51 protein-coding genes and 2 tRNA genes (1 of these 53 running past the window's edge) are annotated in these 55,604 nt (G+C 67.2%); 22 read left to right on the top strand and 31 right to left on the bottom strand.

The annotated features are described in order from the left end of the window. Together BLA15945_RS16385 and BLA15945_RS16380 are read right to left on the bottom strand one after the other, a co-directional pair. On the bottom strand, positions 1-1,345 hold the 5' portion of the coding sequence (locus BLA15945_RS16385) for an MFS transporter (protein ID WP_059233502.1). It extends 23 nt beyond the left edge of the window; only the first 1,345 of its 1,368 coding nucleotides appear in the window; the start codon lies at positions 1,343-1,345; its stop codon lies beyond the left edge, outside the window. Between the two features lie 185 nt (positions 1,346-1,530). After that, entirely contained in the window at positions 1,531-1,911 is a 381-nt protein-coding gene (locus tag BLA15945_RS16380; RefSeq protein ID WP_059233503.1) for a DUF5594 family protein, read from the bottom strand. A gap of 117 nt (positions 1,912-2,028) precedes the next feature. On the opposite strand from BLA15945_RS16380, the gene BLA15945_RS16375 reads away from it, so the two are divergent. Then, positions 2,029-2,430, top strand: coding sequence for a hypothetical protein (locus BLA15945_RS16375; RefSeq protein ID WP_059233504.1), 402 nt, complete (start codon positions 2,029-2,031; stop codon positions 2,428-2,430). 196 nt (positions 2,431-2,626) lie between these two features. Here BLA15945_RS16375 and BLA15945_RS16370 read toward each other — a convergent pair whose 3' ends face one another. Beyond that, a complete protein-coding gene (locus BLA15945_RS16370) occupies positions 2,627-2,941 on the bottom strand; it encodes a hypothetical protein (protein WP_034190701.1) in 315 nt (104 codons plus the stop codon). Between the two features lie 143 nt (positions 2,942-3,084). On the opposite strand from BLA15945_RS16370, the gene eco reads away from it, so the two are divergent. After that, the gene (gene eco, locus BLA15945_RS16365; RefSeq protein ID WP_059233505.1) at positions 3,085-3,585 is read left to right on the top strand and encodes a serine protease inhibitor ecotin; all 501 of its coding nucleotides are present in this window, start codon (positions 3,085-3,087) and stop codon (positions 3,583-3,585) included. Positions 3,586-3,621: 36 nt separating this feature from the next. Here eco and BLA15945_RS16360 read toward each other — a convergent pair whose 3' ends face one another. Continuing rightward, on the bottom strand, positions 3,622-4,245 hold the full coding sequence (locus BLA15945_RS16360) for a TetR/AcrR family transcriptional regulator (RefSeq protein ID WP_174992930.1): 624 nt from the start codon (positions 4,243-4,245) through the stop codon (positions 3,622-3,624). 115 nt (positions 4,246-4,360) lie between these two features. Here BLA15945_RS16360 and BLA15945_RS16355 point away from each other — a divergent pair, with 115 nt between their 5' ends. Next, positions 4,361-5,101: an SDR family NAD(P)-dependent oxidoreductase gene (locus BLA15945_RS16355; RefSeq protein ID WP_059233507.1), complete on the top strand. Its 741-nt coding sequence runs from the start codon at positions 4,361-4,363 to the stop codon at positions 5,099-5,101. A gap of 57 nt (positions 5,102-5,158) precedes the next feature. Here the strand turns inward: BLA15945_RS16355 and BLA15945_RS16350 are convergent, their stop codons facing one another. From BLA15945_RS16350 to BLA15945_RS16320, 7 genes are all read right to left on the bottom strand, one after another. Next, positions 5,159-5,491, bottom strand: coding sequence for a hypothetical protein (locus BLA15945_RS16350; protein ID WP_059233508.1), 333 nt, complete (start codon positions 5,489-5,491; stop codon positions 5,159-5,161). 218 nt (positions 5,492-5,709) lie between these two features. Further along, positions 5,710-5,786 (bottom strand) — tRNA-Met (locus tag BLA15945_RS16345). 320 nt (positions 5,787-6,106) lie between these two features. After that, positions 6,107-7,222 carry a DUF3396 domain-containing protein gene (locus BLA15945_RS16340; RefSeq protein WP_059233509.1) on the bottom strand — a complete coding sequence of 372 codons (1,116 nt, stop codon included), beginning with the start codon at positions 7,220-7,222 and terminating at the stop codon, positions 6,107-6,109. A 4-nt stretch (positions 7,223-7,226) separates the two neighbouring features. Further along, the gene (locus BLA15945_RS37695; protein WP_233464241.1) at positions 7,227-7,619 is read right to left on the bottom strand and encodes a VRR-NUC domain-containing protein; all 393 of its coding nucleotides are present in this window, start codon (positions 7,617-7,619) and stop codon (positions 7,227-7,229) included. Positions 7,620-7,974: 355 nt separating this feature from the next. Beyond that, on the bottom strand, positions 7,975-8,502 hold the full coding sequence (locus tag BLA15945_RS16330; protein ID WP_059233510.1) for a PAAR domain-containing protein: 528 nt from the start codon (positions 8,500-8,502) through the stop codon (positions 7,975-7,977). A gap of 312 nt (positions 8,503-8,814) precedes the next feature. Further along, positions 8,815-8,889 (bottom strand) — tRNA-Arg (locus BLA15945_RS16325). Between the two features lie 147 nt (positions 8,890-9,036). After that, entirely contained in the window at positions 9,037-9,219 is a 183-nt protein-coding gene (locus BLA15945_RS16320) for a rubredoxin (protein WP_174992929.1), read from the bottom strand. Between the two features lie 199 nt (positions 9,220-9,418). On the opposite strand from BLA15945_RS16320, the gene BLA15945_RS16315 reads away from it, so the two are divergent. The 5 genes from BLA15945_RS16315 to BLA15945_RS16295 all read left to right on the top strand — a co-directional run bounded on the left by BLA15945_RS16315 (position 9,419) and on the right by BLA15945_RS16295 (position 17,284). Beyond that, on the top strand, positions 9,419-9,823 hold the full coding sequence (locus BLA15945_RS16315) for a DUF4399 domain-containing protein (RefSeq protein WP_059233511.1): 405 nt from the start codon (positions 9,419-9,421) through the stop codon (positions 9,821-9,823). A 202-nt stretch (positions 9,824-10,025) separates the two neighbouring features. Further along, positions 10,026-11,975, top strand: a complete 1,950-nt coding sequence (locus BLA15945_RS16310; protein WP_059233512.1) for an ATP-binding cassette domain-containing protein — start codon at positions 10,026-10,028, stop codon at positions 11,973-11,975. Positions 11,976-12,195: 220 nt separating this feature from the next. Beyond that, entirely contained in the window at positions 12,196-14,178 is a 1,983-nt protein-coding gene (parE, locus tag BLA15945_RS16305; protein WP_174992928.1) for a DNA topoisomerase IV subunit B, read from the top strand. 69 nt (positions 14,179-14,247) lie between these two features. Continuing rightward, on the top strand, positions 14,248-16,569 hold the full coding sequence (parC, locus tag BLA15945_RS16300; RefSeq protein ID WP_059233514.1) for a DNA topoisomerase IV subunit A: 2,322 nt from the start codon (positions 14,248-14,250) through the stop codon (positions 16,567-16,569). 256 nt (positions 16,570-16,825) lie between these two features. After that, entirely contained in the window at positions 16,826-17,284 is a 459-nt protein-coding gene (locus BLA15945_RS16295) for a CopD family protein (protein ID WP_059233515.1), read from the top strand. A gap of 38 nt (positions 17,285-17,322) precedes the next feature. Here the strand turns inward: BLA15945_RS16295 and BLA15945_RS16290 are convergent, their stop codons facing one another. Beyond that, positions 17,323-18,207, bottom strand: coding sequence for a LysR family transcriptional regulator (locus BLA15945_RS16290; RefSeq protein ID WP_174992927.1), 885 nt, complete (start codon positions 18,205-18,207; stop codon positions 17,323-17,325). A gap of 112 nt (positions 18,208-18,319) precedes the next feature. Here BLA15945_RS16290 and BLA15945_RS16285 point away from each other — a divergent pair, with 112 nt between their 5' ends. Further along, positions 18,320-18,766, top strand: coding sequence for a multidrug/biocide efflux PACE transporter (locus BLA15945_RS16285; RefSeq protein ID WP_059233517.1), 447 nt, complete (start codon positions 18,320-18,322; stop codon positions 18,764-18,766). Positions 18,767-18,815: 49 nt separating this feature from the next. Here the strand turns inward: BLA15945_RS16285 and BLA15945_RS16280 are convergent, their stop codons facing one another. The 7 genes from BLA15945_RS16280 to BLA15945_RS16250 all read right to left on the bottom strand — a co-directional run bounded on the left by BLA15945_RS16280 (position 18,816) and on the right by BLA15945_RS16250 (position 27,175). Then, on the bottom strand, positions 18,816-20,024 hold the full coding sequence (locus BLA15945_RS16280; RefSeq protein ID WP_059233518.1) for a chromate transporter: 1,209 nt from the start codon (positions 20,022-20,024) through the stop codon (positions 18,816-18,818). 204 nt (positions 20,025-20,228) lie between these two features. Beyond that, positions 20,229-22,568, bottom strand: coding sequence for a bifunctional diguanylate cyclase/phosphodiesterase (locus BLA15945_RS16275; RefSeq protein ID WP_059233519.1), 2,340 nt, complete (start codon positions 22,566-22,568; stop codon positions 20,229-20,231). Positions 22,569-22,785: 217 nt separating this feature from the next. After that, positions 22,786-23,670, bottom strand: coding sequence for a PhzF family phenazine biosynthesis protein (locus tag BLA15945_RS16270; RefSeq protein ID WP_059233520.1), 885 nt, complete (start codon positions 23,668-23,670; stop codon positions 22,786-22,788). Between the two features lie 13 nt (positions 23,671-23,683). Beyond that, a complete protein-coding gene (locus BLA15945_RS16265; protein WP_006478174.1) occupies positions 23,684-24,142 on the bottom strand; it encodes a RidA family protein in 459 nt (152 codons plus the stop codon). Positions 24,143-24,184: 42 nt separating this feature from the next. Continuing rightward, entirely contained in the window at positions 24,185-25,366 is a 1,182-nt protein-coding gene (locus BLA15945_RS16260) for an aminotransferase-like domain-containing protein (protein ID WP_059233521.1), read from the bottom strand. A gap of 152 nt (positions 25,367-25,518) precedes the next feature. Beyond that, complete coding sequence (locus BLA15945_RS16255) at positions 25,519-26,427, bottom strand: DMT family transporter (protein ID WP_059233522.1); 909 nt, start codon at positions 26,425-26,427, stop codon at positions 25,519-25,521. A 55-nt stretch (positions 26,428-26,482) separates the two neighbouring features. Further along, entirely contained in the window at positions 26,483-27,175 is a 693-nt protein-coding gene (locus BLA15945_RS16250) for a VOC family protein (RefSeq protein WP_174992926.1), read from the bottom strand. A 230-nt stretch (positions 27,176-27,405) separates the two neighbouring features. Here BLA15945_RS16250 and BLA15945_RS16245 point away from each other — a divergent pair, with 230 nt between their 5' ends. The 4 genes from BLA15945_RS16245 to BLA15945_RS16230 all read left to right on the top strand — a co-directional run bounded on the left by BLA15945_RS16245 (position 27,406) and on the right by BLA15945_RS16230 (position 32,007). Then, positions 27,406-28,866 (top strand): aminotransferase-like domain-containing protein, encoded by a 1,461-nt coding sequence (locus BLA15945_RS16245; protein WP_059236659.1) that lies wholly within the window; start codon positions 27,406-27,408, stop codon positions 28,864-28,866. 161 nt (positions 28,867-29,027) lie between these two features. Beyond that, the gene (gene htpG, locus BLA15945_RS16240; RefSeq protein WP_174992925.1) at positions 29,028-30,926 is read left to right on the top strand and encodes a molecular chaperone HtpG; all 1,899 of its coding nucleotides are present in this window, start codon (positions 29,028-29,030) and stop codon (positions 30,924-30,926) included. 8 nt (positions 30,927-30,934) lie between these two features. Next, entirely contained in the window at positions 30,935-31,531 is a 597-nt protein-coding gene (locus BLA15945_RS16235) for a chorismate--pyruvate lyase family protein (RefSeq protein ID WP_174992924.1), read from the top strand. Further along, the gene (locus BLA15945_RS16230) at positions 31,531-32,007 is read left to right on the top strand and encodes a DNA-deoxyinosine glycosylase (protein WP_174992923.1); all 477 of its coding nucleotides are present in this window, start codon (positions 31,531-31,533) and stop codon (positions 32,005-32,007) included. Before BLA15945_RS16235 ends, BLA15945_RS16230 begins: the two co-directional genes overlap by 1 nt. 45 nt (positions 32,008-32,052) lie before the next feature. Here BLA15945_RS16230 and BLA15945_RS16225 read toward each other — a convergent pair whose 3' ends face one another. After that, positions 32,053-32,307, bottom strand: a complete 255-nt coding sequence (locus tag BLA15945_RS16225) for a hypothetical protein (protein ID WP_174992922.1) — start codon at positions 32,305-32,307, stop codon at positions 32,053-32,055. A 142-nt stretch (positions 32,308-32,449) separates the two neighbouring features. Here BLA15945_RS16225 and BLA15945_RS16220 point away from each other — a divergent pair, with 142 nt between their 5' ends. The 4 genes from BLA15945_RS16220 (at position 32,450) to BLA15945_RS16205 (ending at position 36,318) form a co-directional block, all read left to right on the top strand. Further along, the gene (locus BLA15945_RS16220; RefSeq protein WP_059233527.1) at positions 32,450-33,367 is read left to right on the top strand and encodes a class I SAM-dependent methyltransferase; all 918 of its coding nucleotides are present in this window, start codon (positions 32,450-32,452) and stop codon (positions 33,365-33,367) included. A gap of 199 nt (positions 33,368-33,566) precedes the next feature. After that, on the top strand, positions 33,567-33,809 hold the full coding sequence (locus BLA15945_RS16215; protein WP_059233528.1) for a DUF3311 domain-containing protein: 243 nt from the start codon (positions 33,567-33,569) through the stop codon (positions 33,807-33,809). After that, positions 33,806-35,356, top strand: a complete 1,551-nt coding sequence (mctP, locus tag BLA15945_RS16210) for a monocarboxylate uptake permease MctP (protein WP_059233529.1) — start codon at positions 33,806-33,808, stop codon at positions 35,354-35,356. Before BLA15945_RS16215 ends, mctP begins: the two co-directional genes overlap by 4 nt. A gap of 431 nt (positions 35,357-35,787) precedes the next feature. After that, entirely contained in the window at positions 35,788-36,318 is a 531-nt protein-coding gene (locus BLA15945_RS16205; protein WP_174992921.1) for a hypothetical protein, read from the top strand. A 54-nt stretch (positions 36,319-36,372) separates the two neighbouring features. Here BLA15945_RS16205 and BLA15945_RS16200 read toward each other — a convergent pair whose 3' ends face one another. From BLA15945_RS16200 to BLA15945_RS16180, 5 genes are all read right to left on the bottom strand, one after another. Continuing rightward, positions 36,373-36,828: a VOC family protein gene (locus BLA15945_RS16200; protein WP_059233531.1), complete on the bottom strand. Its 456-nt coding sequence runs from the start codon at positions 36,826-36,828 to the stop codon at positions 36,373-36,375. Positions 36,829-37,069: 241 nt separating this feature from the next. Then, positions 37,070-38,023, bottom strand: coding sequence for a transaldolase (gene tal / locus BLA15945_RS16195; RefSeq protein ID WP_059236663.1), 954 nt, complete (start codon positions 38,021-38,023; stop codon positions 37,070-37,072). A gap of 168 nt (positions 38,024-38,191) precedes the next feature. Next, complete coding sequence (locus BLA15945_RS16190; RefSeq protein WP_059233532.1) at positions 38,192-39,403, bottom strand: benzoate/H(+) symporter BenE family transporter; 1,212 nt, start codon at positions 39,401-39,403, stop codon at positions 38,192-38,194. 53 nt (positions 39,404-39,456) lie between these two features. Continuing rightward, positions 39,457-40,632: a vWA domain-containing protein gene (locus tag BLA15945_RS16185; RefSeq protein ID WP_059233533.1), complete on the bottom strand. Its 1,176-nt coding sequence runs from the start codon at positions 40,630-40,632 to the stop codon at positions 39,457-39,459. A 27-nt stretch (positions 40,633-40,659) separates the two neighbouring features. After that, positions 40,660-41,502: an AAA family ATPase gene (locus BLA15945_RS16180; protein WP_059236665.1), complete on the bottom strand. Its 843-nt coding sequence runs from the start codon at positions 41,500-41,502 to the stop codon at positions 40,660-40,662. Between the two features lie 245 nt (positions 41,503-41,747). Here BLA15945_RS16180 and BLA15945_RS16175 point away from each other — a divergent pair, with 245 nt between their 5' ends. Further along, positions 41,748-42,107 carry a c-type cytochrome gene (locus BLA15945_RS16175; protein ID WP_059233534.1) on the top strand — a complete coding sequence of 120 codons (360 nt, stop codon included), beginning with the start codon at positions 41,748-41,750 and terminating at the stop codon, positions 42,105-42,107. A 40-nt stretch (positions 42,108-42,147) separates the two neighbouring features. Beyond that, a complete protein-coding gene (locus tag BLA15945_RS16170) occupies positions 42,148-42,507 on the top strand; it encodes a c-type cytochrome (protein ID WP_059233535.1) in 360 nt (119 codons plus the stop codon). Positions 42,508-42,615: 108 nt separating this feature from the next. Here BLA15945_RS16170 and BLA15945_RS16165 read toward each other — a convergent pair whose 3' ends face one another. Next, positions 42,616-43,083 (bottom strand): DUF1841 family protein, encoded by a 468-nt coding sequence (locus BLA15945_RS16165; RefSeq protein WP_407045107.1) that lies wholly within the window; start codon positions 43,081-43,083, stop codon positions 42,616-42,618. 185 nt (positions 43,084-43,268) lie between these two features. On the opposite strand from BLA15945_RS16165, the gene BLA15945_RS16160 reads away from it, so the two are divergent. Beyond that, positions 43,269-44,198: a DMT family transporter gene (locus BLA15945_RS16160; RefSeq protein ID WP_059233537.1), complete on the top strand. Its 930-nt coding sequence runs from the start codon at positions 43,269-43,271 to the stop codon at positions 44,196-44,198. 102 nt (positions 44,199-44,300) lie between these two features. Here BLA15945_RS16160 and nth read toward each other — a convergent pair whose 3' ends face one another. Next, on the bottom strand, positions 44,301-44,945 hold the full coding sequence (gene nth / locus BLA15945_RS16155) for an endonuclease III (RefSeq protein WP_042976184.1): 645 nt from the start codon (positions 44,943-44,945) through the stop codon (positions 44,301-44,303). Next, complete coding sequence (rsxB, locus tag BLA15945_RS16150) at positions 44,942-45,958, bottom strand: electron transport complex subunit RsxB (RefSeq protein WP_174992919.1); 1,017 nt, start codon at positions 45,956-45,958, stop codon at positions 44,942-44,944. Before rsxB ends, nth begins: the two co-directional genes overlap by 4 nt. A gap of 156 nt (positions 45,959-46,114) precedes the next feature. Between rsxB and BLA15945_RS16145 the strand changes: the two genes are divergently transcribed. Next, on the top strand, positions 46,115-46,747 hold the full coding sequence (locus BLA15945_RS16145; RefSeq protein ID WP_059233539.1) for a TetR family transcriptional regulator: 633 nt from the start codon (positions 46,115-46,117) through the stop codon (positions 46,745-46,747). 81 nt (positions 46,748-46,828) lie between these two features. Here the strand turns inward: BLA15945_RS16145 and BLA15945_RS16140 are convergent, their stop codons facing one another. Continuing rightward, the gene (locus tag BLA15945_RS16140) at positions 46,829-48,319 is read right to left on the bottom strand and encodes a polyhydroxyalkanoate depolymerase (protein ID WP_174992918.1); all 1,491 of its coding nucleotides are present in this window, start codon (positions 48,317-48,319) and stop codon (positions 46,829-46,831) included. Positions 48,320-48,542: 223 nt separating this feature from the next. Continuing rightward, entirely contained in the window at positions 48,543-50,372 is a 1,830-nt protein-coding gene (locus tag BLA15945_RS16135) for a glycoside hydrolase family 15 protein (protein WP_174992917.1), read from the bottom strand. A 165-nt stretch (positions 50,373-50,537) separates the two neighbouring features. Here BLA15945_RS16135 and BLA15945_RS16130 point away from each other — a divergent pair, with 165 nt between their 5' ends. After that, positions 50,538-51,782 (top strand): lactonase family protein, encoded by a 1,245-nt coding sequence (locus BLA15945_RS16130; RefSeq protein ID WP_155627119.1) that lies wholly within the window; start codon positions 50,538-50,540, stop codon positions 51,780-51,782. Positions 51,783-51,885: 103 nt separating this feature from the next. Here BLA15945_RS16130 and BLA15945_RS16125 read toward each other — a convergent pair. Beyond that, positions 51,886-55,604 (bottom strand): DNA translocase FtsK (locus BLA15945_RS16125; RefSeq protein ID WP_320205722.1); only part of this gene is annotated, 3,719 nt, incomplete at its 5' end.

The following is a 55,604-nucleotide window of genomic DNA, read 5'->3' as shown; positions in this document are numbered from 1 at the left end:
GCGACGTGATGCGCAGCATGCTGACGACGGCCGCCACTGCCGCGAACGCCGTGGCGACATAGAGCGCGATCGTCGGACCGCGATCGGGCGAGAGCCCGAAAATCAGCGCGACCAGCGCGGCGCCGAGCGTCTGGCCCGACAGGCGCGCGGTGCTCAGCATGCCGCCCGCTCCGCCGCTTCGCTCGCGCGGCGCCGACGACAGCATTGCGCGGTTGTTCGGCGACTGGAACAGCCCGAAGCCCGCGCCGCACAGCGCCATCCGCCACACGATGTCGACGGTGCCCGGATGCGCACCGATCGTCGCGAGCGACAGCAATCCGGCCGCGAACAGCGCGAGCCCGATGCCGCCGAGGATACCGGCCGAATAGCGATCCGACAGCACACCCGCGAGCGGTGCCGCGAACACGATCACGAGCGGCCACGGTGTCATGTAGAGACCCGTGTCGACCTGCGAGAAGCCGAGCGAGTTCTGCAGCCAGAACGGCAGGGCGACGAACGCGAGCATCTGCGACGTGAACGACGCCATCGACGTGTAGATCGACAGCGCGAACATCGGGATGCGCATCAGGTCGACCGGCAGGAGCGGCGCCGGTTGCGACAGCTGGCGCTTCACGAAGAAGTAGCCGACGACGAACGCAACGGCCAGCTCGGCCGCGACGTACGCGTGACCTTCGCCGTGCCCGAGCCCGTCGACGGCCGTGATCAGCAGGCCGAACACGCATGCGTTCATCAGCGCGCTCAGGAAGTCGTACGGCGCGTCGTGCAGCGGGTTGGCCGGCAGCGCGCGCAGGCTACCGAGTACCGCGGCGATGCCGATGGGGACATTGACCGCGAACAGCCACGGCCACGACGCGAACGACAGGATCGCGGACGCGACCGTCGGCCCGATCGCCGACGACAACGCAACGACCATCGCATTGATCGACAGCCCGCGCCCGAGCATCGACGACGGGTAGATCATTCGCACGAGCGCCGCGTTGACGCTCATGATGCCGGCCGCGCCGAACCCCTGGATCACGCGCATCACGGCCAGCATCGGCAGCGAGCCGGCGAGCGCGCAGCCGAGCGAGGCCGCGGTGAAGAGCGCGAGCCCGGCGATGTAGATGCGGCGATAGCCGATGCGCTCGCCGAGCGACGCGAGCGGCAGCAGCGTGATCGTGACCGCGAGCTGGTACGCGTTGACGATCCAGATCGATGAGGCGTCGGAGGCATGCAGGTCGCGCGCGATGGTCGGCAGCGCGACGTTCGCGATGGCGCCGTCGAGGACGGCGAGCGTGATGCCCAGGGCGACGCAGACGATCGCCCAGTAGCGTTGCGGAAGCGGCAGGCCGGTATCGGCGTTCATGACGGGAGCGAGAGCGTGGTTGTCCGCGCGCCCGGTTGCCGGTTGCGTGCGCAACCATGCGGAAGGGTGGAGGCGGCGATGAACGGCCCGGCCGGCGCAGCGGCACCGGGACGGGGCCGGTCGAGTGTATCACCGGGCTGCGTGACGCGACGCCGGCACGTGCGGCTGCAGGCCGGCGTGCGCAATCAGCCTTCGAAGTCGAGACCGCCGAGCCGCACGAGCGGGTCGGCCTGCGTGCGCGACGCGAGATCGATCTCGCGTGCGCCCTGCCATGCGCCGAGCTTTCTCGGCAGCGCGGCCAGGTAGTGCTCGAAGCGCTGCGGGCCGTCCGGTTCCATCAGCCGCTCGATCTCGTCGGTGTCCCAGGTCAGCTCGAGGTTCAGCGGATGCTCGAAGCCGCTCACATGCTCGTGCGGCGCGCTGCGGATCTGCACGCGCGTCGGATGCCCGTGACCGCCGTACGGGACGACGTCGGTCAGCACGTGCTCGGCGAAGTAGGCGGCGATCGCCTGTGCGATGCGCGGGGCGAATTCGGTATCGAAACGGCGGGCGGTTTCGGGCTGCATGAAGGCGTCTCCTGTATGCCGAAAATCGTAGCACGGGGATGACGCGTTTCGGTGTGCGCGATAACGGTAATCGCGCGTTACCACTTGCTGCATCTATTACGGCCGCGCACCGCCACAATGCATCGCATCCAGTACCACTTCGCGTGGGAGTCCATCATGAAAAAGATTGCCGCAGTGTGTGTCCTCGCCGGTTCGCTCGCCGTGGCGGGCCCGGCGTCCGCGCATGGCCGCGACGGCGGCGCCGTCATCGGCGCATTGATCGGCGGCGCGGTGCTGGGCGCGATCGTGACGTCCGCGATGAATCCGCCCGTCGCGTATCAGGCGCCCGTGTACCAGGCACCGGCCTATCAGCCGCCGACGTATTACCAGGCGCCTGCGTACCAGCAGCCTGCGTATCCGACGTATCAGCAGGCGCAGTACCAGGACGACGGCCCGAACTATTGCTACGACCGCTACCAGCGTGCATACGTGTGCGGCGCGCCGGTGCAGGGCGGCTACGCGCAGCCGGCCGGCTGGTAAGCCGGCGCACACGACGCCTGGACGGGCAGGGCGCCGGCAGGCCGGCACCCGCCGATGGTCATTCGCCGGACCGGACGACAAAAGGCCCTCGCTTCATGCGAGGGCCTTTGCTTTTGCGCGGCCACCGGTTCGGCTGCGTGACGCGCGACCGGCCATCGGCGGGCCGCACGCGGATACAAACGGTTGCAATTGCGCGTCAGTGGCGATGGCCGCCACCGCCGTCACCGCGCCCACCGCCATCGTTCCAGTCGCCGCGGCGTCCGCCGCGCCCCCAGCCATTGCCGCGGTTGCCGCGATCGCCGTCCCAGCGGTGGTAGTCGCGCCGGCCGCGATCCCAGTCGCGTCCGCCGCCACCGCCCCAGATGTTGACCGTGCCGTACACGGGGGACGGCGCGTACGCGTAGCCGGGATCGGAATAGTAGGGCTGCCCGTAGCCGTATCCGGCGTCCGGGGCGACGACGCAGCCGGCCAGCAGGGTGGCGACGCCGGCGGCAGCAATGAGCTTCAGCATGATGTTCTCCGTTGGTTGCCGTATAAGTACCGCGCACGGGAACCGGCGACTGTTTGCAATTGTGTCTGCAAATTACAGCTCCGTAAGGTCCTGATGCGAAAGTGTTAGCATCCGGGGCTCATTTGTTTTTCAGGAGCACATCGATGAAATTCGCGATCCGGGCCGCACTGGCCGCTTTCTGCGTAACGACTGCCGCCGCGTGCGTGGCGGGCCCCGCATCGGCGCCCGCCGTGCCGGCCGAGTCGATCAAGATGTTTCCGCAGGCAGCGGCCGGCCAGCAGCGCGTCGTGATCGGGCTGCCCGCGCTCGAGAACGAGGGCGATGCCCGCGTCGAGCTGATGATCGGCAAGACGCTGCAGACCGACTGCAACCAGCAGTGGTTCGGCGGCGAGCTGAGCGCAGAGGACGTGAAGGGCTGGGGTTATACGTACTACCAGCTCACCGACGTGAAGGGCCCGGCCTCGACGCTGATGGCGTGCCCGGGCCAGGCGCCGCAGCAACGCTTCGTGCAGGTGCGCGGTGACGGCCAGCTGCTGCGCTACAACAGCCGCCTGCCGCTCGTCGTCTATGTACCGGACGGCTTCGAGGTGCGCTATCGCGTGTGGCATGCGTCGAAGGACGTGCAGCACGCGGCGAAGCAGTAACCCGCCGGTGCGGTCGCGCGCGGCGGGGTCCTGCCGCTACGCGCCGCCCGTGCTGCTCGCACCGACGAGCGCCGGCCATGCGGCCAGCGCGGCCTGTGCGACGGCCTCCAGATCGCGGCGGCTCGCGCCGTCGCGCGCCTGGATCGACATGCCCTGCTGAACCGTCACGTAGTAGCGGGCAATCGCGTCGAGGTTCGCGTGTACCGAGATCTCGCCGGTTGCGACGCCTTGCCGGAGGCGCTCCCGCAGCGCCTCCACCGTACCCTCGCGCATCGCGATCAGCGTTTGCCGGACCGTATCGGAGCGTTCGGCCGGATGCAGCGCCGACAGCACGACCAGGCAGCCGGCCGGTTTCGAGCGCCGCGTGAATACGCGTGCGGTATTCATCAGGTAGTTTTGCATCGCGTCGTGCGCGTTGCCCGCGCGTTCGACACCCTCCCAGATTTCCCGTCCTTCCGTGGCGCCGTAGCGATCGAGCGCCTGCCGGAACAATGTCTCCTTGCTTCCGAATGCCGCATACAGGCTTGGCGACGCGATGCCCATCGCGGCCGTTAGGTCCGTCATCGACGCACCCTCGTAGCCGAGGCGCCAGAACACCTCCATCGCGCGATCCAGCGCCGCTTCCTTGTCGAAGCTCCTCGGTCGGCCTCGTTCAGCCATTGCATCCGTCCCATCGTCGATATCTGTATCGATCGATAAAATAAATCAATTGACTGTGCGGCGCAACTTGCCACATTCTGTGTTGGTCGTTACATAAATGAGGAAAGGAACCGACATGAACCGACTTCAGGGCAAACGTGCACTCATCACGGGCGGCAGCCGCGGCATCGGCGCAGCGATCGCGAAACGGCTGGCGGCCGATGGTGCGGACGTTGCGATCACCTACGAAAAATCGGCCGAGCGGGCGCAGGCCGTTGTCGCGAGCATCGAGGCGCTGGGGCGTCGTGCCGTCGCGATCCAGGCCGACAGCGCAGATCCGGTTGCCGTGCGCAATGCGGTCGACCGCGCGGCGGAGACGTTCGGCGGGCTCGACATTCTCGTCAACAACGCGGGGATTTTCCGGGGGAGTGCGCTGGATGACCTCACGCTCGACGATATCGACGCGACGCTGAACGTGAACGTGCGCGCGGTGATCGTCGCGTCGCAGGCGGCGGCGCGGCATCTCGGGGAGGGCGGGCGCATCGTGTCGACCGGCAGTTGCCTCGCGACGCGCGTGCCCGATGCGGGGATCAGCCTCTATGCGGCGAGCAAGGCCGCGTTGATCGGCTGGACGCAAGGGCTCGCGCGCGACCTCGGCTCGCGCGGCATCACGGTCAACATCGTGCATCCGGGGTCGACGGATACCGACATGAATCCGGCGGACGGCGAACATGCGAGCGCGCAGCGTTCGCGGATGGCGATTCCGCAGTACGGCAAGGCCGATGACGTGGCTGCGCTCGTGGCGTTCGTCGTCGGGCCGGAAGGGCGGTCGATCAACGGGACCGGGTTGACGATCGACGGCGGTGCGAACGCGTAAAGGCCGATGGCCGGCGTGAGCTGGCCGGGTGGCGATGCGTTCGTTGTTCGTGATTCGTTACTGGCAGCCGAGGCGCTGATGCTCGGCTTCCAGGTCGGCCCGTTTGTCGTAGGCGCGCAGTTCGTTGCGCGGTTTGCCGTCCGGGCCCATTCCGCGCACGATCTTCTGGCCACGGTCGGGTGAGTGCGTTACCGCGTCGATGCCCGCGGCCAGTTCACGGCAGCGGGCGTTGGAGGATGAGGGCGCCTGATGCGGTGCTGCCGCGGCTGTGACGTTGGCGATGCCTGGGCTGACGTAGCGCTGTTTGGCGGGGGCCGTGCCGGTATCGGCGGCGTTTGCCGTGCCGGCCATCACTGAAAGCGCGGCGAGCGCCGCGATCGTTCGAATCATTGGAGAAGTCCGTTTGCTGAACTGAAGAAGGTTCGGAATTCTACGCAATGTGCGGTGTAGGTCTGCGGCGAATGGGGGCGGTGCGGTCGCGTGTCGCAGGTCAGGGTGAAGACTTGATTGCATCGCCGGCCGTGTGCGTGGCTGCACGCGCGCACAACGTTCGCGAAACGCCGAACAGCAAAAAGCCCGCTTGCTTTCGCAGAGCGGGCTTCGGCATTTGGTTGCGGGGGTAGGATTTGAACCTACGACCTTCGGGTTATGAGCCCGACGAGCTGCCAGACTGCTCCACCCCGCGGCGCGAAGTGTACTAGGGCTGATGCGAGGAGTCAAACGATTCCGGAAGATGGCCGGCCGATCCGCTCGATGTCGAAGACGAAGCGCACAACGAGTATCGCCTGGACCTTGGGCTGCCGGCACACGATGCTGGTTCTGGAAGCGCTTCACGTTCCTCGCGCGAGCAGGCACACATGGCTATGCCGCCCGTCATTTGTGTGCCTGCGCGGTCCGATGGGGACGATCGGTGATGGCCGACGCGTTTCTCGCCGGCCATGCGACGATCTTTGGGCGACGGCCGTCGCGAAGACGACAGGCGGATTGACCGGCCCGGTTGGGGCACTACGGAGATGCGGGCAACGTCGGCGTCTTGCGCAGCTCGAACCAGTAGTGGCTTATTTCATCGTCCGGGACGTTGAATCGCCCGAGCCACGCCTCGGTCGCTACAGCGGTGTTGAGCATCGGAGCAGTGCTGTCGAGCGTCCCGTCCTGCAGGGTATCGAGGGTGTCGACAACGATCCGCCGCAGCGCGTGATTCAACAGCACATATGCTGCGGGAGGAGAGACGGGGACCCCGGGCCCATTGGACACGCCGGATTCCGGTGCAACGCCAGCCTGAATGATCGAGCCTCCGTCACCCAGTGGATGACGGCCGAACCAGTCTGGCGGGAGCGCAAGCGACGACGCGCCGCCGGCCGCCTCGACCAACTCGGCGTCGAGCGCGTTCAGCCAGTCGACCGTCTTGATTTTCGTATAGAGCTTGCGGACATTCGAGCGCATCGGATCGCCGACGTCGATGCCCGGACCGAAGCGGCGTGCGTAGAAGTATTCGCTGGCTTCATTCGGCCGGCGGCCCATCGGCGGTACGTTGACGGCAAGCCCACCGTGGCCGCTGATCGTCGGTAATGCTTCGGCAAACGCTCGAAACAGCGTTTCGAATACGCCGGGGCGGTGTGTGACAAATGCACGCGGTACCGTGAAGGCCAGGCCATCGAGCCCGCGTCTTCGCGCTGCCTTCTTTTCGCTGAGCGCGAACACGGTGAAGTCATAGAACCCGGTGGCGAGTTTGTGCTCGGCGTTGGTCATCGCAACCGCAAGGGTTTCGTCAGCCGGAACGCTTGCAGCAAGGTGTTCGAATCCCGGAGCCTTGTCGTACGGGATCGGCTCTTCGCCCTCGGCGTAGAACCAGCATAGCGGTCCGGACTGTGACTGAGTTTGGCCGTTCGCCACTTCGAGTGCGTGCTGATACTCCTCGATCGCCGCGCTGTACTGCTTGAAGCAGCGCACTAGCGTTTGCCGAACCTCCGGGGTGAAGCCGTTGCGGAAGTAGAGCACACCCCGCACTACGAGAGCGGCGCCGGTGATCGCTTTTTGGTAAGCGGGTTCGTAAAGCCCGAAGGGCATGGTGTCCACGCGGCGCGGATCCTTTGCCCAAGCTGCAATTTCGTCGTTCGTCATGGCGTTAAAACGGACCGGCAGGTATAGGAGATGACGGACCGGGTCCCGGCCCGATCACGGGTGGGAGTGCCGGGCCTCCGGGGGCGCTGCTACTGCCGTCGAACAAGTCATCGAGCTCGGATTGTCGCGCGGATCGTGTTGAGCGCGAAGTTTTCTTCTGACCGTCGTCGTCCCCACATCCGCAGTCTGCTGCGCCGAGGTGGACAAACTTCGAGGGGCTGCCTGCAATTTCGATATAGTCGTCCTCCTGATCGGGACCGTAGCTGTCGCCGGGGAACTTCATTTCCACAACGGTCTTGATGTTCGATTGCACTGGAGGTATCGACGGGTCGTTCACGATAACAACGTCAGGGCGGCGGATGTCTCCCTTCTCGTACTTTTCCCCTTGCTTGGCCACACGTCTTTTATCCACCGGCGAATGCCCGTGTTGGGCTCCAGCGGTTCGTCATGGTCCATGATCGGCTCGGGCGGATCCGTCGTCATGTCGTAAGGCTGCTCCGGACGGTATGCCGTTGGAACGCCTGTCTGCATCTTCGACACTTCATTCGGTAGCCCAAGGCGCATCTCTACACATCGCTGTCGCTGAATGGTTCCGGCTTTCGTCGCGACGCCGATCCGTCTGCATTCGAAAAATGTGTGGCACAGAACCTTTCGATCCTTCGCGGAGAGCTTGGACGCGCTAAAACCTACCTGTGTTGTCTGGCCATTCGTGCTTGAGCCCCCGGTTGATGACCCCGGGGAATAGCCGCCGCTCACGCCTCGCTTCCGGGCTGATGGAACGACAGCGATGCCGCTTGGTGGCTGTTGAGCCAGCCTGTGTGGCCGCTCGCGTCAGTCACGCCTTGAATCGTTCGGCCGTCTGCTGATGTCACCATGTACGGGTGATTGCCGATCGGCACGCGCGTCTTGTCGTCGAGGAGCTGGAAGCGACCACGATATGCACCGTCGTCTTGCGTGGCGGTTGTCGCGAACACGCTCTTGCCGCCGCCGACCGATCCGCCTGCGCTGGACGTCGGCTCAACCGTGGCCGTTTCCTGCGATGCGATGAGCGTCGCGCCGCAGGCGGTCATGTCGCCTTCCGTTGCGACCGCTCGGCCGCCGAACGTCATGCTGCGAACCCGGACAGCAACGATTGGATAGACGCCGCCGCATTTCGGACACGACACCATGTCACCCTCCAGTGCCAGTGGCTTGCCGTAGGCGGTGTTGGTCGACGTGCAGACGAGCACGCGACCGCCGTGGGACGTTGTATCGCCCTCTCGAATGAATGATGAGCCCATGCTTGGTCCTCTCAGGTAAACCCGAGCGGAATGTAGCACGGGCTGAATCGGCCCTTGTCCTGCCAAGTTTGACGGGGGCTGGACTCGTGACGCGTAGGGAGACGGCGGTGCGTGGTCAGCTCATACAACTTCGTGTTTTTTGCGGCGTGCAGCGTAGTGCGCATCACACCCGCGCTTTCTCTCTAGCCGAGGCACCCCCAGGGGGCATTTTCATACCGAAATTCACGCGGCCGGCAATGTGGTGCCAACTCTCAAAAATCAGTGGGGGCAAGCGGGATTTCTTGTGAATCTTGGGGAGGTTTGGGGCTTGGCTGGTCCCCCCGACAGGAATCGAACCTGTATCTAGCGCTTAGGAGGCGCTTGTTCTATCCATTGAACTACGGGGAGAGCCATGTCCGGGCAATCGCGCGAAAAAACGCGAACCGGACGGCGGTGTGGACAGCGCGCAGAGTATAGCAAAGGCGCGGCGCGTCGGCGGGGCGGAATGCGCACCGACGCGCGTATCGCGTGATCAGCCGCGATCGGAACGGGAAATCAGAAATCGACGACGACGAAATCTTCCTTGCCCACGTCGCACAGCGGGCAGCGCCAGTCGGCGGGAATGTCGGCGAAACGCGTGCCGGCGGCGATGCCTTCGTCGGGCAGCCCTTCCTCTTCGTTGTAGACCCACCCGCAAATCAGGCAGACCCAGCTCTGGTATTCGGTTACTTCGCTCATGTGACGCTCGGGAAAATGGAAATTCGATGATGCCGTCTGCGGCCTGGCCGGCGGACGAAAGGCGCAATGGTACCGGAATTTCGCCGAACGCCTCCGCAACGTCGTTTTAAACGTACGCATCGCGAACAAGTCGATCGAAACACACATGCCGTGTGTGCGGTGTATCCTTCCCGGGCTGTCCAATCATAAGGAGAATGCGATGCTGAACAGAAAGTGGATCGCGGGTGCGATGTGCGTGGCGGCGATGGCCGTATCGACGGTCGCGCGGGCCGAGGCGCGCGTGTTTTTCGTTGAACCGGCGGACGGCGCGACGGTGTCGAACCCGGTGCACGTGAAGTTCGGTCTGGAAGGCATGGAGCTTCGGCCGGCCGGCGACATGACGCCGAACACCGGTCATCACCACTTGCTGATCGACGGCCGGCCGATCCCGAAGGGCGACGTGATTCCCGCGAGCGAACGTTCGCTGCACTTCGGCAAGGCACAGACCGAAACCGACATCAAGTTGCCGCCGGGCCAGCACACGCTGACGCTGCAGTTCGGCGACGGCGCACATCGGTCGTACGGCCCCGAACTGAGCCAGACCATCAGCGTCAACGTCAAGTAAGCGGTCACACCCGCGCGGACATCCCGGCCATCCCTGCAACAGGGATGCGCCCGCCCGCTGCCGGGTGCCTGCGACCCGCGCGCGGCGGCCGCCCACCGGCCGTCGCGGTCGATCTTGCGGCATTATCCGTCCGGCCATGCCGGTGGCGGCGTCCGCGCCCGGTACAATGGGTGCTTCCGATTCCTCTCTCCGCCGTCTCCCCATGTCGCTCTATTCCATTACCGGCGCGCAGCTCGCGTTCGGTCACGTCGCGTTGCTCGATCACGCGGATTTCTCGCTGGAAGCCGGCGAGCGCGTCGGCCTGATCGGCCGCAACGGTGCGGGCAAGTCGTCGCTGCTGAAGATCGTCGCCGATCTTGCCAAGCCTGACGACGGGCTGATCACGCGCCAGCAGGAGCTCGTGACCGTCTACGTGCCGCAGGAGCCCGAGTTCGAACCGGGCGCGACGGTGTTCGACGCGGTTGCGTCGGGGCTCGCGCATACGCGCGAACTGCTCGAAGAATACGATGCGATTGCGCACCGCCTTGCGGATATACCGGAAGGTGCCGAGCACGATGCGCTGCTCGCGCGGATGAACGCGCTGCAGTCGTCGCTCGATGCGCACGACGCGTGGAGCTGGCGCACGCGCGTGTCGATGACGCTCGCGCAGATCGGCCTGCTCGACGGCGACGCAAGCGTCGATGCATTGTCGGGCGGGATGCAGAAGCGCGTCGCGCTGGCGCGTGCGCTGGTGCTGCAGCCCGACGTGCTGCTGCTCGACGAACCGACCAACCACCTCGACTTCGACGGCATCCGCTGGCTGGAAGAGCTGCTCGTCTCGCAGCGCGCGGGCCTGCTGTTCATCACCCACGATCGCGCGTTCCTCGACCGCGTCGCGACGCGGATCGTCGAGCTCGATCGCGGCCGGCTGCTGTCGTATCCGGGCAATTTCTCCGCGTACCAGACGCGCAAGGCGCAGCAGCTCGAAGTCGAGCGCGTGGAAAACGACAAGTTCGACAAGTTGCTCGCGCAGGAAGAAGTGTGGATCCGCAAGGGGGTCGAGGCGCGCCGCACGCGCAGCGTCGGCCGCATCGCGCGGCTCGTGCAGATGCGCAACGAGCGCGCGGAGCGCCGCAATTCGCAGGGCAACGTGAGGCTCGACGTCGCGCAGGGCGAGAAGTCCGGCAAGATCGTCGCGGAGCTGACCGACGTGACGAAGCGCTATGGCGGCCGCACGGTCGTCGACCGTTTCACGACGACGGTCATGCGCGGCGACAAGATCGGCTTCGTCGGCCCGAACGGTGCGGGCAAGACCACGCTGCTCAAGCTGATCCTCGGCGAGCTGAAGCCGGACGAAGGCACGGTGCGCACCGGCACGAACCTGCAGGTCGCGTATTTCGACCAGATGCGTGCGCAGCTCGACCAGGACAAGAGCCTCGCGGATACGATCAGCCCCGGCAGCGAATGGGTCGAGATCGGCGGCGTGCGCAAGCACGTGATGAGCTATCTCGGCGATTTCCTGTTCGCGCCGGAACGCGCGCGGTCGCCGGTGAAGTCGCTGTCGGGCGGCGAGCGCAATCGTCTGCTGCTCGCGCGCCTGTTCGCGCGTCCGGCTAACGTGCTGGTGCTCGACGAACCGACCAACGATCTCGACATCCCGACGCTCGAACTGCTCGAAGAACTGCTGGCCGACTACGACGGCACGGTGCTGCTGGTCAGCCACGATCGCGCATTCCTCGACAACGTCGTGACGTCGGTGATCGCGGCCGAGGGCGACGGCAAGTGGCGCGAATACGTCGGCGGCTTCAGCGACTGGCAGATCCAGAGCGAGCGTTCGGAGCAGCTCGCGCAGCAGGAAGCCGCGAAGCGCGCGGTCAAGGAAGCGGCGCCGGTGAAGGAAGACCCGGCGAAGAGCGCCGCGGGCCGCAACGCGCAGCGCACGGTGAAGCTGTCGTTCAACGAGCAGCGCGAGCTCGATTCGCTGCCGGAGAAGATCGCCTCGCTCGAGGACGAGCAGAAGACGATCAATGCGCAGCTCGAGGACGGCTCGATTTTCGCGAAGGATCCGCAGGAAGGCACGCGCCTGACCGAGCGCTTCGCGGCGATCGACGATGAATTGCTCGCCGCGCTCGAGCGGTGGGAAACGCTCGAGGCGAAGCGCAAGCCGGCGTGACGCGTGCGGCGCGCGCCAATCCCGCCATTGGCGCGCCACGCGGAACCAGTAGAATACCGCGCGTTCAGGGTCGCGCAGCGCACGCCGCGCGCCCGCTTTCGGAGCAGTCCAAGCACACCGTTGTTTCGATTCGCTTTTTTACGGAACTCAACGTTTTGTCCACGACGTTATCCACACGAGGTGTGGACAACGTCCCGATGAATGACGAAATTCAGCGCCTATGTCAACGAAGAAACCCAGCGCGGCCTATAGCGAAGCATCGATCAAGGTGCTCAAGGGTCTCGAGCCGGTCAAGCAGCGGCCCGGCATGTACACCCGTACCGAGAATCCGCTGCACATCATCCAGGAAGTCATCGACAACGCGTCCGACGAGGCGCTCGGCGGCTACGGCAAGCAGATCACGGTGACGCTGCATGCCGACCAGTCGATCTCGGTCGAGGACGACGGTCGCGGGATCCCGTTCGGCATGCACCCCGAAGAAGGCGTGCCGGTCGTCGAAATCGTGTTCACGCGCCTGCACGCAGGCGGCAAGTTCGACAAGGCCGCCGGCGGCGCCTATACATTCTCGGGCGGCCTGCACGGCGTCGGCGTGTCGGTGACGAACGCGCTCGCGACGCGCCTCGACGTAACGGTGTGGCGCGACGGCAAGATCGCCGAGCTTGGCTTCGCCGAAGGCGACGTCGTCAAGCCGCTCGCGACGCAGGGCGCGGGCCGCGGTGAAAAGAAATCCGGCACGCGCGTGCAGGTGTGGCCGAATCCGAAGTACTTCGATTCGCCGAACCTGCCGCTCGGCGAGCTGCAGCGTCTGCTGCGCTCGAAGGCCGTGCTGCTGCCGGGCGTCGAGGTCGTGCTCGTCAACGAGAAGAGCGGCGAGCGCCAGACGTGGAAATATGAAGACGGCCTGCGCGGCTACCTGCTCGACGAAATGAACGGCAGCGAACTGCTGATCCCGCTGTTCGAAGGCGAGCGGTTCGCCGATTCGCGTTCGGGCGACGATACGTTCGCCGAAGGCGAGGGCGCGTCGTGGGTCGTCGCGTGGAGCGAGGAAGGTTCGCTCGTGCGCGAGTCGTACGTGAACCTGATCCCGACGCCGGCCGGCGGCACGCATGAATCCGGCCTGCGCGACGGCCTGTACCAGGCCGTGAAGAGCTTCGTCGAGCTGCACAACCTGCAGCCGAAGGGCGTGAAGCTGCTCGCGGAAGACGTGTTCGCACGCGTGTCGTTCGTGCTGTCCGCGAAGGTGCTCGATCCGCAGTTCCAGGGGCAGATCAAGGAGCGCCTGAACAGCCGCGACGCGGTGAAACTCGTGTCGTCGTTCTCGCGCCCGGCGCTCGAGCTGTGGCTGAACCAGCACGTCGAGCACGGCAAGAAGCTCGCCGAACTCGTGATCAAGCAGGCGCAGGCGCGCACGCGCGCGGGCCAGAAGGTCGAGAAGCGCAAGAGCTCGGGCGTCGCGGTGCTGCCCGGCAAGCTGACCGACTGCGAGACCGAGGATATTGCGCGCAACGAACTGTTCCTCGTCGAGGGCGACTCGGCGGGCGGCTCCGCGAAGATGGGCCGCGACAAGGAATACCAGGCGATCCTGCCGCTGCGCGGCAAGGTGCTGAACACGTGGGAAACCGAGCGTGACCGCCTGTTCGCGAACAACGAGGTGCACGACATCTCGGTCGCGATCGGCGTCGATCCGCACAGCCCCGACGACACCGTCGACCTGTCGAACCTGCGCTACGGCAAGATCTGCATCCTGTCGGATGCGGACGTCGACGGCTCGCACATCCAGGTGCTGCTGCTCACGCTGTTCTTCAAGCATTTCCCGCAACTGATCGAGCGCGGCCACGTGTGCGTCGCGCGGCCGCCGCTGTTCCGCGTCGACGCGCCCGCGCGCGGCAAGAAGGCCGCGCAGAAGCTCTATGCGCTCGACGACGGCGAACTCGAAGCGATTCTCGACAAGCTTCGCAAGGACGGCGTGCGCGAGACCCAGTGGAGCATCAGCCGCTTCAAGGGCCTCGGCGAAATGAGCGCCGAGCAGCTGTGGGACACGACGATGAACCCCGATACGCGCCGCCTGATGCCCGTGAAGCTCGGCGAGCTCGACTACGAGGCGACCGTCGCGCGCATGACGATGCTGATGGGCAAGGGCGAGGCAGCCGCGCGGCGCGGCTGGCTCGAGGAAAAGGGCAACGACGTCGAAGCGGATATCTAAGCAGGGAATCCGCACGGCCGGGCACGACGCCCGGCCCGGCCTCTCGCTACTTACGAATACGGAATTCAGATGGACGACAATACTTCCGATCTCTTTGCCAGCCCCGACGCGCCCGAGAGTGACGCGCTGACGCTCGGCAACTACGCGGAGCAGGCGTATCTCAGCTACGCGGTCAGCGTCGTGAAGAGCCGCGCGCTGCCCGACGTGTGCGACGGCCAGAAGCCGGTGCAGCGCCGGATCCTGTTCGCGATGAACGAAATGGGCCTCGGCCCGGACGCGAAGCCGGTGAAGTCGGCGCGCGTGGTCGGCGACGTGCTCGGTAAATACCACCCGCACGGCGACCAGTCGGCGTATGACGCGCTCGTGCGTCTCGCGCAGGATTTCTCGCTGCGCTACCCGCTGATCGACGGGCAGGGCAACTTCGGTTCGCGCGACGGCGACGGCGCGGCGGCGATGCGATACACCGAAGCGCGGCTCACGCCGATCGCGAAGCTGCTGCTCGACGAGATCGACCAGGGCACGGTCGACTTCATGCCGAACTACGACGGTTCGTTCGAGGAGCCGAAAACGCTGCCGAGCCGCATGCCGTTCGTGCTGCTGAACGGCGCGTCGGGCATCGCGGTCGGTCTTGCCACCGAAATCCCGTCGCACAACCTGCGCGAAGTCGCGGCGGCGGCGGTCACCTTGATCCGCAATCCGAAGCTCACGCACGCGGAGCTGATGAACCTGATCCCCGGCCCGGACTTCCCGGGCGGCGGCCAGATCATCTCGAGCGACACCGAGATCGCGGCGGCGTATGAAACCGGCCGCGGCAGCCTGAAGGTGCGCGCGCGCTGGAAGATCGAGGATCTCGCGCGCGGCCAGTGGCAACTCGTCGTGACCGAACTGCCGCCGAGCACGTCGGGCCAGAAGGTACTCGAGGAAATCGAGGAACTGACCAACCCGAAGCTCAAGCTCGGCAAGAAGACGCTGACGCCCGAGCAGCTCAACACGAAGAAGGCGATGCTCGACCTGCTCGATGCGGTGCGCGACGAGTCGGGCAAGGAAGCGGCGGTGCGGCTCGTGTTCGAGCCGAAGTCGCGCACGATCGACCAGACGGAATTCGTGAATACGCTGCTCGCGTACACGAGCCTCGAATCGAACGCGACGCTGAACCTCGTGATGATCGGCGCCGACGGCCGCCCGGGCCAGAAGGGCCTGCTGACGATCCTCGACGAGTGGGTGAAGTTCCGCCAGCTGACGATGACGCGCCGTTGCCGCCATCGTCTCGCGAAGGTCGACGACCGCATCCACATCCTCGAAGGGCGGATGATCGTCTTCCTGAACATCGACGAGGTGATCCGCATCATCCGCGAGTCGGACGAGCCGAAGGCCGCGCTGATGAGCGCGTTCGGCCTCAGCGACCGTCAGGCCGAAGACATTCTCGAAATCCGCCTGCGCCAGCTCGCGCGGCTCGAGAAGATCAAGATCGAGAAGGAGCTCGAAACGCTGCGCGACGAGAAGGCGAAGCTCGAGGAACTGCTCGCGAACGAAAGCGCGATGAAGCGGCTGATGATCAAGGAGATCGAGGCCGACGCGAAGCAGTACGGCGACGATCGCCGCACGCTGATCCAGCAGGAAAAGCGCGCGACATTCGAGGCGAAGGTGGTCGACGAGCCGGTGACGGTCGTCGTGTCGCAGAAGGGCTGGGTGCGTGCGCTGAAGGGCCACGGGCTCGACCCGGCCGCGTTCTCGTTCAAGGCCGGCGACAGCCTGTACGCGGCGTTCCAGTGCCGCACGCCGGATCGGCTGATTGCGTGGGGCAGCAGCGGCCGCGTGTATTCGGTCGACGTGTCGGTGCTGCCGGGCGGGCGCGGTGACGGCGTGCCCGTCACGTCGCTGATCGAGCTCGAGTCGGGCTCGCACCTGATGCACTACTACGCGGCACCGGCCGACCAGCAACTGCTGCTCGCGTCGAGCAACGGCTTCGGCTTCCTCGCGAAGGTCGGCGACATGGTGAGCCGCGTGAAGGCCGGCAAGGCATTCATGACGATCGACGCGGGCGCGGCGCCGCTCGCGCCGATGCCGGTGCTGCCGAACGCGACGCAGGTCGCGTGCCTGTCGAGCGGCGGCCGCCTGCTCGTGTTCGGGATGGACGAGATGAAGACGCTGTCCGGCGGCGGGCGCGGCGTGATCCTGATGGCGCTCGACGACAAGGAAACGCTCGTGCAGGCGCTCGCGATCGATCCGGCCGGCGTCGTGCTGATCGGCACGGGCCGCGGCGGCAAGGCGCAGGACGAGACGCTGTCGTATGCGGGGCTCGCGCCGCACCTCGGCAAGCGCGCACGCAAGGGCCGCGCACCGGAGACGAAGCTCAAGGTCGTCAACGAGCTGCGTCCGCTGCTCGGCTGACGCCGCGCGCGGATCGCCCGGATCGTCCGGTTCGGCCGCGATCGAAGGCCGCACGTCCGCTTCGGCGGGTGTGCGGCTTTTTCTTTGAGGGCGGGGGTTGGGGTAAGCAAGCGTGGCGCTGTCACGCGAAACTTGCAAAATATTGTGAAATCGCGCCGAGGGTCTGAACCGAGAGGCGACCGGCCGGTCGAACGTCGCTTGATGCCGCGTGTGACGCGGCCGTTCGCCGCACCCCACTCATCACAGGATTGTCGCCATGTCCCACGCTGTTGCCGTCGCGCTGTTTCTTCATCTGCTGGCCGTTGCCGTGTGGGTGGGCGGGATGGTCTTCGCGAACTTCTGCCTGCGCCCGGCGCTGTCCGACCTGTCGCCGCAGCTCCGGCTGCCGCTGATCGAAGGCGTGTTCGGTCGCTTCTTCAACTGGGTGGCGGGCGCCGTCATCGTGATCCTGCTGTCCGGCGGCTTCCTGCTCATGGAATTCGGCGGCGCGCACGCGACGTGGTCGCTGCATGCGATGGCCGGGCTCGGTGTCGTGATGATGCTGATCTTCGGGCATATCCGCTTCGCGCTGTTTCCGCGCATCCGTCGGGCGGTGCAGGCGCAGAACTGGCCGGACGGCGCGCGCGCAGTGAACGCGGTGCGCCTGCTCGTCGTCGTGAACCTGGTGCTCGGCGTCGTCACGGTCGGGGCGGCCGTGCTGTCGCGCGGTTTCTGATCGTTCGGCATCGGCCGCCGGCCCGGCGGCCTGCGCCGCTACGCGGCGAGCATTGCATCGAGCAGCCACGCGCCGGCCGGGCCGAGCGGCCGGTTGCGCGACCACACCGCATCCACCCGCACGCGGCGGGGCCAGCCGCGTGAGCGCAGCTCGCACAGGCGGTCGCGTGCGAAGTGCTCGACCATCCAGCGCGGCAGTTCCGCCCAGCCGAACCCCAGCACGGCCATTTCCAGCAACATCAGGTAGCTCGGCGCCAGCCAGTGCTGCGTGCCGACGACGATCCGGTCGTCGGTGCCGCGACCTTCCGTTTTCACATAGGTATTGAGGCGCAGTTCGCGCACGTCGCGCAGCGCCGCGTGCGGCACCTCGGTGTCGCCGTATTCGGCGAGCGCGTGGGTGTGGCCGACGAACAGCCCGATCTCCGACTCCTCCGCCACCGTCGCCGCGCCGATATCGGCCGGGTAGGCCGTTCGCGCGGCCATCAGCCCGAGCTGCGCGCGGCCTTGCTGGATCAGGTCGAGCACGTCCTCGTGCTCGGCGATCTGGCATTCGAGCTCGAGCGCCGGAAAGCGCCTTTCGAGCGCCATCAGCGTCTCCTCGTAACGCTTTGACTGGTACGTATCGGACACGACGAGCGTCAGTCGCGCTTCCTCGCCGTGCGCGAGCCGCGCGGCGGTGCGGTCGATCGCCGCACTGGCCTCGAGGGCGCGCTGCACCTGCGGCAGCAGCGCGCGCCCGGCGTCGGTCAGCGTCGGCGTGCGCGTGGCGCGATCGAACAACTGCACACCGAGATCGATTTCGAGGTTCGCAATCGCCTCCGACACGGTCGACTGGCGCTTGCCGAGCTTGCGTGCGGCAGCCGTGAACGAGCCGAGCAGCGCGGCTTCGGCGAAAGCGAGCAGGGCTTCGGGGGCGTGGTGCATGCGGCGCTCCAGACTCTGTTATATCGGTAAAACCGATGATAACAAACTGGATTCATACGGTATCGCCGATCAAAATGGCCGACATGAATCAAGCAACGGATGGGAGAGCATCATGAAACAGATGAACAAAACGGTGACGGAACGGCTGCTGCATGCGCTGACGTTCGAGCTGGTCGCAATCGCGCTGTGCGCACCGATCGGCGCGTGGCTGCTCGACATGCCGGTGTCGCACGTCGGCGTGCTGACGGTGATGGTGTCGCTGATCGCGATGGCGTGGAACATGGCGTTCAACACGCTGTTCGACCGCTTCGAGCGGCGGGCGGGTCTGAAGCGCACGCTCGGCATGCGGATCGCGCACGCAGTGATGTTCGAGCTTGGCCTCGTCGCGATGGTGGTGCCGGTTGCCGCGTGGTGGCTGAACGTGAGCCTCGTCGAGGCGCTGCTGCTCGACCTCGGCATCGTGCTGTTCTTCCTGCCTTACACGTTCGGCTTCAACCTCGCCTACGACGCGCTGCGTGCCCGCTGGATGGCGCGCCGGGTCGCGGTGCAGGCCGGTTGAGGGCGGTCGGGGCGGATTGAGCCGGGCAGGGCGACGAGGCCGTCGCCCGTCAGCGCGCGGCGGCCCACAGCCACACGCTGCACCCGACGGCGACCGCACCGTAGACGGCATAGACGGGCACCTTGAAGCGCGTGAAGCACAGCGTCGCGAAGGCGCCCGTCAGCCAGTAAACGGGGTCGGCCGGCTCGCGATGCAGGATCTTCACGACGGCGACGACGAGAAAGCCCGTCGTCGCCGCGCGCAGCAGGCGCATCCCGTGCTCGAAGCGCGCATGGCGCTTGAGCCGGAACAGGTGGTTCTGCGCAAACACGACGAGACATCCCGACGGAATGAACAGCGCGGCCGTGGCGAGCAGGGCGCCGACCCAGCCGTCGGTCAGGTAACCGAGAAACGGCACGACGTTCAGCAGCGGCCCCGGTGCCACGGGCGACAGCGCGAACGCCAGCGTGAAGTCGTGATCGGAGATGCCCGTCGCCGGCGAGACGAACAGCGTCTTGAGCACCGGCAGCGCGGAAAAGCCGCCGCCGAACAGCGTCATCCCGGCGCCCGCGAGGCGCGGCCACAGCAACTGCGCCTGGTAATCGCCGGGCAGCGGCACCGCGAACAGCACGACGAGCACGCCGAGCAACACGAGCAGGTTGCGGTCGCGCTTCGACAGCGTGAAATCGACTGCATCGCGTTGCGACGGCCCCGTCAGCCAGCCCGCTGCAAACGCAGCGAACAGAATCCCGACGAAAGCGGCCGGACTATGTGCGAAAGCGAGCAGAATCGTCGACAGCGCGGCGATCGTCTGTTCAAGCCGCGTCCGTGCGAGCGAGCGCAACTGTTTGACCCACGTGACGCCGATCAGCGCGGCGAGCACCATCCCGAAGTGATTGATCAGCATCGGCGCGGCAAGCGAGCGCACGAGCGGTGTCTGATAGAAGACCGCGAACAGCGTCATCAGGATCGAGAACGGCAGCACGCTCGCGATGCCGGCAACCCACGCGCCGGCGCGGCCATGCAGCGTCTGGCCGACCTGCACGGCAACATTGCAGCCGACCGGGCCCGGCACGAGCCAGGCGAGCGCGACGAGATCGCCGAAGACGTGCGGCTCGATGCGTTGCAGCCGCTCCACGTAGTGGCGTTCGAGCTGCGCCATCATCGAAAGCCCGCCCCATGAGACCGCAGAAATGCCGGCAATGACCTTGAACAAGGCCCACAGGGATGCCTGTGCCTCTTCGACACGGGCGGTCGCTTCGACTTCGACGGTGGTCATGATTGTGTTGTTGGCGCAGGGCCGGATCTCTCGCGTAGGGCCATGCCGGCGGCCCGCCGACACGTAGGCCCTCCCGATTGTCCGCCGCGCACCATGACACTGCCATGCGCGAAAACGCTAGTTAATGAACTAAACGATCGGATCGGAAAACGAAACAATTGCGGCGGTGCGCAACGTGCGCCGCAGTTGCAGCGGCAGCGCCGCTCAGGCGCCCGTGCTGCCGGTCGCGCGATGCGCGATGACGTTCGGATGGTCGCCGCGCACGCCGAAGCGCGCGATCAGCGCGGGGATCGCATCGGCCGGCACCGGGCGCGAGAACAGGAAGCCCTGCGCCTCGATCTCGCCGAGCGCGGACAGCCACGTGATCTGCTCCTCGGTTTCCGTGCCTTCGACGACGACGGTCAGGCCGAGCGAGCGTGCGAGATGCACGATCGACGACACCATCACGCACACGCTGCGATCGTTCGGGATGGCCTGCACGAACGAGCGGTCGACCTTCAGCGTGTCGACGGAGAAGCGGTGCAGGTACGACAGCGACGAGTAGCCGGTGCCGAAATCGTCGAGCGCGATGCGGATGCCGAGTTTCTTCAACGCGACGATTTTCTCGGACACGAGCTCCGGATATTCCATCATCGCGGTCTCGGTGATCTCGAGTTCGAGCCGGTTCGCGTCGATGCCGGTTTCCTGCAGCGTGCGCGAGATCGTTTCGATCAGGTCGCCGCGCCAGAACTGCACGGGCGAGATGTTGACCGCGAGCGTCAGCGTGTCGTGGCCCTCGTCGCGCCAGCGCGCGATCTGCTCGCACGCGGTGCGGATCACGAAGTCGCCGATCGGCACGATCAGGCCGGTCGATTCGGCAATCGAAATGAATTCGTTCGCGGAGATGATCCCGTGCTCGGGATGATCCCAGCGTGCGAGCGCCTCGAAGCCGGTGATGTAACGGTGGGTGAGGTCGATCTTCGGCTGGTACGCGAGGAACAGCTGCCCCTCGGCGAGCGCGACGCGCAATTGCTGTTCCCAGCGCATCAGGTGATCGGCACGGTGCGACAGGTGCGGCGCATAGAACTGGTAGCAGTTCTTGCCGGCGTCCTTCGCGCTGTACATCGCGAGGTCGGCCTTCTTCAGCAGGTCGATCTCGCTTTCGTTCGCGACGGTGTGCAGTGCGATGCCGATGCTCGCATGCAGCACGAACGAACTGCCGCGCACGTCGAACGGCTCGGCGAACATCCGAATGATCGCTTCCGCGAGCCGCACCGCGCGCCGCTCGACGTCGTCGCCCTTCATCACGACGACGAACTCGTCGCCGCCGATGCGCGCGAGCGAGCCTTCGTCGCCGACTGCATCGGCCAGACGCGACGCGGTCATTTGCAGCACGATGTCGCCGGCATTGTGGCCGAGGGTGTCGTTGACGGTCTTGAAGTTGTCGAGGTCGATGAACAGCAGCCCGAGCCGCGACAGGCTCGTCGGCATCGACACGTCGTTGCGCAGCCCGCGCAGCGTCGCATAGCGGTTCGCGAGGCCGGTGAGCAGGTCGTATTCGGCGAGCTGCGTCATCTCGCGCTCGCGGCCGAGCAGCTTGCCGATCAGGCCCGTCGCGACGCCGAAGAACGCGAGCATCGCGAGCGTGATGAAGCTCGTCATCAGCAGGTAGACGTTGCGGGTGTGGTAGTAGTCCGCGAACTCTTCCGTCTGCGACAGCCCGACCATCACCGCGAGCGGGTAGCCGTCGAGGTGGCGGTACGACACGATGCGCGTCACGCCGTCGATCGGGTCGATGATCGTGCCCGTCACGCGCTCGGCGATCGGGTAGACGCCCGATGCCGAAAACGCGCCCGGCGCGTTGTTCAGCGAGCCCGTGCGCCGCGCGAGCACCGTGCCCGTATCGGATACCACCGCGATCACGCCTTCCTTGCCGATCGCCGCGTTGTTGTAGAAGTCGTTCGTGAAGTAGCTCGGGTCTTCCGACACCACGACGATGCCCGCGAAACTGCCGTCCGGGTTGTTCAGGCGCCGCGTCATCTGCAGCGTCCAGTGGCTCGACACGCGGCCGAGCACGGGTTTGCTGATGAAGAGGCGGTCGTCGTTGTGCGCGAGGTGGACCTTGAAGTGCTCGCGGTCGGACAGGTTGATCGGCTGCGGATGAAGCTCGGCCGTGTTCGCGAACAGGATGCCCTTCGCGTTGACCAGCGACACCTGGATCAGCGTGTCGCTCGGCACGACGCCTTTTTCGACGGCGCTCGCGAGATTGAAGCGCCCGGGCGACTTCTCGAACTCGAACTTGACGAAGCGGGTGATCTGGTCGACCTGGTGGATCGCCTTGACCGTATGCTGCTCGAGCGCCGAAGAGAGGATGGCCGCGGAAGCCGCCGCTTCCTTGTAGGCGCTGTCCTTTTCCACCGACAGCCGCGCGATGATCACGGCCCACAGCAGCGCGAGCGCCAGCATCCCGAGCAACGGGATCGCAAATAGCGCACGCCGGCGCGATTTGCGCGGCGCGCGTAGCGGCCGGGTCGGCGGCGTGTGGTTGGACCGGGCAGAGCTCATCGAAGCGGGTGGCGTCCTGCTCGCGTGCGCCATCCGTCTGGATGGCGGGCTTGGGTTGGGGTTATCCCGGCGTCTGTTCGTTCGCAGGATGCGCAACCATGGACAGACGTCCGAAACAACGGATTAGGCCCGATATTACTGGTTGGAGCGTTTTTGCGATAGTTGGGCGAAGCGTAGGGGCGCCGGACGAGCCGGCGCCATCGCACATCGCGGAATGTCAATCAGGTGACCGGAACGTGCCGTCGACGACCGTCACGACATGGCCGCCGATCCAGGTCGTGCCGTCTTCGTCGTAGCTGACGAAGATGCGGCCGTCGCGACCGATCGCCGTGCCCTGGCGGGCCGTATACGACGGGCCGGGGCGGCGCTCCTGCCGCGTCAGCAGCCCGGCCAGCGCGGCGTTTGCGCTGCCGGTGACGGGATCCTCGCCCGGGGTGCCGAACTTGCCGCCCGTCATCAGGCAGCGGATCTCGAACGTCGCGGGCCCGCCTTCGGCGTGCGGTGCGTAGGCGGCGAGGCCGTCCACGCCGTAGCGCCGGGTCAGCGCCTCCAGCGCGACCGGATCGGGCGACAGGCCGATGCACGCTTCGGCCGACTTCAACCGCACGACCAGCCACGGTGCGCCGTTGTCGACCGCGCACGGCTCGGCCTCGAGGTCGAGCGCGTCGCTGCGCAGCGCGGCGGCCAGCGCCGCGTAGTCCGAGCGGTCGAGCGGCGTGACGCGTGCCGGCGGCGCGGCGAATGCCCAGCCGTCGGCCTGCTCGCGCAGCGCGACCCGGCCGACCCCGCACTGCTGGATCAGCCGGCCCGGCGTGCGCGGCCGCGCGCCGCTTTCGAGGAACGCATGCGCGGTGCCGAGCGTCGGGTGGCCGGCGAACGGCAGTTCGCCGCCCGTCGTGAAGATCCGGACGCGGTAGTCGGCTTCCGGATCGGTCGGCGTGCAAAGGAACGTTGTTTCCGACAGGTTCGTCCAGCGGGCGATCTCGAGCATGGCGTCGTCGCCGAGCGAATCGGCGTCGAACACCACGGCAAGCGGATTACCCTTGAACGGCACCGACGAGAACACGTCGACCTGCTTGAAGCGGACGAGACGGCCAGGCATCGCGCTGCGCGTGTCAGGCAACTTCGGCGATCAGTTCGATCTCGACGCACGCGCCGAGCGGGATCTGTGCGACGCCGAAGGCCGAGCGAGCGTGCTTGCCTGCATCGCCGAACACTTCCGCGATCAGCTCCGACGCGCCGTTCGTCACGACGTGCTGTTCGGTGAAGTCGAGCGTCGAATTGACGAGGCTCATCAGCTTCACGATGCGCGTGACCTTGTTCAGGTCGCCGGTGTGCGCGTGCAGCGTCGCGAGCAGGTCGATCGCGATCGAGCGGGCGGCCGCCTTGCCGTCTTCCGTCTGCAGATCCGCGCCGAGCTTGCCGGCCCAGACCTTGCCGTCCTTCTTCGCGATGTGGCCCGACAGGTACACCGTGTTGCCGCTTTGCGCGCTCATCACGTAGGCGGCAGCCGGGGCGCCGGCGGTCGGGAGCTCGATGCCGAGCGACTTCAGTTTGTCGTAGACGTTAGCCATGCGTTCGATTCCTCGTAGAGAGTCGTGACAGGAAAAAGGGGATCAGAGACGTTCGCGCAGCAGCTTGCCGAGGCGCGCGACGCCTTCCTCGATCTTCTCGGGCGGCACCGTCACGAACGACAGGCGCAGCGTGTTCTGCTGCGCGTTGTCCGCGAAGAACGGCGCGCCCGGCACGAAGGCGACGTGATCGTCGACGGCGGCGGCGAGCAGCTTCATGCTGTCGATTTGCCCGGGCAGGTTCACCCAGATGAACATCCCGCCTTCCGGGCGGTTCCACGTGACGCCTTCCGGCATGTGGCGCTCGAGCGCGCCGAGCATCGCGTCGCACTGCGCGCTGTACAGCTCGCGGATCGTCGGGATGTGCTCGTCGAGGAAGCCGTCCTTGATCACTTCGTGCGCGATGCGCTGCGTGAGCGTCGGCGTGTGCAGGTCGGTGGCCTGCTTGGCCTGCACGAGCTTGAAGTGGAGTTCCTCCGGCGCAATGATGTAGCCGATCCGCAGGCCCGGCGCGAGCACCTTCGAGAACGTGCCGAGGTGCACGATGTGGTCGGGCGCCATCGACAGCATCGTCGGCAGCGGTTCGCCGCGGTAGTTCAGCGCGCCGTACGGATCGTCTTCCAGCACCGGGAACGGGCTCGACTGCGCGAACGCGGCGAGCGCGCGGCGGCGCTCGACGGGCAGGCGGCGGCCGGTCGGGTTCTGGAAGTTCGGCTGCGCGTACAGCAGCCGCGCGCCTTGCGTGAGTTCGGGGGTCAGGCCTTCCGGCAGCAGGCCCTGTTCGTCGGTCGGCACCTGCACGTAGCGCGGCTCGTACAGCGAGAACGATTGCAGCGCGCCGAGGTAGGTCGGCGTTTCGACGAGGATCGGGCTGTCCGGATCGACGAGCGCCTTGCCGAGCAGGTCGAGCGCCTGCTGCGAGCCGGTCGTGATCAGCACCTGCGACACGCGCACGCTGTAGCGCTCGGCGATCCACTCGCGCAGCGGCAGGTAGCCTTCGGTCGCGCTGTACTGGAGCGCGGCGGCCGGCGCGTCGCGCAACACGCGATCGGCGGCGGCGCGCATGCGCTCGGCCGGGAACGTCGCGGGGGCGGGCAGGCCGCCGGCGAACGAGATGACCTCGGGGCGTTCCGTGACCTTCAGGATCTCGCGGATCGCAGAGCTCGTCAGCTTGCGGGCGCGTTCGGAAAGCTGCCAGTGCGGCGGGTGCAGGTCGCTCGGATTCATAGTCTCCTCGTTCGGATATCGTGGTCAGTCAAGAAAGGTCGTTCGGGCGCATCGCTTCGACGCTGCCGGGTGGGCAGGCGTGAACGCGATCGAGCCTTCGCGGCCGGGTGGGCAAAACCGATCAGGCAAAACAATCATTATGGCGCACCTCATCAACCGGCGCGAGCGGGGCGCGCGGCCGTGGCGACCGCCGAGCGGCGCCCGAGCACGACGGTGGCGATCACGGCAGCCGCGAACAGCCACGTCGACGACGTGACCGTTTCGCCGAACAGCAGCGCGGAAAAGGCGATCGTGAAGAAAATCTGCAGCAGTTGAACCTGGCCGACGCGCGCGATGCCGCCCATTGCGAGCCCCGCGTACCACGCGAAAAAGCCGATGAATTGCGAAAACAGGGTCACGTAGCCGAACGCGAGCCACGTGCGCAGCGCGAGCGGGCCCGGATGCGCGGCATGCTGCATCCACGCGAGCCAGCCGACCGGCAGCACGAGGAACGGCGCCGACACGACGAGCGCCCAGCAGATCACCTGCCAGCCGCCGATCTGGCGTGCGAGGCGCGCGCCTTCCGCATAGCCGAGCGCGCCGATGCCGACCGCGACGAGCATCAGCGCGTCGCCGGCCTGCACGGTGCCGCCGCCGTCGCGCAGCGCGAACGCGATCACGAGCGCGCTGCCTGCGACCGCGCTGGCCCAGAACGCCTTCGACGGCCGCTCGTGCGACAGCCACGCCGCGTACAGCGCGACGAACAAGGGTTGCAGCCCGTTGACGACCGCGCCGTGCGACGCCGGTACCGATTTCATCGCCCACGCGGAGAACACCGGATACGCGATGATCACGCCGGCCGACGTGATCGCGAGGCTTTTCAGCTGCGCGCGGGTCGGCAGCGCCTCGCGGCGCCACCACAGCAGCAGGCCGGCCGGCACGGCGGCGGCGAGCGCGCGGCCGAGCCCGTTGAGCAGCGGGTTGAGTTCGGACACGACGATTCGCGTCATCGGCAGCGTCAGGCTGAAGATCATCACGCCGATCAGGCCGAGCAGCATGCCCCGGGTTTCGCGCGAATTCATGTTGCAGGTGTCTCCGTATTGCAGGGTCGTTGTAATCGGGCAAGCGGCAGGGCGGTCAGCGCAGCGTGCGCGCACCCTGCGGCGTATCGAATTCGGCGACGAGCGCCGGCGGGCCGTCGGTGGATTCGAGGTCGAGCAGGTGGGCGGCGCCGAGCCAGTCGAGCTGCTCGCGGATCGTGTCCGCGTGCGGGTGGGTGCCCTTGAGCGCCTTCAGCGCGATACCGTCGCCCGGCAGCGATTCGGCCGGGTGGCGCACGCTGGCCCACTGGATCAGCGACGGCGCAACGCCGTCGCCCGAGCCCTGCCACGCGGGGAAGCTGCCGTCGTCCGGCACCGTGAGGCCCCAGTTCAGGTCGCCGCGCTGCATGGCGACCACGGGGGCGATGCGGTCCGGGTACTGGCTCTGCCACAGCGCGAGCTGGCGCGGCCGGTCGACGCGAACGACCCAGTGCGCGAGAAACGGCCCCTGCGCAAGCCGTGCGTGCATCGCCGGATCGTCGAGACCGAACATCCGCGCGCGCGGCGGCTTTGCGCCGTCATCCGGCGCCGGTGCGTCGGGGTCGATCGCGATCACTTCGAGGTAAAGCCCGCCCCACGCGCCGAACAGCGCATTGTGGGTCCGCATCAGCGGGTGGCGGCCGCCGCCGGCCGGTTCGATGCCGAGCGCGTCGGCGACATGGCGCACGCCTTCGTCGAGCGTGCGCGCGGCGATCACGAGATGGTCGAGTGTCAGGGAGCGGGCTGGCATGAGCGTCGGTCGGGAAGCGAAAGTGTCATGGTAGGCGGACGAGGTGCCGGGCGGGGGCCGGACCGGCCGGCGCACCGGCCGCGAAGCGGGCCGGCGGGCGCAGCGCCAGGTGCGGCGGGGCCGGAACGGCGGCCGCACGATCGCCATTCCGGTCAACTGTAATCGTCGCTACCGGCACAGTAACGGTACAATCGGCGCGATAGCCTTCGGTACAGTTGGAGCTGCCGCTCATGTCCACCGCCCCACTCGCCCAGATTCCCGTGCCGCACGACACGGCCACGCTCACGCTCGTCGACCAGCTGGTCCAGTGGGCGCGGCGGCGCATCGACGAACGCGTGTTCCGTCCCGGCATGCGGATGCCGTCGATCCGCAAGCTCGCGCTCGACAAGAGCGTGTCGCGCTTCACCGTCGTCGAGGCATACGAGCGCCTCGTCGCGCAGGGTTACCTCGACTCGCGGCGCGGCTCGGGCTTCTACGTGCGCGAGCGCACGGCCGCCGGCCCGCAGCCGGCCGACAGCGTCGCACGCGTGGCCGAGGCCGCGCCCGTGCACAACACGATCGACGTCGTCTGGCTGCTGCGCAACATGCTGCACACCGTCAGCCCGGAGAAGGGCCCCGGCCTCGGCTACCTGCCGGGCCGCTGGCTCGACGGCGAGCTGATCACCGGCGCGCTGCGCGCGCTCGGGCGCCAGTCGGGCGCGCAGATGCTCGGCTTCGGCACCGCGCAGGGCTTCCTGCCGCTGCGCCAGCAACTGCAGACGCGCCTCGCCGAAGTCGAGATCGGCGCGAAGCCCGAACAGATCGTGCTCGTATCGGGGATTACGCAGGCGATCGACCTGATTTCGCGGATCTACATGCGGCCCGGCGACGCGGTGATCGTCGGCGATCCCGCCTGGTTCCAGATGTTCGGCCGCTTCGCGGCGCAGGGCGCGCAGCTCGTCGGGATGCCGTACACGCCGGACGGCCCCGATCTCGACGCGCTCGAAACGCTGGTGCAGATGTGGCGGCCGAAGATGCTCGTGATCAACTCGGTGCTGCAGAACCCGACCGGCACGTCGCTGTCGGCCGCGCAGGCGTTCCGGATCCTGAAGCTCGCGGAAGCGTACGACTTCCTCGTCGTCGAGGACGACGTGTACGGCGACCTGTGCCCGCCGAGCTATCCGGCGACGCGCCTCGCGAGCCTCGACCAGCTGAAGCGCGTGATTTATCTCGGCAGCTATTCGAAGACGCTCGCGGCGAACCTGCGGGTCGGCTATGTCGCGTGCGCGCCGGAGATCGCGAAGGCCGTCACCGACCAGAAGATGCTGGTCGGGATGACGACGCCCGAACTCAACGAGCGCGTGCTGTACAAGATCCTGACCGAAGGGCATTACCGGCGTCACGTCGAGCGGCTGCGCGCGCGGCTTGACGGCGTGCGCGACAAGACCGCGCGGATGCTCGAGCGCACCGGGCTCGGGCTGTTCACGATGCCGGCGGCCGGGATGTTCCTGTGGGCCGACACGGGCGTCGATTCGGACGCGCTCGCGGCGGTCGCGCACGAGGCCGGCTTCCTGCTGACGCCCGGCAGCCTGTTCTCGCCGCAGCAATCGCCGTCGACGTGGATGCGCTTCAATGTTGCGAACTGCGGCGATCCGGCGCTGCCGGGGCTGCTGGCAGGCTATATCGACTCGGCGGTGCGGCGCGCGTCGTGACGCGGCGCCGCACGCCGCGTCTTGAAATCCCGCGCGCCGTCCCCAGATACGCGCGCAAACCGCTGGCGTCAGGCGGTCGTCCCCGACGGGACCGCCGCCGGCATCGCGCGCCGGGCGCCTGCGCCACACCATTCCCGTTCACGTAAGAGGAAACCGTATCCATGGCACATGAAACGATGAGCTTTCAGGCAGAGGTCAAGCAACTCCTCCACCTGATGATCCATTCGCTCTACAGCAACAAGGAAATCTTCCTGCGCGAACTGGTGTCGAACGCGTCCGACGCGGCCGACAAGCTGCGTTTCGAAGGGCTCGCGGACAACGCGCTGTACGAGAACGATCCGAACCTGCGCATCCGCATCGGCTACGACAAGGCCGCGCGCACGATCACGATCGACGACAACGGCATCGGCATGAGCCGCGACGAAGCGATCGCGAACCTCGGCACGATCGCGCGTTCGGGCACCAAGGAATTCTTCACGAAGCTGTCGGGCGACCAGCAGAAGGATGCAGCGCTGATCGGCCAGTTCGGCGTCGGCTTCTACTCGGGCTTCATCGTCGCGGACAAGATCACCGTCGAAACGCGTCGCGCGGGCCTGCCGGCGAACGAAGCCGTGCGCTGGGAAAGCGCGGGCGAGGGCGATTTCACGATCGACGCGATCGAGCGCGCGCAGCGCGGCACGACGATCACGCTGCACCTGCGTGAAGGCGAGGACGAGCTGCTGTCGTCGCACCGCCTGCAGTCGATCGTCCAGAAGTATTCCGACCACATCGCGCTGCCGATCCTGATGCAGAAGGAAGAATGGGATCAGGAAAAGGGCGAGATGGTCCTGAAGGACGAGGACGAGACCGTCAACCAGGCGAGCGCGCTGTGGACGCGTTCGAAGAGCGACGTCACCGACGAGCAGTACACGCAGTTCTACCAGCACATCGCGCACGATCACCAGGATCCGCTCACGTGGACGCATAACCGCGTCGAGGGCCGCAGCGAGTACACGCAGCTGCTGTTCGTGCCGTCGCATGCGCCGTTCGATATGTGGAACCGCGACTATCGCGGCGGCCTGAAGCTGTACGTGAAGCGCGTGTTCATCATGGACGACGCCGAGCAGCTGCTGCCGCAATACCTGCGTTTCGTGAAGGGCGTCGTCGATTCGGCCGACCTGCCGCTGAACGTGTCGCGCGAGATCCTGCAGGAAAGCCGCGACGTGAAGGCGATCCGCGAAGGCGTGACCAAGCGCGCGCTGTCGATGCTCGAAGAGCTCGCGAACGCGGAAGAGGATGCCGGCAAGGAGAAGTACAAGACGTTCTGGAGCGCGTTCGGCCAGGTGCTGAAGGAAGGCCTCGGTGAAGATCACGCGAACCGCGAGCGCATCGCGAAGCTGTTGCGCTTCGCGTCGACGCACGGCGATACCGACGCGCAGGACGTGTCGCTTGCCGACTACGTGTCGCGCATGAAGCCCGAGCAGAGCAAGATCTACTACGTGACGGCCGACGCATGGCAGGCCGCGAAGAACAGCCCGCATCTCGAGGTGTTCCGCAAGAAGGGCGTCGAGGTGCTGCTGCTGACCGACCGCGTCGACGAATGGATGCTGTCGTTCCTGCAGGAATTCGACGGCAAGCCGCTCGCGAGCGTCGCGCGCGGCGATCTCGATCTCGGCGAGCTGAACGACGAGGAGAAGAAGGCGCAGGAGCAGGCGGGCGAAGCGATCAAGCCGGTCGTCGAGAAGATGAAGGAAGCGCTCGGCGACAAGGTGAAGGAAGTGCGCGTCACGTTCCGCCTGACCGATTCGCCGTCGTGTCTCGTCGCGGACGACAACGACATGAGCGGCTACCTGCAGCGGATGCTGAAGGCGGCCGGCCAGAACGCGCCGGCGATGCAGCCGATCCTCGAGATCAATCCCGATCACGCGCTCGTGAAGCAGCTGAATGCCGACAGCGCCGATTTCGGCGACTGGTGCCATCTGCTGTTCGATCAGGCGCTGCTGGCCGAAGGCGGCATGCTCGACGATCCGGCGAGCTTCGTGAAGCGGACCAACGCGCTGCTGCTGTCGCGCGCCGCGTGAACGCACGCATGCGATTCGACGGCGGTCAGGCCGGCTGGCGCGAGACGCCGCGGCCTGGCTGCTCGCTCGACCAGCGCGACTGGCTGACGCGCGGCGGATCGCTGACCGCGCATCTCGCGCGGCTCGGCCACGTGAACGTGCGCGTGACGCGCGAGGCCGTCGACTGTCCGTGGTTCGACGAGCCGGACGCGCTCGCCAGTTCGCCGCGCGCGCCGATGTGGGTGCGCGAGGTGATCCTGTCGGTCGACGGCACGCCGTACGTTGCCGCGCACAGCATCGCGCCGCTCGCCGCCAGCAAGGGTGTGTGGCAGGCGATGCGGCGGCTGCGCACGCGGCCGCTCGCGGAGCTGCTGTACAGCGATCCGCAGGTCGAGCGCTCGTCGCTCGTCAGCCGGCGCGTGATTGCGGGACATCCGTTGTATGCGCTCGCGAGCCATGCGCTGCGGGGTGAGCGTGCGCCGCATGCGTTCGCCGCGCGGCGTTCGGTGTTCCAGCGTCATGGCAAGCCCTTGATGGTCACCGAGTGCATGCTGCCGGCGCTGTGGCGCCATCTGGCCGCGCACGGCGACGGGCCCCGATCCGTCGGCCCGCGCGGAGACGCGTGATGCTGCAGGGTTTTCCGCCGGTCGTCGGGCCGGATACGCACACGATGATCCTCGGCAGCTTTCCGGGCGAGGCGTCGCTCGATGCCGCGCAGTATTACGCGCATCCGCGCAACCAGTTCTGGCGGTTGTTGGGCGCGGTGCTCGGCGAGGCGACGCTTCACGAACTGCCGTACGACGCGCGGCTCGAGCGCGTGCTTGCGCACGGCATCGGCATCTGGGACGTGCTCGCCGCGTGCCATCGCCAGGGCAGTCTCGATTCTGCGATCCGGCATGCGAAGCCGAATGATTTCGACTCGCTGCGTGCGCATGCGCCGTTGCTGAAGCGCGTGTGCTTCAACGGCAAGACGGCGGGGCGGTTCGCCGACGTGATCGGCGAGGCCGGGTACGAGACGCTCGTGCTGCCTTCGTCGAGCCCGGCGAATGCGATGCTGTCGTTCGAGCAGAAGCTCGTGCAGTGGCGGCAGATTCGCGGCTGATGTCGGCACGAATGCCAGGGCAGCGGGGGCCATCGCCCCCGGCGCTCACTTGCCCTTGCCCCATCTCCACCCGGGCTTCTCGCCCTTGATCCAGCACACCAGGGTCAACAGCGCGACCAGCGCCACGATGCAAGCGCCGTAGGCGACCGGTGATCGCCGAGGCGGCGCCAGCCAGGCGCTCGCGATGATCCCGATCACGAACAGCAGCAGCACGACCCAGCCCTGCCACGCGACCGGCAGCCCCCATCCCCAGCCATAGCGTTTCGCCGGAAACCAGATTTTCTTGTCGTTCGAGGTCATGCGTCCTCCTCCGATCAACGATTGCAGCGTAGCGCCAACGGGAGTCGAAGTCATGCGCGACCGGGCGGCGGCACGGCTTCCGCCCTGCACCAATGCTATCCTCTCGTCCGCTAAAACCAGCATCACCCAGCGAGATTCAATCATGACCCGACTGATCAAGCGCGCGTCCGCCGAGGCGCGTGCGTTCAAGCAAGGCAAGCCGTCTCCGTACAACGGCTCCGAAAAACTCCAGCCGCCGCGCGTCAAGCGCCGCCCGGACATCGACGAACACGACGACGTGCCGGTGCTCGAAGCGCCGCGCAAGCCGCGCTTCGCGCCCGTTACGTTCTCCGAAGAGGGCGGCGTGCGCTTCCTGCACTTCGGCACCGAATGGGTGCAGGGCGCGATGCGGATCTCGAAGCCGCTGCACATCGAGCTCGAATACGCGCAGCAGATGATGGCGTGGCTGCTGTTCCTCGAAACGCCCGAGCGGATCGTCCAGCTCGGGCTCGGCACCGGTGCGCTGACCAAGTTCTCGCATCGGTTCCTGCCGAACGCGAAGGTCGAGGCCGTCGAGCTGAACCCGGCCGTGATCGTCGCGGCGCGCACGATGTTCGCGCTGCCGCCGGACGACGCGCGCCTCGCCGTGCATGAAGCCGACGCATGGGACTTCGTCAACGACCCGGCCAACCGCGGCACGACGGGCGCGATCCAGATCGACCTGTACGACGCGACCGCGCGCGGCCCCGTGCTCGACAGCGTCGCGTTCTACCGCGCGGTGCGCGGCTGCCTCGCCGATGCGGGCATCGCGACGATCAACCTGTTCGGCGATCATCCGAGCTTCGTGCGCAACATGAAGCACCTGAACGCGGCATTCGATCACCGCGTGATCGCGCTGCCCGAAGTGCACGACGGCAACCGGATCGCGATCGCGTTCTCGGGCCCGGCGCTCGACGTGCCGTTCGCGCAGCTCGACGCCCGCGCGAAGCTGATCGAGGACACGCTGAAGCTGCCCGCACGCAAGTGGGTGAAAGCTTTGAAAGAAACGACCGGCGCACGCGACACCGCGTTCGCGATCTGACGCTTCATGCACCGGCAGCCGGCCGGTGCAACCACGCGACAAGGGGCGGATCACCTCGGGTTCGCCCCTGCTTGACCGCGTGCTCGCGGCTCCTATACTGGCGCGAAGCCAGGGGAGCCGCAGCCTACCCGTTTCGCCGCTCCTCTCGGCGCCGTACCCGCTCAACAAGATCGATAACCGGGAAAGAAGAGGAGACGTCATGGCTCACGATGCCGACGCCAACCGAGCCGCCAAGCGCTGGCTCTGGCTGCTGGTACTGCCGCTGATCGCGATGGTCTGGGTACCGTCGTACAGCAAGATCGAACCGCAGTTGTTCGATTTTCCGTTTTTCTACTGGTACCAGCTGCTGTGGGTCTTCATCAGCGCTGTGATCACCGCGTTCGTGTACTTCAAGACCAAGAACGCGTGGAAGGCGAGCGGCCCGCAGGGAGGTGGGCAATGAATCTCGGCGCAACCTTCGTCTTCGTCCTGCTGTTCATCGGCGTCACGATCATCGGTTTCCTGGCCGCGAACTGGCGGCGCGGCGATCTCGCCCATCTCGACGAATGGGGCCTCGGCGGACGCCGCTTCGGCACGATCGTCACGTGGTTCCTGCTCGGCGGCGACCTTTACACCGCCTACACGTTCGTCGCGGTGCCCGCGCTCGTGTTCGGCGCCGGTGCGATGGGCTTCTTCGCGCTGCCTTATACGATCCTGATCTATCCGTTCGCGTTCGTCGTGTTCCCGAAGTTGTGGAGCATCGCCAAGCGGCACGGCTATGTGACGGCCGCCGACTTCGTCAACGCACGCTACGGCAGCCGGATGCTGGCGCTCGCGATTGCGGTGACGGGTATTGTCGCGACGATGCCGTACATCGCACTGCAGCTCGTCGGCATCGAAGTGGTGATCGGCGCGCTCGGCTTCGACACGACCGGCTTCGTCGGCGACCTGCCGCTGATCATCGCATTCGCGATCCTCGCCGCGTACACATACACGTCGGGGCTGCGCGCACCGGCCATGATCGCGATCGTGAAGGACATCCTGATCTACATCACGATCGCCGCGGCCGTCATCGTGATCCCCGCGAAGCTCGGCGGCTTCGGGCATATCTTCGCGAGCGTGCCGCCCGCGAAGCTGTTGCTGAAGGCGCCCGATGCGATGAGCCTGAACGGCTACAGCGCCTACGCGACGCTTGCGATCGGCTCGGCGCTCGCGCTGTTCCTGTATCCGCACTCGGTCACGGCGATCCTGTCGTCGTCGTCGGGCAACTCGATCCGCCGCAACATGGCGATGCTGCCCGCGTACTCGTTCGTGCTCGGCCTGCTCGCGCTGCTCGGCTACATGGCGCTCGCGTCGGGCGTGAAGGACATGCCGCAGTACGCGCCGTACTTCAAGGCGTTCGGCCCGAACTTCGCGGTGCCCGCGCTGTTCCTCGAGTACTTCCCGTCGTGGTTCGTCGGCGTGGCGTTCGCAGCGATCGGCATCGGCGCGCTGGTGCCCGCGGCCATCATGTCGATCGCGGCCGCAAACCTGTACACGCGCAACATCCACCGCGAGTTCGTGAACCGCAACATGTCGCACGAGCAGGAGACGCACGTCGCGAAGCTCGTATCGCTGATCGTGAAGGTCGGCGCGGTCGCGTTCATCCTCGGGCTGCCGCTGACCTACGCGATCCAGCTGCAGTTGCTCGGCGGGATCTGGATCATCCAGACGCTGCCCGCGATCGTGCTCGGCCTGTACACGCGCGTGCTCGACCATCGCGGCTTGCTGGCCGGCTGGGCGGCCGGCATCGTGTGCGGTACGTGGATGGCGATCTCGCTGAAGCTGGCCGGGTCGATCTTCACGATCCACCTGTTCGGCCTCGCGATTCCTGGCTACGCCGCCGTGTGGTCGCTGATCGTGAACCTGGTGGTGTCGGTGGTGGTGAGCGTGCTGGTGCGCGTGATGGGCATGGCGCATGCGGAAGATCGCACGCGGCCGGAGGATTATCTCGACGTCGTCGAGGGCTGATTCCCCTGCCTTCTGTTGCAGTTTCGACACGACGCCCGCGACGCAAGTCGCGGGCGTTTTGCATGGTGCGCCGCGAACGCCCCGTGCGGCGGTGCATGCGTGTGCGCCGATCTCCAAGCGATTCTAAATCCGCTACGCCGTGCTGAAAATCGGTGCAAGACCGATTGGATCACGCGCGAACCGCTTGTCAATAATGCGTCCTGCCCGGCTGTACCGGGTGTTTCGATCTCCACACGATCCGATGATATGAGGGATGCAATGACAAAGATTGGGTTGATGGTATTCGGTTTGTGCTGCATGGCGCTGGCCGGTTGCGTGAACGCGTATTACCGGTGAGGCGCAGCATGAGAATCCTGTTGATGTGGGCGCTGGTCGCGCCGGTCCTGCTCGCCGGCTGCGCGAACATGTACTACCGCTGACGGCGGGCCGCGATGAAAACGATCTTGTCGGTCGCCGCGCTGTGCGTGGCGCTCACCGGCTGCATTTCGGTGTATGGCCCCGGGCAGCGATACGCGGCGCGCGATGCGCCGCCGGACCAACACGATACGGCCGACGGTGCATCCGATGCGCCCGGCGCGTCCGGTACCGAAGCAGCGTCGCGCATCGTGATCGGTAATCGCAAGTATGACGAAGTATGGGCGGCGGTCGCGCAGTTCTACGCGGACCACAAGCTCGCGGTGCGCATCAGCGATCGCGACGCGGGCGTCGTTGCCGCCGCGTATGCCGATTATCCGAACGCGGGCAACTTTCTGGACTGTTCCGAACTGAAGCAGACGTCGAACGTGACGCACACGCTGAAAGTCGTCACGCGCATCGACGAGGCGACGCAAGGTGTGAGCGTGTCGATCGACGTCGCGGGCATGGCCGGCGTGGTCGCGGCAGGCAAGCAGAAGGGGGCGCGCGTCGCGTGCCGCTCGAACGGTACGCTGGAACAGACGCTGACGGAGGTGCTGCGCAAGTAGCGGGCCCGCCCGGATCGCCGCAGCAGCGCGGCGTCCGGGCGGCAAGCGCGTGCGTTACTGCCCTGCGCGCTTCGCGAGATCCTCGCGTTGCGACAGGTCTTCGACGTTGACCATCCAGTGCACGCCGAAACGATCCTTCGCCATCCCGAAGCCGAGCGCCCAGAACGTCTTGCCGAACGGCATCGTCACTTCGCCGCCATCGGCGAGCGCATTGAACAGCTTCTGGCCTTCCTCGACCGTCGCCGGGTTCAGCGACAGCGAATAGCCGGCATGCATGCCGCCGCCGGGCTGGCTGCAGTCGCCGTCCGAACACATGATCATCGAGTCGCCGATCGTGAAGCTCGCGTGCATCACCTTCTCGGCCATCTCCGGCGTCATCGGGTAATCGGGGTTCGGCGGCGCATCCTTGAAGTGCATCTTGAACATCGTCTTCGCACCGAGTGCCTTTTCGTAGAACTGAAGGGCTTCGTCGGCGCGACCGTAGAACGTCAAGTACGGTTGGACTTGCATCGTTGTCTCCTGTGATGGGCCGGACCCACGCGTCGGCGCGGGTTCGGGGTCGTGCAAGATTGACTGGGAAAGGGCACGTCGAGAGGCGGCCGGCGCACCCGTGACGTGGATTGTAGTGCGCGAGATTGACGATGGAGTGAAAAATAAAAACGGCCGCGAACATGAGGTTCGCGGCCGTGTGCGGCGTGCGTGCTGACGGCTGTTGTCAGTGCTGCTGACAGCCGCTGACGCGCGGCACGCTTCAGCGCAGCCCGTCGATCAGCTTCTCGAGCTTCACCGCATCGGCGGCAAATACGCGAATGCCTTCGGCGAGCTTTTCGGTGGCCATCGCGTCGTCGTTCAGCTGGAAGCGGAACGCGGCCTCGTCGATTGCGACGCGCTCGGACGGCGTGTCCTGCAGCGCTTCCGGCGACAGCTTGCGCGCGACCGTCTCATTGCTGTCCTGCAGCTTTTGCAGCAAGTCGGGACTGATCGTCAGCAGGTCGCAGCCAGCCAGCTCGGTGATCTGGCTGGTCGTGCGGAAGCTGGCGCCCATCACTTCCGTGTTGTAGCCGAACGTCTTGTAGTACGTGTAGATGCGGCGCACCGACTGGACGCCCGGATCGTTCGCGCCGCCGTCCTTCTCTTCGTTCCATTCCGCGCCGGCCTGCTTCTTGTACCAGTCGTAGATGCGGCCGACGAACGGCGAGATCAGTTGCGCGCCGGCTTCCGCGCACGCGGCGGCCTGCACGAGCGAGAAAAGCAGGGTCATGTTGCACTTGATCCCTTCCTTCTGCAGCACCTCGGCCGCGCGGATGCCTTCCCACGTCGACGCGAGCTTGATCAGGATGCGGTCGCGGCCGATGCCGGCGGCTTCGTACAGCTTGATGAGCTCACGGCCCTTGTCGATCGAGCGTTGCGTGTCGAACGACAGGCGTGCGTCGACTTCGGTCGACACGCGGCCCGGAATCAGCTTCAGGATCTCGGTGCCGAACGCGATCAGCAGGCGGTCGATGATGAAATCGGTGCTTTCGTTGCGATGATCGCGGACGGTCTTCTCGAGGATCGGCTTGTACGCATCCTTCTGGACGGCCTTCAGGATCAGCGACGGGTTCGTGGTCGCGTCCTGCGGCTTGTATTGCGCAAGCTGCTGGAAGTCGCCCGTGTCGGCGACGACGGTCGTGTACTGCTTCAGCTGGTCGAGTGCGGTAGTCATGGCGATTCGGAAGAAGGGCGCGGAGCGCCGGGTTCTCACGGGCCGCGCGAGCGCGGCGGCGAAGCGAAGCGGCGCCGGGCGCCGCTTCCAATCCATCATTCTAGGCCCGATTCGTGTCGAGCACGTTTTGGCGTGCCCGAGGCGTGCTGCAACGCGCGGCGAGCCGCGTCACGCGGGGCGTCGCGCGTTCAGGATCACCTGCGTGACGATCCCCGCGACGAGCCCCCAGAACGCCGAGCCGATCGACAGCAGCGTGAGGCCCGACGCGGTGACCATGAACGTGACGAGTGCCGCTTCGCGCTGCTTCACGTCCTGCATGGCGTTCGCGAGCCCGCTCATGATCGAGCCGAACAGCGCGAGCGCGGCGACCGATACCACGAGCGCCTTCGGCAGCGCCCCGAACAGCGCGGCGATCGTCGCGCCGAAGATGCCGGCGACCAGGTAGAACGTGCCGCACCACACGGCGGCCGTGTAGCGCTTCGCGTGATCCTCGTGCGCTTCGGGTCCGGTGCAGATCGCGGCCGTGATCGCCGCGAGGTTCACGCCGTGCGAGCCGAACGGTGCGAGCAGCAGCGAGGCGAGGCCGGTCGTCGCGATCAGCGGCGACGATGGCGTCCGATAGCCGTCCGCGCGCAGTACCGCGATGCCCGGCACGTTCTGCGACGCCATCGCGACGACGAACAGCGGAATGCCGATGCTGACGATCGACGCGATCGAGAACGCGGGCATCGTGAACACGGGGTGCGCGAGCGCGATGTGGAAGTGGCTGAAATCGAGCAGGCCGAGGCCGCCGGCCACCGCCGTGCCGACGATCAGCGTCGTCACGATCGCATAGCGCGGCGCGAGCCGCTTGACGATCAGGTAGGTGAAGAACATCGCGAGCACGAGCGCGGTCTGGAACTGCGCGGCGCGGAAAATCTCGATGCCGATCTCGAACAGGATGCCCGCGAGCAAGGCGGCGGCGATACCGGCCGGAATCCGGCGCATCAGCGTGTCGAACAGGCCGCTCACGCCGACGGCCGTCAGCAGCAGCGCGCACACGACGAACGCGCCGATCGCCTCGGCATAGGGCACGCCGGGCAGCGACGCGATCAGCAGCGCGGCGCCGGGCGTCGACCACGCGACGACGACGGGCGCGCGAAACCGCAGCGACAGGCCGATCGTCGTCAATGCCATGCCGATCGACAGCGCCCAGATCCACGACGAGATCTGCGCATCGGTGAGGTGGGCGGCGCGGCCGGCCTGGAACATCAGCACGAGCGAGCTGGTGTAGCCGGTCATCATCGCGACGAAGCCGGCGACGAGCGCCGACACGGACGTATCGGCGAAAAAGCGGCGGCCGCCGGCGCGGCTGGCGCTCGCGGTGGGCGAGGGGTTCATGCTATCTCCGGGGGAGGCCGCTCGGACGCGGCCTTTGTATCTGCGAGGGGGTGTTATTTGCTGAGCGCGCGCATCGCGGTTTCGAGGCCGGCGAGCGTGAGCGGATACATGCGATGGCCGAGCAGGTCGCGGATCACCGCGACCGACTGCCGGTATTCCCATAGCCGCTCGGGCTCGGGGTTCAGCCACGCATGATGGGGGAACTGGTCGGCGAGGCGGCGCAGCCACACGGCGCCGGCTTCAGGGTTGTTGTATTCGACCGAGCCGCCGGGCTGCAGCACTTCGTACGGGCTCATCGTCGCGTCGCCGACGAAGATCAGCTTGTAGTCGGGCGTGAACTTGTGCAGCACGTCCCACGTCGCGGTGCGTTCCGAGTGGCGGCGCCGGTTGTTCTTCCACAGGTGGTCGTACACGCAGTTGTGGAAGTAGAAGAATTCGAGGTGCTTGAATTCGGCCTTCGCGGCCGAGAACAGCTCTTCGGTGCGCTTGATGTGGTCGTCCATCGAGCCGCCGACGTCGAGCAGCATCAGCACTTTCACGTTGTTGTGGCGCTCGGGCACCATCCGCAGGTCGAGCCAGCCCGCGTTCGCGGCCGTGCTGCGGATCGTGCCGGGCAGGTCGAGCTCTTCCGCCGCGCCTTCGCGCGCGAAGCGGCGCAGCCGCCGCAGCGCGACCTTGATGTTGCGCGTGCCGATCTCGACCGAATCGTCGTAGTCGCGGTACGCGCGCGCCTCCCACACCTTCACCGCGGTGCGGTTGCCGTTCGACGGGCCGCCGATGCGCACGCCTTCCGGGTTGTAGCCGCCGTGCCCGAACGGCGACGTGCCGCCCGTGCCGATCCACTTGTTGCCGCCTTCGTGGCGTTCCTTCTGCTCGTCGAGCAGCGCCTTCAGGCGCTCCATCAGCTTGTCGAGCCCGCCCATCGCCTCGATCTGCGCCTTTTCCTCCGGCGACAGCTCGCGCTCGAGACGCTTCTCGAGCCAGTCGAGCGGAATGTCGAACGCTTCGGACGGCAGCGTGGAGACGCCGTGGAAATACGCGCCGAACGCCTGGTCGAACTTGTCGAAGTACTGCTCGTCCTTGACGAGCGTCATCCGCGCGAGGAAGTAGAACGCGTCGATCGACGGCGAGATCAGCCCGGCCTTCAGCGATTCGAGCAGCGTCAGGTATTCCTTCACCGAGACGGGCAGCTTGGCTGCGCGCAGCGCGTAGAAGAAATTGAGCAGCATGGCCGGGCCTTCGCGGGTGAGGGAGGATTACCGGTTGTGCCGGTTCATGTAGACGAGCCGTTCGAGCAGGCTCAGGTCCTGCTCGTTCTTCAGCAGCGCGCCCGCGAGCGGCGGCACGATCTGCTTCGCGTCCGCGCCGCGCAGCGCGTCGGCCGGGATGTTTTCGGCGAGCAGCAGCTTCAGCCAGTCGAGCAGCTCGGACGTCGACGGTTTCTTCTTCAGGCCCGACACGCCGCGCAATTCGAAGAAACTCTCGAGCGCCGCGCGCAGCAGCTCCTCGCGGATGTCGGGGAAGTGCACGGCGACGATCTTCTGCATCGTCGACGGGTCGGGAAACTGGATGTAGTGGAAGAAGCAGCGGCGCAGGAACGCGTCGGGCAGCTCCTTCTCGTTGTTCGACGTGATGATCACGAGCGGGCGGTGCTTCGCGCGGACCGTCTCGCGCGTCTCGTACACGTGGAATTCCATCCGGTCGAGCTCGCGCAGCAGGTCGTTCGGGAATTCGATGTCGGCCTTGTCGATTTCGTCGATCAGCAGCACGCTCGGCTGCTCGGCGTCGAACGCCTGCCACAGCACGCCCTTGACGATGTAGTTCGAGATGTCCTTCACGCGCTCGTCGCCGAGCTGCGAGTCGCGCAGCCGCGATACCGCGTCGTATTCGTACAGGCCCTGCTGCGCCTTGGTGGTCGACTTGATGTGCCACTGCAGCAGCGGCATGTCGAGCGCGGCGGCCACTTCCTCGGCGAGCATGGTCTTGCCGGTGCCGGGCTCGCCCTTGATCAGCAGCGGGCGTTGCAGCGTCAGTGCGGCGTTGACCGCGAGCTTCAGATCGTCGGTGGCGACGTACTGCGAGGACCCTTCGAAACGCATGGCGGCGCTCTTCTTCATCGGGAAAAAAACCCAGTATAAGTCAGAAGGGCTGTCCGGTTGGGCTGCGCCCGCGTATCGTTGCGGGGCTGTGGCGGGGCGAACGGGGGCGCCGTATGGACGCGTTCCCCGCCGACGCGGTACAATCTGGCCGTTTTTTTTGGCCTGCGTGGCGATCCGATAAGCACAACGGCGCGGGCCGTTGCCGCTTTGGCGCCAGTTTCCCCTCAAGCTAGGTTACAAGAGCTATGAACAAATTCGTCGGCAAACACGTCGTTGTCGCAGCGCTCGTGGCGCTCGCGGGCAGCGCGCAGGCGGCCGGTGTGGTCGGCAACCCGAAGGACGGGGCGAGCAAGGCCGCCATGTGCATCGGTTGCCACGGCATCCAGGACTACCGCGCGGCGTACCCGGAGGTCTACCGGGTGCCTGTCATTGGCGGCCAGAACCAGCAATACCTCGAGAACGCGCTGAAGGCCTACCGCAAGAAGGATCGTCACTTCCCGTCGATGAATGCGATCGCCGGTTCGCTGACGGACCAGGACATCGCGGATCTGGCGGCCTACTACGCCGCCCAGAAGGCCGACTCGAAGGACAATCCCTACAAGTAAAGCGCGCGCCGCCGATCTCTCCGGCGGGACAGGAGCATTCATGAACAACGCATTCAAGACGGCGGCGGTGGCACTGGCGGCCGGCCTCGCGATCGGTACCGCGCACGCAGCGGACACCACGAAGGGCAAGGAACTGGTCGAGTCGCACAACTGCGCGGCCTGCCACGGCGCGCAGCTGAACAAGCCGATCAACGCCGAATACCCGCGCCTTGCCGGCCAGCACGCCGACTATCTCGTGTGGGCGATGCGCCAGTACCAGATGGGGCTGACGAACCCGCTGCTCGGTCGCAACAACGCGATCATGCAGGCGCAGGTGCAGAACCTGTCGGTCAGCGACATGAAGGACATCGCGTCCTACATCGAGTCGCTGAAGGAAACCGACCTCGTGTTCAAGAAGTAAGCGCGACGGGCCTCACGGGCGCTCGCAACAAAAATACCCCGCCACGGCGGGGTATTTTTTTGCCCGCGCCAGGGCGGAACCCGGGGCGGACGTGCCGGCGCCGTGCGCTCAGTCGCGCGACGCGCGGCGCAGGATGCGCTGCAGGTACGCGTCGGTATCGGGCGGCGTGTTCGTGCGCTGCGCCTCCCAGATCGTCTCGCCGAGGCATTCCATGATCGCGTGCTGTGCATCGTGGGTCGAGTCGAGCTTCGCGGCGAGCTTGTCGTGCGCGGCACGGATGCCGGGCGGCTGGTCGATCGACAGCTGCTCGCTGATCGCGAGATGCATCGACAGGTGCAGGAACGGATTCGTCCGGCCTTCCTCGGGCGTGTAGCTGCGCGCGGCCGCGCCGTCGGCATCGGCGAGTTCGTCGTGGTATTCGGGGTGCGCGATGATCCAGTCGGCGGCCATTGCTTCCAGCGGCGTCAGGATCTCGCCCGCGCGCTGCTTGCGCCAGGTCTCGGTGAAAAAGCGACGCACTTCGTCGCGGCTTGGATTGAACATGGTGGGGAAACGTCGTGATTCCGGCGGCCTCATGCCGCGTCGGGCATTGTACGCCGGGTCGGCGGACGCCGCTGGCGGCGGGGCAGGCGCGCCGCGCAGGCCGGTCGCGACTGCCCCGGGCAGGGCGGCGCAACGGGTAAGCGCGGGCTAGGCTCGGCGCCGCCGCGCCGCTACACTCCGACGATTCCCGTCACGGCGCCTTGCCCGCCCGCTTCATCATGACCGCCACCGTCCGCCCATCGTCCGCCGCCCTGCAGGGCACGCTCTACGTCGCGTTGTCCGCCGCCGCGTTCGGCGCAATGGCGATCTTCGGCCGCTACGCGTATGCGGCCGGCGTCGACGTGCTCGGGCTGCTGATCGTGCGCTTCGCGATCGGCGGCGCGGTGCTCGCGGCGATCGCGCGGCACCGCCGCGTCGCGTGGCCGCGCGGCCGCGCGCTGGTGCCGCTCGTGGCGATGGGCGCGGTCGGCTACGTCGGACAGTCGTTCTGCTATTTCAGCGCGCTGCAGCATGCGCAGGCGAGCCTTGTCGCGTTGCTGCTGTACCTGTATCCGGCGTTCGTCACGCTGCTGGCCGCGTGGTGGCTCGGGGAACGCCTGACGCACGCGAAGGCCGTCGCGCTGGTGCTGTGCGTCGCGGGGTCGGCGCTGATGGTCGGCGGCGGCCACGGCGAACCGCTCGGGATCGCGCTCGCGCTGGCGGCCGCGGTGATCTACTCGCTGTACATCGTCGGCGGCACGAAGGCAACGCGCGGCGTCGATCCGCTCGCGACGACCGCGATCATCTGCCTGTCGGCCACCGCGACGCTCGTGGCGATCGCCGTCGTGCGGACCGCGGCGTTCGGCGCGCCGCCGCGCTGGCCGGCGACCGGCGGCGGCTGGGCGTCGATGCTCGCGATCGCGCTGGTGTCGACGGTCGCGGCGATGCTTGCGTTCTTCGCAGGGCTCGAGCGGCTCGGGGCCGCGCGCACGTCGATGCTGTCGACACTCGAACCGGTCGTGACGGTTGCGCTCGCGGCGCTGCTGTTCGGGGAGGCGCTGTCGCCGCTGCAGTGGGCGGGCGGTGTTGCGATTCTGGCGGCCGTGCTGGCGCTCGTGCGGGCGGGTGGCGCGGCGGCCGACGATGCGACGGCGACGTCCAACGCGTAGTCGGAGAGGGGCAAGCCGCACGCGCCGCGACCGCGCCTACGGATCCGGCCGTGCGGACGCGGGTCGATCGGCCGGCACGGCGCGTGTGCTCGCGCCTGACGCTTACTCGTTGGGCGGCGGCGTCTTCGGCCGGAATTCGCACAGCGGCTCGATCGCGCAATGCCAGCATTCGGGCTTGCGGGCCTTGCACACGTAGCGCCCGTGCAGGATCAGCCAGTGATGCGCGTCCTGCAGGAATTCCTTCGGCGTGAACTTCTCGAGCGCGGCCTCGACGGCCCGCACGTCCTTGCCCGGTGCGAGCCCCGTGCGGTTCGCGACGCGGAAGATATGCGTGTCGACCGCGATCGTCGGCTGGCCGAACGCGGTGTTCAGCACGACGTTCGCGGTTTTGCGGCCGACGCCCGGCAAGCCTTCGAGCGCTTCGCGATCGGCCGGCACCTCGCCGTCGTAACGGTCGAGCAGGATCCGGCAGGTGGCGACCACGTTCTTCGCCTTGGTGCGGTAGAGGCCGATCGTCTTGATGTACTCGGTGACGCCTTCCTCGCCAAGCGCGACGATTTGCCGCGGGGTGTTCGCGACCGGGAACATCTTCCGCATCGCCTTGTTGACCGACACGTCGGTCGCCTGCGCGGACAGCATCACGGCGATCAGCAACTCGAACGGCGTCGAGTACTCGAGCTCGGTGGTCGGATGCGGATTGAGGCTCTGCAGCGTTTCGTAGATCGCGCGTCGTTTGCTGGCGTTCATGGAGCGTTCTGGTCGGGCGGCGCGGACGGGCCGCCGGGGTCGTCGTTGCCTGCGTCGTTCGCTTGATCGCTGCCGCCTGCATCGGCGGCTTCGGCGTCGCGCTGCGCCTGCTGTTCGGCGAGCCGCTTGCGGCGGCCCTCCGCCGCGTCGATCTGTGCCTGGACGGCCGCGCTCACGCCTTCGGTGTTCTTCGGCCCGGCGCCTTGTCCGGACAACTCTTCCTTCTTCTTGCGCGCGCGCTCGAGCGCGGCGGCGATGATCGCGCGTTTCTTCGCGTCGGCGTCGTCAGCGGCGGGTGCGGCGGCGGGTGCGGCGGCGGGTGCGTCAGGCTGCGCCGCAGGTTGTTCCGCGGCCGGCTTTGCGGCGCTGGCCGCGCGTCGTGCGGCGGCGCGCGCTTCGGCGGCATCGCGTTCGCGGCGCTGGCGGGCGAGCCGCAGGTCATGGTGCTCGCGCGCGGCATCGGCCTGTTCCTGCGACCACGCATCCCAGCCCGTGCGATCGCCGGTCACCGGCAGCATCGCGATACAGTCGACCGGGCAGGGTGGCACGCACAGGTCGCAGCCCGTGCACTGCGCTTCGATGATCGTGTGCATCTGCTTCGGCGCGCCGACGATCGCGTCGACCGGGCAGGCCTGCAGGCACAGCGTGCAGCCGATGCACAGGCTTTCGTCGATGAAGGCGACCGCGCGCGGATGCTCGCTGCCGTTGACGGGATTCAGCGGAATCACCGGCTTGCCGAGCAGGCCCGCGAGGCGCGCGATGCCTTCGGCGCCGCCGGGCGGGCACTGGTTGTAGTTCGCGTCGCCGGCGGCGATCGCCTCGGCGTACGGACGGCAGCCGTTATAGCCGCACTTCGTGCATTGCGTCTGGGGAAGCAGATCTTCGATGCGATCCGCGAGTGTTTTGGAGTCGGTCACGGTAACAACGGGCGCAGCGGCGCCGAATGGCTCTCGGCCGCGTCGGGCGCAGCCGGAAAGGTTTGCCAAAGCTCGATTATCACCGATTTCCCGCATTGCGCTGGACGCCGTCTGTGCGCATAATCGAACCGCTTTTTTGCAGGGGCTCAGCAGGAGGGCGGCCGCACGCGGCGCGCCCGTTCCAGGGCGGCCGGCGCCAAGGCGGTGGGGGTGCCGGTCCGGATCAAGCGGCTCACATAGCAAAACGCCACCATGAATCAGCCAAAAATCAAAAGAGATCCTGAAGGTACGCGCCGTCGCATCCTGATGGCGGCAGCCGAAGAGTTCGCGAGTGGAGGGCTGTTCGGCGCACGCGTCGACCAGATCGCGCGCCGGGCCGAAACGAACGAGCGCATGCTCTATTACTACTTCGGCAGCAAGGAGCAGCTCTTTACGGCCGTGCTCGAACATGCGTTTTCCGCGCTGACCGAGGCCGAGCGCGTGCTCGAGCTCGACGGCGTCGCGCCGGTCGAAGCCGTCACGCGGCTCGCGCATTTCGTTTGGGACTACTACCGCGACCATCCGGAGCTGCTCAGGCTCATCAACAACGAGAACCTGCACGAAGCGCGCTACCTGCACAAGTCGACGCGGATCCGCGAGATGATGTCGCCGATCGTCGCGAAGCTCGGCAACGTGCTGACGCGCGGCCAGAAGGCCGGGCTGTTCCGCAGCGACGTCGATCCGCTGCGCTTCTACGTGACGCTGTCGGGGCTCGGCTACTACATCGTGTCGAACCGCTTCACGCTTGCCGCGACGCTCGGCCGCGACTTCACCGACACCGACGAGCGCGCGGAGATGGTCCGGATGAACACCGAGGTACTGCTCGCGTATCTGCTGCGGCGCTGACGCGCCGCCGAGTGGCCGCCGGATGTGAAAACGCCGCCGTGCACAGGCAACGGCGGCGTTTTTTCGTCGGAACGCGGTGCGTCAGGCCGCCTTGCGCGCGCGAACGGTTTTTGCGCGCGGGGTGCTGGCTGCACGCTTCGCGGCCGGCGCGGCCGGCGCGGCCTTGGCGGGGGCGACGGCTGCGGCGGCCTTGGCCGGCGCCTTCGCGCGCGTGCGCTTCGCTACCGTGGCGCGCGTCGCTTCGGTCGGTGCGTTGGCGGCCGGCACGGCCGCGAGCGTCGTGGCCGCCGGCGCGTCCGGGTGATCCTTCGTCGCGCCGTGCTTCGGCTCCGGCGCATGCTCGCGGATGAAATCGCGCAGCTGCGGGTAGATGATCGTGCGCCAGCGGCGGCCCGAGAAGATCCCGTAGTGGCCGCACTTCTCGGCGGTCAGGCTGCGGCGATCGTCTTGCGGGATGCCCGTGCACAGCTCGTGCGCGACGTGCGTCTGGCCGCTGCCCGAGATGTCGTCGAGTTCGCCCTCGATCGTCATCAGCGCGGTGTGCTTGATGTCCTGCGGCCGCACACGCTCGCCTTCGACATCCCACGTGCCCTCCGCGAGCCGGAATTCCTGGAACACGACGCGGATCGTCTCGAGGTAATACTCGGCGGCCATGTCGAGCACCGCGTTGTACTCGTCGTAGAACTGGCGGTGCGCTTCGGCGTCTTCCTCGTCGCCGCGCAGCAGGCTCTGGTAGAAATCCCAATGCGATTGCGCGTGCCGTTCCGGGTTCATCGCGACGAAGCCCGTGTGCTGCAGGAAGCCCGGATACACCTGGCGGCCTTCGCCCGGATAGTTCGCAGGCACCGTGTGGATCACGTTGTTCTCGAACCACGCGGTCGAGTGCTGCGTCGCGAGCGAGTTCACCGACGTCGGGCTGCGGCGCGCGTCGATCGGGCCGCCCATCATCGTCATCGTGAGCGGCGTATCCTCGCCGCGGCTCGCCATCAGCGAGATCGCCGCGAGCACCGGCACCGTGGGCTGGCATACCGAGATCACGTGCAGGTTGCGCGCGCCGATGTGGCGGATGAATTCCTGGATGTACGCGATGTAGTCGTGCAGGTGGAACGGGCCCGTCTCGACCGGCACCATCCGTGCGTCGATCCAGTCGGTGATGTAGACCTTGTGATCCTGCAGCAGCGTGCGCACCGTGTCGCGCAGCAGCGTCGAGTGGTGGCCCGACAGCGGCGCGCAGACCAGCACGACCGGCTCGTCCTTCAGTTGCGTGACCGCCTCGGCGTCGTCCGAGTAGCGCTTGAAACGCAGCAGCCGGCAGAACGGCTTTTCGACGATCGTCTGCTCGACGATCGGGATGTTGTGGCCGTCCTTGACGATCTGATGAATGTTGAATTCGGGCTTCTCGTAATCCTTGCCGAGCCGGTACATCAGTTCGTACGCGGCGGCCATGCGGGTCGCGCCGGGCATCAGCGAGAACGGGCTGGACGGATTGGCGAACGATTTGGACGCGGCCTGGGCCCAGGCCGTCAGCGGGCTCAGCATGGCGCGCTGGAATTCGTGCAGTTGGTAAAGCATGCAGGCTACTCCCGCGTGGGGGACGGTGCGCAAGGGCGGCGTGGGGCGTCGCGGCGTGCCGTATGGGTCAGCGGCCGGCCATGTTGCAGTGCGGCCGGACAATCGCGTCGATCATATCGGACAACGATGGGTGGTGCAATGCAACATTTCCCCGATTTTTCATCAAAATTTTGCGATTTGACGATCTCTGACCAAGCCGCCCGCGCCCCCGTTCAGCCCCCTGTCAACGCCCCGTCGCCACGGCCGGCGCGGGCTGGCCGGCTGCCCGAGCCATCGCCTCCTCGTGGTGCATCAGGTTCATCGCGGTATGCACGAGCGCCACGTGGGAGAACGCCTGCGGGAAGTTCCCGACGAGCCGTCCGGCGACCGGGTCGTACTCCTCCGCGAGCAGCCCGAGGTCGTTCGACAGCGCGAGCAGCCGGCTGAACAGCCGGTGCGCGTCGTCGATCCGGCCGAGCAGCGCGTAGTTGTCGACCAGCCAGAAGCTGCACGCGAGAAACGTGCCTTCGCCGGGCGGCAGGCCGTCGTCGTAATCGGTCGTGCGGTAGCGCATCACGAGCCCGTCATGCAGCAATTCGCGCTCGATCGCCTCGACCGTGCCGACGATGCGCGGGTCTTCCGGCGGCAGGAAGCCGAGCAGCGGCATCAGCAGCACGCTCGCGTCGAGCTCGTCGCTGCCGTAGCTCTGCGCGAACGCCTGCTTGCCCTCGTGCCACGCGTTGGCGCAGACGTCGGCATGGATCTGCTCGCGCAGCGCGCGCCAGCGGTCGAGCGAGCCGGGCAGCCGGAACATTTCCGCCGACTTGATCGCACGGTCGAACGCGACCCACGCCATCACCTTCGAGAACGTGAAATGGAGGCGGCCGCCGCGCGTTTCCCAGATGCCTTCGTCGGGTTCCTGCCAGATCTTCTCGAGATGGTCGAGCAGCGCGCACTGCACGGACCAGACTGTGTCGTCGGCCTGCAGGCCGCCCACGCGTGCAAGGTGCAGTGCAGCCATCACCTCGCCGAATACGTCGAGCTGGAGCTGGTTCGCGGCGCCGTTGCCGACGCGCACCGGCTTCGAGTCCTGGTAGCCGGGCAGCCAGTCGAGCTCCATTTCCGGCAGCCGGCGCTCGCCGGCGATCCCGTACATGATCTGGATCTGCTCGGGCGAACCGGCCATCACGCGGCCGAGCCACGTGCGCCAGGCGCGCGCCTCGTCGTAGTAGCCGCCGCGCATCAGCGCGAGCAGCGTGATCGTCGCGTCGCGCAGCCAGCAGAAGCGGTAGTCCCAGTTGCGGTTGCCGCCGATCTTCTCGGGCAGCGACGTGGTCGGCGCCGCGACGATGCCGCCGGTCGGCTCGTACGCGAGCGCCTTCAGCGTGATCAGCGAACGGCGCACGGCCGCCGCGTAGCGGCCCTGCACCTGGCAGCGGCCCGACCATTCGAGCCAGTAGTTCTCGGTGCGCGCGAGCATCGACAGCGGATCGCGCGCGGGCGGCAGCCGCATGTGCGACGCCGCGTAGCTGAGCGAGAACGGCACGCGCTCGTCGGCGCTGACCGTGAATTCCGCGAGCGTATGGAGGTTCTTGCCGGTGAGCGGCACCGGCGTGCGCAGCACGACGGTGTCGGGGCCGGCGATCGCCTTCATGCCGTCCTCGCGGGCCAGTTGCGTGACCCACGGGATCGAGAAGCCGTAGTCGAAGCGCAACACGAGTTCCATGCGCATCTTCATCGTGCCGTGGCGGCCGACGACGATCCGTACCAGCTCGGACCAGCCGTTGCCGGGCGGCATGAAGTCGATCACGGTGACGGCGCCGTCGGCGCTTTCGTAATCGGTTTCGAGAATCAGCGTGTCGCCGCGATAGCGGCGCGTGGTGTGCGTGATCGCGGCGTCGGCAGCGGGAGCAAGCAGCCAGCGGCCGTGCTCGGGGGTGCCGAGAAGCGCCGCGAAGCAGGCGCCCGAATCGAAGCGGGGCCAGCACAGCCAGTCGACGGAGCCGTCTTTCGAGATCAGCGCGGCCGTGTGGCCGTCGCCGACGAGGGCGTAGTCTTCGATCAGGGCGGGCATGGGCAGGCGATCCTTGGGTATTCGAGTTCACAATGCGGACGGCGGCGCCCGGGCTTCACGCCCGGGCGTCGCGCCCCGTATACTCGGCCGGGCGGCGGAGCGCATGAACGGCCGGCGTTTCGTCCTATCTCAACACTTGAAGCGACTCGATGCAAGGAGGATTCAATGCCCAACCGTTTACGCGAGCGTGACGCACGCGCTTCGACACGAGGGTTCCCGCTTAGGCTCGCTCACTGGATGAAAGGTTTCGCGATCGTGCTCTCCCTGTCCGCGACCCACGCATTTGCGCAGCAATCGCCCGCACCGGCCGACGGCGTCTACAACCTGCTGGTCGGCACCTATACCGGCGGCGGCAGCGACGGCATCTATGTTTACCGCTTCGATACTAAAAACGGCAGCGTTGCGCCGGTATCGTCGGCGAAGACCGTCAACCCGTCGTACCTGTTGCCGAGCCGCGACGGTCGCACCGTCTACGCGGTCAACGAACTGCCCGGCGACGACGGGCCGGCGTCGCAGCGCGGCGGCGTCAGCGCGTTCCGCTTCGACGCGAAGACGGGTGCGCTGAGCTTCATCGACCGCGTGTCGTCGGAAGGGAACGATCCTTGCTATCTCGCGCTGTCGCCGGACGGCAAGTACCTCGTGACGGCCAACTACTCGGTCGCGAAGGATCCGGGCGGCAGCTTCGCGGTGTTTCCGCTGCGTGACGACGGCGCGGTCGGCCAGGCCGTGCTGACCGTGCACCACGAAGGTACGGGGCCCGTGAAAGGCCGCCAGGACGGCGCGCACGTGCATTCGACGGTGTTTTCGCCGGACGGCCGCTACCTGTTCGTGCAGGATCTCGGCGCGGACAAGATCTACGGCTACCGCTACACGGTGGACGGCAGCCGCGGGCTGATCAGCCCGACCGACACGCGCTACACGCCGGTGAAGGCCGGCTCGGGCCCGCGTCACATGGTGTTCAGCGCCGACGGCCGGTTCGCGTACGTGACGAGCGAGCTCAACGCGTCGGTCGAGGTGTTCGGCTATCACGACGGCAAGCTGACGCCGGTCGAGACGGTATCGATGACGGCGCCGGGCTTCAAGGGCAAGGTCGGCGGCGGCGCGATCCACCTGTCGCCGGACGGCCGCTTTCTGTACGCAAGCAACCGCGGCGATGCGAACGACCTCGTGATCTACGCGGTGAACAAGGCCGACGGCCGGCTCAAGCAGGTCGGCCGCCAGTCGAGCCTCGGCAAGACGCCGCGCGAGTTCCTGATCGATCCGACCGGCAAGTGGCTGATCGTCGGCAACCAGGACAGCGACACGTTCTACGTGTTCAGCCGCGATGTCGAAACGGGGCAGCTCGGCGCGAATCCGCAGAAGGTTGCGGTCGGCAAGCCGGTCGACTTCAAGCTGGTGCCGGTGCAGTAAAGGCCAAAGCCGCAAATGAAAAGGGCGCTGCCGATGCAGCGCCCTTTTTTTCGGGGCGCCGGTGCGCCCGTATCGATCGACGGCGGCTGCCCGGCCGCCGCGCTCAGTCGGCCGCGGCCGGCACGAGCACCTCGCGGCTGCCGTTGATGCCCATCGCCGACACGAGCCCGGCCGCTTCCATCTGCTCGACGAGGCGTGCCGCGCGGTTGTAGCCGATGCGCAGTTGCCGCTGCACCGACGAGATCGACGCGCGCCGCGTGCGCACGACGAACGCGACGGCTTCGTCGTACAGCGGATCGGCTTCCGCGTCCGGCGCTTCGCCGAACAGGTCCTGCGTCGCGCCGTCGGCGGCCGGGCCGTCGAGGATGCCTTCCTCGTACTGCGGCTCGCCGAACTGCTTCAGGTACTCGACGATCCGGTGCACTTCCTCGTCGGCGACGAACGCGCCGTGCACGCGCTGCGGATAGCCGGTGCCCGGCGGCAGGAACAGCATGTCGCCCATCCCGAGCAGCGACTCGGCGCCCATCTGGTCGAGGATCGTGCGCGAGTCGATCTTCGACGACACCTGGAACGCGACGCGCGTCGGGATGTTCGCCTTGATCAGACCCGTGATCACGTCGACGGACGGACGCTGCGTCGCAAGGATCAGGTGGATGCCGGCCGCACGCGCCTTCTGCGCGAGGCGCGCGATCAGCTCCTCGATCTTCTTGCCGGCGACCATCATCAGGTCGGCCAGCTCGTCGATCACGACGACGATCAGCGGCAGTTTCGACAGCGGTTCGGGATCCTCGGGCGTCAGCGAGAACGGATTGCCGATCTTCTTTTCCTTCGCTTCCGCGTCGCGGATCTTCTGGTTGAAGCCCGCGAGGTTGCGCACGCCGACGGCCGACATCAGCCGGTAGCGCTTCTCCATCTCGCCGACGCACCAGTTCAGCGCGTTCGCCGCGAGCTTCATGTCGGTGACGACCGGCGCGAGCAGGTGCGGGATGCCTTCGTATACCGACAGCTCCAGCATCTTCGGGTCGATCATGATGAGCCGCACGTCTTCCGGCGTCGCCTTGTACAGCAGCGACAGGATCATCGCGTTGATCGCGACCGACTTGCCCGACCCCGTCGTGCCGGCGACGAGCATGTGCGGCGCCTTCGCGAGATCGGTGACGACCGGGTGGCCCGTGATGTCCTTGCCCATCGCGATCGTCAGTTGCGATTGAGAATGCTGGTACTCGCGCGACGCGAGGATTTCCGACAGGCGGATCATCTGGCGCTTCGCGTTCGGCAGTTCGAGGCCCATGCAGGTCTTGCCGGGAATCGTCTCGACGACGCGGACCGACGTGAGGCCGAGGCCGCGCGACAGATCCTTCATCAGCCCGACGATCTGGCTGCCGCGCACGCCGAGCGCGGGCTCGATCTCGAAGCGCGTGATCACGGGGCCTGCCGATGCGCCGACGACCGTCACGGGGACCTTGAATTCCTGCAGCCGCTGTTCGATCACCTGGGCGGTTTGCGCGAGATGTTCCTCGGTGATCGTTTCGACGTCGTCGGACGCCGGTTCGAGCAGGTCGAGCGTCGGCAGTTCGACGCTGAACGTCGCCGGTGCGTGGAATTCGAACGCGTTCGGGCGCGGCTGGCGCGCGGGGGTGTCGGGGGGCGCGGTGTCGGCAATCGCAGGCGCGGCCGGTTCGCTTGCGCCGATCGGCGCGGAAGCGATGGCCGCCGGCGGCATCGACAGGCTCGAGCCGGGGACGATTGCTGACGGCTGCGGCGCCACGGTCGATGCGGCCGCCGGCGTGACGGACAGGTCATTCGACACGGACCAGCTTGTCGACGTTGTGGCAGGGGCGGGCGATGTCGTGAACGCCGGGGTCGCGGTTGCGGCGGGCGCGGACGCGATCGACGGAGCCTGCGTGGCGGCTGCCGCACCGATGGACACCAGCGATCCGAGCGCGGCGGCAGGCGAGCCTGCGACCGGGTGGGCAGGCGTCGCTGCGGCGGTGGTCGTCGAAGCGATCGTGCCGGAGGACGTCGACATCGGCAGCGACGTCGCGGCGGGGGCGGCAGGCGGTACGGACAGGCTGATTGCCGGCTGCGGAGCGGCAGCGCCGGAGGTGCCGAATGCGGTGCCGGCCGACGGGGTTGCCGTGTCGGGCGACAGCGTCGATGCAGGCACCGAAGAGGGGGCGATAACCGGTGCGGACGTGAAGGTCGCGGGCGTCGCGGCAGCGGGCGCCGGCGTGGCGGAAGTCTGCAGGGGCGAGCCGAACGTCGGTCCCGATGCGCTGCTCGTCGATGGCGTCACGGCGGGCGCATCGGTCGATGCGGGCATCGAAGCGCGCGGAAGCGAACCGTAGGTCATGCCCGTGACGCTGGCCGGTGCGGTCGATACGGCGGAAGCAACGTGCGATACCGATGCGGCCGGTTGCGACGGCGAAGCCGAGGCCGTGCCGGTCGCACCGACCGGTGAAACGGCTGCGGAGACGGGCGCGATGCTCGATGCGGCGACGGGCGCCCGGGCCGTCGAGCCGTTGGCCGTGCCGACCAGCGGCGAGGCAGCGGCGGCCGAGGCCGTCGATGCTGCGGCAAACGGCTGAACTGCCGGCGATTGCGGCAGTCCGGCCGAGGCGGCCGTATGCGTCGTTGCAGGTTGTACCGTCGGCGGGGGCGGCGGCGCCCAATGTGTGGCGGTCGTGGTGCCTTGGGCAATGGCCGACAGCGGTGCCTCGCGTTCCGCCTCGACCGGCTTGAGGGCTTCCAGTGCGGGGCTCGTTGCAGCCGGTGCGGACGTGGCCGCAACCGGCGTGGTTCCGGAAAGCGCGTGCGCCGATGCGCCGGCGATCGACGAAGAGGGCAGGGCAGCGAACGGAGCAAGGCTGCCGGCGGGTTTCACGCCGGTCAGCGGATCGGCGACGTCCTGCGGCCTGGGATCGATCGCAGGATCCGGTCGCGCGTTGTGCGTGTCGTCGATATCGACGGACGCCGCCGGGTTGCTTGCCGCGAAGTCGCGAACCGCGTCACCTTGCGGTTGTGCGAAGGCGGCATTGACGGGCTTCGATCCTGCCGCGTCCAGCGGCGACTCGGCGATCGGATGCGCGACTGGTACGTCGAGCGCGGCGAAAACCGGCGGGCGGGCGACGTCTTCCCACGGCGCGAGGTCGATCGGTGCATCGAACGACGGCGCGGGTGTGATCCCGGATGCGTGTGCGGCGGGCGCATCGTCGACGTGACGGATCGCGTCGCCCGCGCGATGCGGGAACACGGCATCGTCGATGCCGGTATCCGGCACTGCGTGCCGTGCGGCGTCGTCGAATGCCGAGGTGCCCGAATCGACAACGGGAGCGTGCGCGATACCGGATTCTGCCGGCATGAATGCGTCGAGCACGATCGGTGCGTGGTCGTCGTAGGCGGGCGCTGCATCGTGTTCGAGCGGAACGCCGGCGTCATGGGCTGCGATGCCGTGCGCCGCGGAGGCGAACGCGTTCGACACGGCTGCCGACGCGGGCGCGGCCACGCTGCCGGCTGCCGCGGCGATACCCGCCACGGTCGCGGCTGCCGCCGCCGCGTGTGTGCCATCGGCCGACTGCGCGCTACCGATCGTCGCCCATTGCGCGGTGCTGGCCTCGATCGAGCGCAGCGTGTCGTGAACGCTCGGTGCCGGCGTGATCGGTGCGGCGGGCTTCTCCGTCCACGCATAGAGCGGCGCGCGCGCCGGTTGTGGCGGCGACGGGCGGCGGCGTGCCGCGTCCGGCGGCTGGCCGGCGGCGGCCGTGCCCGTGGCCGGGCGCACCGGCGGACGCGGCGGTTGCGCACCGGCAACCGGCCGGGGCG

The sequence above is a fragment of the Burkholderia arboris genome, from assembly GCF_902499125.1.
GTDB classification, from domain to species: Bacteria; Pseudomonadota; Gammaproteobacteria; order Burkholderiales; family Burkholderiaceae; genus Burkholderia; species Burkholderia arboris.
The sequence above is the reverse complement of the archived record's forward strand: the minus strand, read 5'-3'. Positions and strand labels throughout refer to the sequence as shown.

Excerpts from the sequence above, each read along its gene's own strand:
- BLA15945_RS16380 (WP_059233503.1), bottom strand. The coding sequence starts at position 1,911 with ATGCAGCCCGAAACCGCCCGCCGTTTCGATACCGAATTCGCCCCGCGC.
- BLA15945_RS16375 (WP_059233504.1), top strand. The coding sequence starts at position 2,029 with ATGCATCGCATCCAGTACCACTTCGCGTGGGAGTCCATCATGAAAAAG.
- BLA15945_RS16370 (WP_034190701.1), bottom strand. The coding sequence starts at position 2,941 with ATGCTGAAGCTCATTGCTGCCGCCGGCGTCGCCACCCTGCTGGCCGGC.
- eco (WP_059233505.1), top strand. The coding sequence starts at position 3,085 with ATGAAATTCGCGATCCGGGCCGCACTGGCCGCTTTCTGCGTAACGACT.
- BLA15945_RS16360 (WP_174992930.1), bottom strand. The coding sequence starts at position 4,245 with ATGGCTGAACGAGGCCGACCGAGGAGCTTCGACAAGGAAGCGGCGCTG.
- BLA15945_RS16355 (WP_059233507.1), top strand. The coding sequence starts at position 4,361 with ATGAACCGACTTCAGGGCAAACGTGCACTCATCACGGGCGGCAGCCGC.
- BLA15945_RS16350 (WP_059233508.1), bottom strand. The coding sequence starts at position 5,491 with ATGATTCGAACGATCGCGGCGCTCGCCGCGCTTTCAGTGATGGCCGGC.
- BLA15945_RS16340 (WP_059233509.1), bottom strand. The coding sequence starts at position 7,222 with ATGACGAACGACGAAATTGCAGCTTGGGCAAAGGATCCGCGCCGCGTG.
- BLA15945_RS16330 (WP_059233510.1), bottom strand. The coding sequence starts at position 8,502 with ATGGGCTCATCATTCATTCGAGAGGGCGATACAACGTCCCACGGCGGT.
- BLA15945_RS16320 (WP_174992929.1), bottom strand. The coding sequence starts at position 9,219 with ATGAGCGAAGTAACCGAATACCAGAGCTGGGTCTGCCTGATTTGCGGG.
- BLA15945_RS16315 (WP_059233511.1), top strand. The coding sequence starts at position 9,419 with ATGCTGAACAGAAAGTGGATCGCGGGTGCGATGTGCGTGGCGGCGATG.
- BLA15945_RS16310 (WP_059233512.1), top strand. The coding sequence starts at position 10,026 with ATGTCGCTCTATTCCATTACCGGCGCGCAGCTCGCGTTCGGTCACGTC.
- parE (WP_174992928.1), top strand. The coding sequence starts at position 12,196 with ATGTCAACGAAGAAACCCAGCGCGGCCTATAGCGAAGCATCGATCAAG.
- parC (WP_059233514.1), top strand. The coding sequence starts at position 14,248 with ATGGACGACAATACTTCCGATCTCTTTGCCAGCCCCGACGCGCCCGAG.
- BLA15945_RS16295 (WP_059233515.1), top strand. The coding sequence starts at position 16,826 with ATGTCCCACGCTGTTGCCGTCGCGCTGTTTCTTCATCTGCTGGCCGTT.
- BLA15945_RS16290 (WP_174992927.1), bottom strand. The coding sequence starts at position 18,207 with ATGCACCACGCCCCCGAAGCCCTGCTCGCTTTCGCCGAAGCCGCGCTG.
- BLA15945_RS16285 (WP_059233517.1), top strand. The coding sequence starts at position 18,320 with ATGAAACAGATGAACAAAACGGTGACGGAACGGCTGCTGCATGCGCTG.
- BLA15945_RS16280 (WP_059233518.1), bottom strand. The coding sequence starts at position 20,024 with ATGACCACCGTCGAAGTCGAAGCGACCGCCCGTGTCGAAGAGGCACAG.
- BLA15945_RS16275 (WP_059233519.1), bottom strand. The coding sequence starts at position 22,568 with ATGAGCTCTGCCCGGTCCAACCACACGCCGCCGACCCGGCCGCTACGC.
- BLA15945_RS16270 (WP_059233520.1), bottom strand. The coding sequence starts at position 23,670 with ATGCCTGGCCGTCTCGTCCGCTTCAAGCAGGTCGACGTGTTCTCGTCG.
- BLA15945_RS16265 (WP_006478174.1), bottom strand. The coding sequence starts at position 24,142 with ATGGCTAACGTCTACGACAAACTGAAGTCGCTCGGCATCGAGCTCCCG.
- BLA15945_RS16260 (WP_059233521.1), bottom strand. The coding sequence starts at position 25,366 with ATGAATCCGAGCGACCTGCACCCGCCGCACTGGCAGCTTTCCGAACGC.
- BLA15945_RS16255 (WP_059233522.1), bottom strand. The coding sequence starts at position 26,427 with ATGAATTCGCGCGAAACCCGGGGCATGCTGCTCGGCCTGATCGGCGTG.
- BLA15945_RS16250 (WP_174992926.1), bottom strand. The coding sequence starts at position 27,175 with ATGCCAGCCCGCTCCCTGACACTCGACCATCTCGTGATCGCCGCGCGC.
- BLA15945_RS16245 (WP_059236659.1), top strand. The coding sequence starts at position 27,406 with ATGTCCACCGCCCCACTCGCCCAGATTCCCGTGCCGCACGACACGGCC.
- htpG (WP_174992925.1), top strand. The coding sequence starts at position 29,028 with ATGGCACATGAAACGATGAGCTTTCAGGCAGAGGTCAAGCAACTCCTC.
- BLA15945_RS16235 (WP_174992924.1), top strand. The coding sequence starts at position 30,935 with ATGCGATTCGACGGCGGTCAGGCCGGCTGGCGCGAGACGCCGCGGCCT.
- BLA15945_RS16230 (WP_174992923.1), top strand. The coding sequence starts at position 31,531 with ATGCTGCAGGGTTTTCCGCCGGTCGTCGGGCCGGATACGCACACGATG.
- BLA15945_RS16225 (WP_174992922.1), bottom strand. The coding sequence starts at position 32,307 with ATGACCTCGAACGACAAGAAAATCTGGTTTCCGGCGAAACGCTATGGC.
- BLA15945_RS16220 (WP_059233527.1), top strand. The coding sequence starts at position 32,450 with ATGACCCGACTGATCAAGCGCGCGTCCGCCGAGGCGCGTGCGTTCAAG.
- BLA15945_RS16215 (WP_059233528.1), top strand. The coding sequence starts at position 33,567 with ATGGCTCACGATGCCGACGCCAACCGAGCCGCCAAGCGCTGGCTCTGG.
- mctP (WP_059233529.1), top strand. The coding sequence starts at position 33,806 with ATGAATCTCGGCGCAACCTTCGTCTTCGTCCTGCTGTTCATCGGCGTC.
- BLA15945_RS16205 (WP_174992921.1), top strand. The coding sequence starts at position 35,788 with ATGAAAACGATCTTGTCGGTCGCCGCGCTGTGCGTGGCGCTCACCGGC.
- BLA15945_RS16200 (WP_059233531.1), bottom strand. The coding sequence starts at position 36,828 with ATGCAAGTCCAACCGTACTTGACGTTCTACGGTCGCGCCGACGAAGCC.
- tal (WP_059236663.1), bottom strand. The coding sequence starts at position 38,023 with ATGACTACCGCACTCGACCAGCTGAAGCAGTACACGACCGTCGTCGCC.
- BLA15945_RS16190 (WP_059233532.1), bottom strand. The coding sequence starts at position 39,403 with ATGAACCCCTCGCCCACCGCGAGCGCCAGCCGCGCCGGCGGCCGCCGC.
- BLA15945_RS16185 (WP_059233533.1), bottom strand. The coding sequence starts at position 40,632 with ATGCTGCTCAATTTCTTCTACGCGCTGCGCGCAGCCAAGCTGCCCGTC.
- BLA15945_RS16180 (WP_059236665.1), bottom strand. The coding sequence starts at position 41,502 with ATGCGTTTCGAAGGGTCCTCGCAGTACGTCGCCACCGACGATCTGAAG.
- BLA15945_RS16175 (WP_059233534.1), top strand. The coding sequence starts at position 41,748 with ATGAACAAATTCGTCGGCAAACACGTCGTTGTCGCAGCGCTCGTGGCG.
- BLA15945_RS16170 (WP_059233535.1), top strand. The coding sequence starts at position 42,148 with ATGAACAACGCATTCAAGACGGCGGCGGTGGCACTGGCGGCCGGCCTC.
- BLA15945_RS16165 (WP_407045107.1), bottom strand. The coding sequence starts at position 43,083 with ATGAGGCCGCCGGAATCACGACGTTTCCCCACCATGTTCAATCCAAGC.
- BLA15945_RS16160 (WP_059233537.1), top strand. The coding sequence starts at position 43,269 with ATGACCGCCACCGTCCGCCCATCGTCCGCCGCCCTGCAGGGCACGCTC.
- nth (WP_042976184.1), bottom strand. The coding sequence starts at position 44,945 with ATGAACGCCAGCAAACGACGCGCGATCTACGAAACGCTGCAGAGCCTC.
- rsxB (WP_174992919.1), bottom strand. The coding sequence starts at position 45,958 with ATGCGGGAAATCGGTGATAATCGAGCTTTGGCAAACCTTTCCGGCTGC.
- BLA15945_RS16145 (WP_059233539.1), top strand. The coding sequence starts at position 46,115 with ATGAATCAGCCAAAAATCAAAAGAGATCCTGAAGGTACGCGCCGTCGC.
- BLA15945_RS16140 (WP_174992918.1), bottom strand. The coding sequence starts at position 48,319 with ATGCTTTACCAACTGCACGAATTCCAGCGCGCCATGCTGAGCCCGCTG.
- BLA15945_RS16135 (WP_174992917.1), bottom strand. The coding sequence starts at position 50,372 with ATGCCCGCCCTGATCGAAGACTACGCCCTCGTCGGCGACGGCCACACG.
- BLA15945_RS16130 (WP_155627119.1), top strand. The coding sequence starts at position 50,538 with ATGCCCAACCGTTTACGCGAGCGTGACGCACGCGCTTCGACACGAGGG.